Origin of the sequence: Cobetia sp. 4B (assembly GCF_018831605.1) — a bacterium.
GTDB classification, from domain to species: domain Bacteria; phylum Pseudomonadota; class Gammaproteobacteria; order Pseudomonadales; family Halomonadaceae; genus Cobetia; species Cobetia amphilecti.
This window is the reverse complement of sequence record NZ_CP059843.1, coordinates 3,161,430-3,219,100: the sequence shown is the minus strand read 5'-3', so window position 1 is coordinate 3,219,100 and position 57,671 is coordinate 3,161,430. Positions and strand designations below refer to the sequence as shown.

The 57,671-nt window shown below is 62.5% G+C and carries 46 protein-coding genes and 5 tRNA genes (2 of these 51 cut by a window edge); 30 read left to right on the top strand and 21 right to left on the bottom strand.

The window, feature by feature from the left end; all coding sequences use genetic code 11:
* A protein-coding gene (locus H2O77_RS13295) for a hypothetical protein (protein ID WP_054555542.1) crosses the window boundary here: on the top strand, positions 1-99 show its final stretch. The gene continues 1,113 nt to the left of window position 1, outside the view; the window shows 99 of its 1,212 coding nt (coding positions 1,114-1,212); its start codon lies beyond the left edge, outside the window; its stop codon occupies positions 97-99.
* An 88-nt stretch (positions 100-187) separates the two neighbouring features.
* Here H2O77_RS13295 and H2O77_RS13290 read toward each other — a convergent pair whose 3' ends face one another.
* Entirely contained in the window at positions 188-2,086 is a 1,899-nt protein-coding gene (locus tag H2O77_RS13290; RefSeq protein WP_215823286.1) for a sugar phosphorylase, read from the bottom strand.
* Between the two features lie 364 nt (positions 2,087-2,450).
* Positions 2,451-2,699: a GlsB/YeaQ/YmgE family stress response membrane protein gene (locus H2O77_RS13285; RefSeq protein ID WP_043331379.1), complete on the bottom strand. Its 249-nt coding sequence runs from the start codon at positions 2,697-2,699 to the stop codon at positions 2,451-2,453.
* A 398-nt stretch (positions 2,700-3,097) separates the two neighbouring features.
* Between H2O77_RS13285 and nrdR the strand changes: the two genes are divergently transcribed.
* The 9 genes from nrdR to lon all read left to right on the top strand — a co-directional run bounded on the left by nrdR (position 3,098) and on the right by lon (position 13,020).
* The gene (gene nrdR, locus H2O77_RS13280; RefSeq protein WP_043331377.1) at positions 3,098-3,586 is read left to right on the top strand and encodes a transcriptional regulator NrdR; all 489 of its coding nucleotides are present in this window, start codon (positions 3,098-3,100) and stop codon (positions 3,584-3,586) included.
* 232 nt (positions 3,587-3,818) lie between these two features.
* A complete protein-coding gene (ribD, locus tag H2O77_RS13275; protein WP_240548812.1) occupies positions 3,819-4,973 on the top strand; it encodes a bifunctional diaminohydroxyphosphoribosylaminopyrimidine deaminase/5-amino-6-(5-phosphoribosylamino)uracil reductase RibD in 1,155 nt (384 codons plus the stop codon).
* A gap of 156 nt (positions 4,974-5,129) precedes the next feature.
* The gene (gene ribBA, locus H2O77_RS13270) at positions 5,130-6,284 is read left to right on the top strand and encodes a bifunctional 3,4-dihydroxy-2-butanone-4-phosphate synthase/GTP cyclohydrolase II (RefSeq protein ID WP_054555540.1); all 1,155 of its coding nucleotides are present in this window, start codon (positions 5,130-5,132) and stop codon (positions 6,282-6,284) included.
* Positions 6,285-6,395: 111 nt separating this feature from the next.
* On the top strand, positions 6,396-6,878 hold the full coding sequence (ribE, locus tag H2O77_RS13265; RefSeq protein ID WP_043331374.1) for a 6,7-dimethyl-8-ribityllumazine synthase: 483 nt from the start codon (positions 6,396-6,398) through the stop codon (positions 6,876-6,878).
* Positions 6,875-7,390, top strand: coding sequence for a transcription antitermination factor NusB (gene nusB, locus H2O77_RS13260; RefSeq protein WP_054555539.1), 516 nt, complete (start codon positions 6,875-6,877; stop codon positions 7,388-7,390). The genes ribE and nusB overlap by 4 nt, the downstream gene beginning before the upstream one ends.
* A 1-nt stretch (position 7,391) precedes the next feature.
* Entirely contained in the window at positions 7,392-8,465 is a 1,074-nt protein-coding gene (thiL, locus tag H2O77_RS13255; RefSeq protein ID WP_215823284.1) for a thiamine-phosphate kinase, read from the top strand.
* The gene (locus H2O77_RS13250) at positions 8,462-8,935 is read left to right on the top strand and encodes a phosphatidylglycerophosphatase A (protein WP_043331372.1); all 474 of its coding nucleotides are present in this window, start codon (positions 8,462-8,464) and stop codon (positions 8,933-8,935) included. Before thiL ends, H2O77_RS13250 begins: the two co-directional genes overlap by 4 nt.
* A 115-nt stretch (positions 8,936-9,050) precedes the next feature.
* Complete coding sequence (locus H2O77_RS13245; RefSeq protein WP_043331371.1) at positions 9,051-10,331, top strand: DUF945 family protein; 1,281 nt, start codon at positions 9,051-9,053, stop codon at positions 10,329-10,331.
* 238 nt (positions 10,332-10,569) lie between these two features.
* On the top strand, positions 10,570-13,020 hold the full coding sequence (lon, locus tag H2O77_RS13240; protein ID WP_084589197.1) for an endopeptidase La: 2,451 nt from the start codon (positions 10,570-10,572) through the stop codon (positions 13,018-13,020).
* 299 nt (positions 13,021-13,319) lie between these two features.
* On the opposite strand, the gene H2O77_RS13235 is transcribed toward lon, so the two are convergent.
* Positions 13,320-13,661 (bottom strand): YegP family protein, encoded by a 342-nt coding sequence (locus tag H2O77_RS13235; RefSeq protein WP_043331370.1) that lies wholly within the window; start codon positions 13,659-13,661, stop codon positions 13,320-13,322.
* 430 nt (positions 13,662-14,091) lie between these two features.
* Between H2O77_RS13235 and ilvD the strand changes: the two genes are divergently transcribed.
* Positions 14,092-15,936, top strand: a complete 1,845-nt coding sequence (gene ilvD, locus H2O77_RS13230; RefSeq protein ID WP_107336223.1) for a dihydroxy-acid dehydratase — start codon at positions 14,092-14,094, stop codon at positions 15,934-15,936.
* A 226-nt stretch (positions 15,937-16,162) separates the two neighbouring features.
* Here the strand turns inward: ilvD and H2O77_RS13225 are convergent, their stop codons facing one another.
* Together H2O77_RS13225 and H2O77_RS13220 are read right to left on the bottom strand one after the other, a co-directional pair.
* Positions 16,163-17,776: a sensor domain-containing diguanylate cyclase gene (locus H2O77_RS13225; RefSeq protein WP_215823283.1), complete on the bottom strand. Its 1,614-nt coding sequence runs from the start codon at positions 17,774-17,776 to the stop codon at positions 16,163-16,165.
* An 849-nt stretch (positions 17,777-18,625) separates the two neighbouring features.
* Positions 18,626-20,194 carry a helicase HerA-like domain-containing protein gene (locus tag H2O77_RS13220; protein ID WP_215823282.1) on the bottom strand — a complete coding sequence of 523 codons (1,569 nt, stop codon included), beginning with the start codon at positions 20,192-20,194 and terminating at the stop codon, positions 18,626-18,628.
* 647 nt (positions 20,195-20,841) lie between these two features.
* Between H2O77_RS13220 and H2O77_RS13215 the strand changes: the two genes are divergently transcribed.
* Complete coding sequence (locus H2O77_RS13215) at positions 20,842-21,201, top strand: hypothetical protein (RefSeq protein WP_043331367.1); 360 nt, start codon at positions 20,842-20,844, stop codon at positions 21,199-21,201.
* 202 nt (positions 21,202-21,403) lie between these two features.
* Here H2O77_RS13215 and nudE read toward each other — a convergent pair whose 3' ends face one another.
* Entirely contained in the window at positions 21,404-22,000 is a 597-nt protein-coding gene (nudE, locus tag H2O77_RS13210) for an ADP compounds hydrolase NudE (RefSeq protein WP_215824606.1), read from the bottom strand.
* A 201-nt stretch (positions 22,001-22,201) separates the two neighbouring features.
* Between nudE and yrfG the strand changes: the two genes are divergently transcribed.
* The 4 genes from yrfG (at position 22,202) to H2O77_RS13190 (ending at position 26,239) form a co-directional block, all read left to right on the top strand.
* Positions 22,202-22,912 (top strand): GMP/IMP nucleotidase, encoded by a 711-nt coding sequence (gene yrfG, locus H2O77_RS13205; protein ID WP_215823281.1) that lies wholly within the window; start codon positions 22,202-22,204, stop codon positions 22,910-22,912.
* Positions 22,909-23,301 (top strand): S4 domain-containing protein, encoded by a 393-nt coding sequence (locus H2O77_RS13200; RefSeq protein WP_107336226.1) that lies wholly within the window; start codon positions 22,909-22,911, stop codon positions 23,299-23,301. Before yrfG ends, H2O77_RS13200 begins: the two co-directional genes overlap by 4 nt.
* A 154-nt stretch (positions 23,302-23,455) precedes the next feature.
* Entirely contained in the window at positions 23,456-24,370 is a 915-nt protein-coding gene (gene hslO, locus H2O77_RS13195) for an Hsp33 family molecular chaperone HslO (protein ID WP_215823280.1), read from the top strand.
* Positions 24,371-24,679: 309 nt separating this feature from the next.
* Positions 24,680-26,239, top strand: a complete 1,560-nt coding sequence (locus H2O77_RS13190; RefSeq protein WP_215823279.1) for a phosphoenolpyruvate carboxykinase — start codon at positions 24,680-24,682, stop codon at positions 26,237-26,239.
* A gap of 141 nt (positions 26,240-26,380) precedes the next feature.
* Here the strand turns inward: H2O77_RS13190 and H2O77_RS18130 are convergent, their stop codons facing one another.
* On the bottom strand, positions 26,381-27,310 hold the full coding sequence (locus H2O77_RS18130; RefSeq protein ID WP_215823278.1) for a lytic transglycosylase domain-containing protein: 930 nt from the start codon (positions 27,308-27,310) through the stop codon (positions 26,381-26,383).
* Positions 27,311-27,485: 175 nt separating this feature from the next.
* Entirely contained in the window at positions 27,486-29,216 is a 1,731-nt protein-coding gene (locus H2O77_RS13180) for a proline--tRNA ligase (protein ID WP_215823277.1), read from the bottom strand.
* 265 nt (positions 29,217-29,481) lie between these two features.
* On the opposite strand from H2O77_RS13180, the gene H2O77_RS13175 reads away from it, so the two are divergent.
* Positions 29,482-30,915 carry a Dol-P-Glc:Glc(2)Man(9)GlcNAc(2)-PP-Dol alpha-1,2-glucosyltransferase gene (locus H2O77_RS13175; protein WP_215823276.1) on the top strand — a complete coding sequence of 478 codons (1,434 nt, stop codon included), beginning with the start codon at positions 29,482-29,484 and terminating at the stop codon, positions 30,913-30,915.
* A gap of 44 nt (positions 30,916-30,959) precedes the next feature.
* Here the strand turns inward: H2O77_RS13175 and H2O77_RS13170 are convergent, their stop codons facing one another.
* The 7 genes from H2O77_RS13170 to uvrY all read right to left on the bottom strand — a co-directional run bounded on the left by H2O77_RS13170 (position 30,960) and on the right by uvrY (position 36,517).
* Positions 30,960-31,412 carry an STAS/SEC14 domain-containing protein gene (locus H2O77_RS13170; protein WP_215823275.1) on the bottom strand — a complete coding sequence of 151 codons (453 nt, stop codon included), beginning with the start codon at positions 31,410-31,412 and terminating at the stop codon, positions 30,960-30,962.
* A 311-nt stretch (positions 31,413-31,723) separates the two neighbouring features.
* Positions 31,724-31,808: transfer RNA gene (locus tag H2O77_RS13165), tRNA-Leu, on the bottom strand.
* A gap of 487 nt (positions 31,809-32,295) precedes the next feature.
* A tRNA-Cys gene (locus H2O77_RS13160) sits at positions 32,296-32,369 on the bottom strand.
* 112 nt (positions 32,370-32,481) lie between these two features.
* Positions 32,482-32,556 (bottom strand) — tRNA-Gly (locus H2O77_RS13155).
* Between the two features lie 156 nt (positions 32,557-32,712).
* Positions 32,713-33,261: a CDP-diacylglycerol--glycerol-3-phosphate 3-phosphatidyltransferase gene (gene pgsA, locus H2O77_RS13150; RefSeq protein WP_043331361.1), complete on the bottom strand. Its 549-nt coding sequence runs from the start codon at positions 33,259-33,261 to the stop codon at positions 32,713-32,715.
* 272 nt (positions 33,262-33,533) lie between these two features.
* Positions 33,534-35,567 (bottom strand): excinuclease ABC subunit UvrC, encoded by a 2,034-nt coding sequence (uvrC, locus tag H2O77_RS13145; protein WP_276315209.1) that lies wholly within the window; start codon positions 35,565-35,567, stop codon positions 33,534-33,536.
* Between the two features lie 287 nt (positions 35,568-35,854).
* The gene (uvrY, locus tag H2O77_RS13140) at positions 35,855-36,517 is read right to left on the bottom strand and encodes a UvrY/SirA/GacA family response regulator transcription factor (protein WP_043331360.1); all 663 of its coding nucleotides are present in this window, start codon (positions 36,515-36,517) and stop codon (positions 35,855-35,857) included.
* Between the two features lie 300 nt (positions 36,518-36,817).
* Between uvrY and H2O77_RS13135 the strand changes: the two genes are divergently transcribed.
* The 3 genes from H2O77_RS13135 (at position 36,818) to H2O77_RS13125 (ending at position 38,192) form a co-directional block, all read left to right on the top strand.
* Positions 36,818-36,893 (top strand) — tRNA-Ala (locus tag H2O77_RS13135).
* A 74-nt stretch (positions 36,894-36,967) separates the two neighbouring features.
* Positions 36,968-37,043: transfer RNA gene (locus H2O77_RS13130), tRNA-Ala, on the top strand.
* Between the two features lie 276 nt (positions 37,044-37,319).
* A complete protein-coding gene (locus H2O77_RS13125; protein ID WP_215823274.1) occupies positions 37,320-38,192 on the top strand; it encodes an AraC family transcriptional regulator in 873 nt (290 codons plus the stop codon).
* Between the two features lie 86 nt (positions 38,193-38,278).
* Here H2O77_RS13125 and H2O77_RS13120 read toward each other — a convergent pair whose 3' ends face one another.
* Both H2O77_RS13120 and argF read right to left on the bottom strand, forming a co-directional pair.
* Positions 38,279-39,358, bottom strand: a complete 1,080-nt coding sequence (locus H2O77_RS13120; protein ID WP_215823273.1) for an ABC transporter ATP-binding protein — start codon at positions 39,356-39,358, stop codon at positions 38,279-38,281.
* Between the two features lie 146 nt (positions 39,359-39,504).
* Positions 39,505-40,422, bottom strand: coding sequence for an ornithine carbamoyltransferase (gene argF, locus H2O77_RS13115; protein ID WP_043331358.1), 918 nt, complete (start codon positions 40,420-40,422; stop codon positions 39,505-39,507).
* A 316-nt stretch (positions 40,423-40,738) separates the two neighbouring features.
* Here argF and grxD point away from each other — a divergent pair, with 316 nt between their 5' ends.
* Positions 40,739-41,071: a Grx4 family monothiol glutaredoxin gene (grxD, locus tag H2O77_RS13110; protein ID WP_043331357.1), complete on the top strand. Its 333-nt coding sequence runs from the start codon at positions 40,739-40,741 to the stop codon at positions 41,069-41,071.
* 170 nt (positions 41,072-41,241) lie between these two features.
* Here grxD and rnt read toward each other — a convergent pair whose 3' ends face one another.
* Complete coding sequence (gene rnt / locus H2O77_RS13105) at positions 41,242-41,937, bottom strand: ribonuclease T (protein ID WP_054555724.1); 696 nt, start codon at positions 41,935-41,937, stop codon at positions 41,242-41,244.
* 267 nt (positions 41,938-42,204) lie between these two features.
* Between rnt and H2O77_RS13100 the strand changes: the two genes are divergently transcribed.
* The 5 genes from H2O77_RS13100 to H2O77_RS13080 all read left to right on the top strand — a co-directional run bounded on the left by H2O77_RS13100 (position 42,205) and on the right by H2O77_RS13080 (position 48,833).
* Positions 42,205-43,470 (top strand): argininosuccinate synthase, encoded by a 1,266-nt coding sequence (locus H2O77_RS13100; RefSeq protein WP_225348161.1) that lies wholly within the window; start codon positions 42,205-42,207, stop codon positions 43,468-43,470.
* Between the two features lie 350 nt (positions 43,471-43,820).
* Complete coding sequence (locus H2O77_RS13095) at positions 43,821-44,108, top strand: HlyU family transcriptional regulator (protein ID WP_306424366.1); 288 nt, start codon at positions 43,821-43,823, stop codon at positions 44,106-44,108.
* A gap of 53 nt (positions 44,109-44,161) precedes the next feature.
* Positions 44,162-44,866: a glutathione S-transferase gene (locus H2O77_RS13090; protein WP_215823272.1), complete on the top strand. Its 705-nt coding sequence runs from the start codon at positions 44,162-44,164 to the stop codon at positions 44,864-44,866.
* Positions 44,867-45,315: 449 nt separating this feature from the next.
* Positions 45,316-46,581 (top strand): sensor domain-containing diguanylate cyclase, encoded by a 1,266-nt coding sequence (locus H2O77_RS13085; protein WP_215823271.1) that lies wholly within the window; start codon positions 45,316-45,318, stop codon positions 46,579-46,581.
* A gap of 314 nt (positions 46,582-46,895) precedes the next feature.
* Positions 46,896-48,833, top strand: coding sequence for a dihydroxyacetone kinase subunit DhaK (locus H2O77_RS13080; RefSeq protein WP_215823270.1), 1,938 nt, complete (start codon positions 46,896-46,898; stop codon positions 48,831-48,833).
* Between the two features lie 152 nt (positions 48,834-48,985).
* On the opposite strand, the gene H2O77_RS13075 is transcribed toward H2O77_RS13080, so the two are convergent.
* Both H2O77_RS13075 and H2O77_RS13070 read right to left on the bottom strand, forming a co-directional pair.
* Complete coding sequence (locus H2O77_RS13075) at positions 48,986-49,870, bottom strand: DMT family transporter (RefSeq protein ID WP_215823269.1); 885 nt, start codon at positions 49,868-49,870, stop codon at positions 48,986-48,988.
* A gap of 132 nt (positions 49,871-50,002) precedes the next feature.
* A complete protein-coding gene (locus H2O77_RS13070) occupies positions 50,003-50,854 on the bottom strand; it encodes an IclR family transcriptional regulator (RefSeq protein ID WP_215823268.1) in 852 nt (283 codons plus the stop codon).
* Between the two features lie 253 nt (positions 50,855-51,107).
* Here H2O77_RS13070 and xsc point away from each other — a divergent pair, with 253 nt between their 5' ends.
* The 4 genes from xsc (at position 51,108) to H2O77_RS13050 (ending at position 56,060) form a co-directional block, all read left to right on the top strand.
* Positions 51,108-52,928, top strand: a complete 1,821-nt coding sequence (gene xsc / locus H2O77_RS13065) for a sulfoacetaldehyde acetyltransferase (protein ID WP_240548605.1) — start codon at positions 51,108-51,110, stop codon at positions 52,926-52,928.
* 164 nt (positions 52,929-53,092) lie between these two features.
* Positions 53,093-54,106, top strand: a complete 1,014-nt coding sequence (gene pta / locus H2O77_RS13060) for a phosphate acetyltransferase (RefSeq protein ID WP_215823267.1) — start codon at positions 53,093-53,095, stop codon at positions 54,104-54,106.
* A 92-nt stretch (positions 54,107-54,198) separates the two neighbouring features.
* Positions 54,199-55,311 (top strand): ATP-binding protein, encoded by a 1,113-nt coding sequence (locus H2O77_RS13055; protein ID WP_215823266.1) that lies wholly within the window; start codon positions 54,199-54,201, stop codon positions 55,309-55,311.
* A complete protein-coding gene (locus H2O77_RS13050; RefSeq protein WP_215823265.1) occupies positions 55,311-56,060 on the top strand; it encodes a hypothetical protein in 750 nt (249 codons plus the stop codon). The genes H2O77_RS13055 and H2O77_RS13050 overlap by 1 nt, the downstream gene beginning before the upstream one ends.
* Positions 56,061-56,175: 115 nt before the next feature.
* Here the strand turns inward: H2O77_RS13050 and H2O77_RS13045 are convergent, their stop codons facing one another.
* On the bottom strand, positions 56,176-57,671 hold the 3' portion of the coding sequence (locus tag H2O77_RS13045) for a cobalamin biosynthesis protein CobT (RefSeq protein WP_215823264.1). It continues 253 nt past the right edge of the window; only the last 1,496 of its 1,749 coding nucleotides appear in the window; its start codon lies off the right edge, out of view; it ends in the stop codon at positions 56,176-56,178.

Sequence of the window (57,671 nt, the reverse complement as noted above, 5' to 3'; positions counted from 1 at the left end):
CGTGACAAGCCCTTCATCCCGAGCTGGAACCGGGTGCAGTCAGCCGTGCCGGACCTGCTCGAGCGCATGCACGAAGCGGTGGAGCTGGACAACCAGTAAGGCTCGCGGCGGGAAACAGCAAGACCAACGACAACGGGGCTGCCAGTGGCAGCCCCGTTGTCGTTGGCAGGAGGAGAAAAAGAGGGCGTCAGACAACCTCGATGGCCGGCGGGCGCACGGTTTGCTCCATCAGCCAGGCCGCCTGATAGGGACGGCGAGCCATGGTGGGGTCGTAGGCCTTGTCATGGCACAGGTGGTCGGTCAGCGCGACGCCTTGCCAGCTTTCCGGCAGCGGCAGCACGCGCGGCTGATCGGTGACATTGAGGGCGAACAGCAGGCGGCGCCCTTCATGGGTGACGCGCTCGAAGACGAAGAAATCCGGGCCGACATCGAAGACATTCTGGTCGGCATCCGGGTGGAAGCAGGGTTCGTTGCGGCGCAGTGCCATGCGGCGCTTGAGGGCGTGGAAGACCTCATGGGTCGCGGTGTTGGGGCTTGCCAGCAGCGCTTCCAGTTCATCGCGCTGCCACTTGCGGCGGTTGATGGCGCGCAGATGGCCATCGCGCTCGACGCCTTCCTGGTGGTTGGGGGTCGCGGTCAGCGAGTGGATGTACAGCCCCGGGATGCCCTGCAGGCTCAGCATCAGGGTCTGACTGGCGATGAAGCGCTCGATCTGCCACGGGTCCTGGCCGCGCCGCGTGCCCTTGAGCGCATCGAAGTAGCTGATGTTGAGCTCATAGGGGGTGTCGGCGCGCCCGGGGTTGGCGCGCATGCTGACGTAGCCACCGAAGTCATGCACCAGCCGCACCAGGGTGTCGCGCTCGTGGTCGGGCAGCAGGCCCTCAAGGGCACGAACGCCGATACCATCGTGGCTGGCGGTGAAGTTGAAGTAGCTGCAGCCGGAAGGCAATGACGGCAGGCTGGTGGCCCACTGGGTCAGGGCGCTGGCATCGCCGGAGGTCAGGGTGTGCAGCGTCAGCGGCGGCAACGTGAACTGATAGATCAGGTGCGCTTCATCGGCCTGGGCACTGCCCTCGATGGCGGTGAGGTCGTGCTGTGACAGACGATCGAGCCCGAAGTAGGACATGTTCTCGGCGTGGGGCACGTTGGTTTCGGTGATCAACAGGCTGCCCGGCGCCAGATGGTCGACGATGGCGCGCAGCAGGCGCACCACGGCGTGTGTCTCCGGCAGGTGGATGCAGGAGGTACCCTGGCGCTTCCACAGGAAGGCCACCGCATCGAGGCGGATGATGCCCGCGCCCTGCTCGAGGTAGTAAAGCAGGATGCCGATGAATTCGAGCAGCACATCGGGATTGGCGAAGTTCAGGTCGATCTGGTCATCCGAGAAGGTTGCCCAAAGATGGCGCAGGCCACGACGGGTATGCACCGGCGTGAGCAGGGCAGACGGGCGCGGGCGCACGACCTCGGAGACATCGGTGTCGGGGTCCATCTCGATGAAGTAGTCGCGGCCGGGCTGCACGCCGGCCAGATAATCGGCGAACCACAGTGACTCGCGCGAGCAGTGATTGATGACCAGGTCTGCCATCAGGTCGCGCTGCTCGCTCAGGCGCCGGATGTCCTGCCAGTCGCCGAGGACCGGATTGACCTCGCGATAGTGGATGACGCTGAAGCCATCATCGCTGCTCCATGGGAAGAAGGGCAGCACGTGGACACCGGACAGGCTGTCGTCCAGTCGGCTGGCGAGGAAGTCGTGCAGGGTCGCCAGTGGCGCCTCGCCTTCCTGCTGCAGGCTGTCGCCGTAGGTGATCAGCCACTGGTCGCGCTCGCTCCAGAGCGGCTCGCCTTCCGGTACGCGGGGGGTGAGGCGCGTGCGATGGAAATCCAGCACCGTCTCCAGGCGTCTGAGGACTTCTTCATGACGCTGTGGGTAGATCTCGGCGAGCAGGCGTGTGGCGTGCGCCTGGAAATCAGCTTGCGAGAGACGTTTGGCGAGAGAGACTATGGCGCGTGGCCTGGCGCTGCCCTCGCTCGGCGCAGGATCGGAGGCAGTGGATGTCGAGTGATCGGGAGATGACGTATCGGACATGGGCAATCCTCGTGGCAGCAAAAGCGGTCAGACTCTGCCTCGTGAGCCGCAATGGGCAGAGCGTGTCGCGGGTGATCTTCGGGAAGCCCGCCGGTGCAACCCTGCAGGGGCCGGTGGCAAGACTGGAAATCACATATCAGATGAAGTCGGCTGGCCGTCGTTTGGTGAAATCCCTGAATGGCGCATCGCTGAGCGGCGCCCGTGGGTGACGGCCTGGCGCCTTTACTCATGAGTCATGCACGCCTCGGGCCAGATTCGTCAAGCCTGCAAGACAGGACGGCCAGCCTGCATGTGCCGGCTGGCCGTCCTGTCTGGCGTCATGTGGCCTGCGGCCAGCTGACGCCACTGCGCTTCATGACATGCTTTACTTGCGCAGCACGCGATACAGAATCAGCAGAATGACGGCGCCGAGCACGGCGATGACAAAGCTGGCCAGATTGAATCCCGTCACTTCACCGAAGCCCATCAGGGTGCCGACCCAGCCACCGACCACGGCACCCAGGATGCCGATGATGCTGGTGACGATGATGCCACCCGGGTCCTTGCCGGGCACGATCACCTTGGCGATGATGCCGGCAATAAGACCGAATATGATCCATGCAATGATTCCCATGTCGCAGCTCCTTGCGTCATCGTGATCAATCTCGCGGCAGAGATCATCCGCCGCCAGTCGTGAAAGGATTTCACGGCTTGGGCAAGCGTCCTTGTGAGGCGCTGCACCCTGATGTCATCTTTCGGTTATCGGGCGGGGATTTCAAGCCTGCCGGGCAGGTTGATTGACGCTTTCGCTGCGGTGTCCGCCCCCCGGGGCGACAGTGCAGGAAACTCCTGTCGCCCTGTGGTCGATCCCCAAGGCTAGTTCAGATAGGTCGGGGCTGACATAGGCTCCCGTGGCGGGGCCTTAACGGTTACAATACCTGCCATTCGCTGTCATTCGGCTGCGCTGCGCCACTTCCTCGCTGTGCTTCGCGCGGGGCCGCAGCCACCTCGCACCCAAGCAGGCTCTCCAACATGCACTGTCCCTTCTGTGGAACTCATGAAACCAAGGTCACGGATTCCCGACTGGTGGTCGAGGGTGACCAGGTGCGGCGGCGTCGCCAGTGCGCGGCCTGCGGTGAGCGTTTCACGACCTACGAAACGGCGGAGCTGGTCATGCCGCGCGTGGTCAAGGGCGACGGTTCGCGTGAGAGCTTCGATGAGCACAAGCTGCGTGCCGGCATGCTGCGCGCGCTGGAAAAGCGCCCGGTTTCCTCCGAGCTGATCGAGGCCGCGGTGGAGCGCATTCGTCAGCGTCTGCGCGCCACCGGCGAACGTGAGATCGAGGCGCGGCGCATCGGTGATGAGGTCATGCAGCAGCTCAAGCGGCTGGATCAGGTCGCCTATATCCGCTTCGCTTCGGTCTATCGTCGCTTCCAGGATCTTGATGAGTTCCGCGCCGAGATCGATCGTCTCGCCCAGGAGCCCAGCTTCCTGCCGGGCGAGGAAGACGCGCGGCCCTGATGTCTCGACACGGTCATCCTTGCAGATGACCTCGAGGCCTGCGCCTGCTGGTCCTGTCGCGTCACGCTGCGTGGCTCAGGCCTCGGGGTATTGACCACCGCCCGGGCTACGCCTGACCTTCTCTCGTTTCACGCCAAGGTATCGCATGTCTCTTTCTCCTCATGCTTCTCATGCTCCCCGTGACAGCCACTCTCACGAACGCAGTGCTCCCTCGGCGCGTGATGCGCGCCACATGGCCCACGCCCTGCGCCTGGCGCGACTGGGCAGCTACACGACGCAGCCCAATCCGCGTGTCGGCTGTGTGCTGGTAGAGGCCGAGACCGACGAGGTGATCGCGAGCGGCTTTCACGTGCGTGCCGGGGAAGGGCATGCCGAGGTCAATGCGCTGGCAGAGGCAGGCGAGCGCGCGCTGGGCTGCGTGGCCTATGTGACGTTGGAGCCCTGCTCCCACACCGGGCGTACCGGCCCTTGCTCGCTGGCGCTGATCGCGGCGGGCGTCTCGCGGGTGGTGATCGCGATGCGTGATCCGAATCCGCAGGTCGCCGGGCGCGGCATCGCGCTGCTGCAGGGCGCGGGCATCGCGGTGACGGTCGGGGTGATGGAGCAGGAGGCGCGTGCGCTCAATCCCGGCTTCCTGTCACGCATGGAGCGCGGTCGGCCCTTCGTGCGCCTCAAGCAGGCCATGAGTCTGGACGGTCGCACGGCGATGGCTTCCGGCGAATCCCAGTGGATCACCGGCCCCGAAGCGCGCAGTGCCGTGCAGCGCCTGCGCGCCCGCTCCAGCGTGGTGATGAGCGGCATCGAGTCGGTCATCTTCGATGATTCGCGTCTCAACGTGCGCGCCGACCAGCTCGGGCTCGAAGACCATCCGCTGGGGCTCGAGGCGCTGGTGGCGCGTCAGCCGTTGCGCGTGGTGGTGGACAGCCATCTGCGTTTGCCGCTGGCGGCGCGCATTCTGGCGCAATCCGGTCGTACGCTGCTGGTATGTGTCGCGGATGAGACAGCGGCGCTGGCTGAGCGACGTACCTTGTTGGAGGCGGCCGGTGCCGAGGTGTTGGCGCTGCCGGCAGGCGAAGATGGGCGCGTGGACCTCGAGGCCCTGCTGCGCTATCTGGCCGAGCACGAGCAGGCCAACGAAGTGCTGCTGGAAACCGGTGCGGTGCTGGCCGGGGCCATGATCCAGGCGGGGCTGGTCGATGAGATGCAGCTCTTCATGGCCCCGACGTTGCTGGGCGGCGAGGCTCGCCCGCTGCTGGCGCTGCCGGGGCTGGATCACATGGCGCAGCAGCGCCGGGTCGAGATTCGCGATATCCGGGCGGTGGGGCGTGATTGGCGCATCACCGCAGTGCCAGTAGCATCGCCAGACCCGCAGGAGAGCGGCGACTGATTTCTTCTTGTCACGCAAGCACTTGCCGCCGTCTGGCGACAGCGGCGTCGCTGGGTGCTGGCGCAAAACGGGGTGGCGGGGTACCCTGACGCCCGACTTTTTGATAATACGCGTGGGTCCGGCATGGGCCGGCGCAGCCCGTAAAGTGGAGCAAGCATGGCGCTATCAGGCATCGCAGCACTCGTCGAGGATATCCGGCAAGGCAAGATGGTCATCCTCATGGATGACGAGGATCGTGAGAATGAAGGCGACATCATCATCGCCGCGGAAGCCGTGACAGCCGAGCACATCAACTTCATGGCACGCCACGCGCGTGGCTTGATCTGCATGCCGATGTCGCGTGAGCATTGCGAACAGCTCCAGCTGCCACTGATGGTTCAGGCCAACGGTTCCGGCTTCGGCACCAAGTTCACGCTCTCCATCGAGGCCACCGAAGGCGTCACCACCGGCATCTCGGCGGCTGACCGCGCCCGTACCGTGCAGGCTGCCGCCGCGCGCAATGCGCGCCCGCAGGACATCGTCCAGCCGGGGCACATCTTCCCGCTGATGGCGGAACCGGGTGGCGTGCTGCGTCGTGCCGGCCATACCGAGGCGGCCTGTGACCTGGCGTCCATGGCGGGCTTTGGCGCGACCGGCGTGATCTGTGAGGTCATGAACGACGACGGCAGCATGGCGCGTCGTGAAGAGCTCGAGCGCTTCGCCGCCGAGCATGACCTCAAGGTCGGCACCATTGCGGACCTGATCGAATATCGCATCCACAATGAGCAGACCGTGGAAGTGCTGGACAGCGAGCAGGTCGAGACCGCCTTCGGCGAGCTGACGCTGCACTGCTTCAGCGATCGTATCCAGGGCCGTCACCACCTGGCGCTGGTCAAGGGCACGCCGGACGCCGAGTCTCTGACCACCGTGCGCGTGCACGTGCAGGACCCGATGCGCGACCTGCTGACCCTGCGTCAGCCGGGCAGCAGCAGCTGGGCGCTCAATGATGCGCTCGCCGAAGTCGCCGCCGCCGATGCCGGCGTGCTGGTACTGCTGGACACCGGCAGCGACGCGATGGATTACAAGGATCGTCTCGATGTCTTCCTCGGACGACGTCGTACGCCGCGCACCAACGAATCCGATGGTGCGGGCAATTATCTGACCACCGGTACCGGTGCCCAGATCCTTCGGGATCTCGGTGTCGGCCGGATGCGTCTGCTCAGCTCGCCGTGGAAATTCTCTGCCCTGTCCGGGTTTGGCCTCGAAGTGGTCGAACTGGTCGGCAGTGATGACACGGCAGGCGAGACAGGCGCAGACGCCGCAGGCGCGTAAGCGCTTCGGCACCCCAAATGGCGGGGGAGGTCGCGCACTTCTGGCGGCCTTCCCCGGTATGATTGATATCCCCGCCCCGGTTCTCCGGGGCGCTAGCATTGTGGACTGACCATGCAACCGATTGCTCAACTCGAAGGCACTTTCACCAATGTCGATGGCCGTTACGTCATCGTCGTCGGGCGTTTCAACCACCATGTCGTCGACAGCCTGGTGGAAGGCGCGGTCGATTCTCTCGTACGCCACGGCGTCGATGAGGAAAACATCGACCTGATCCACGTGCCGGGTGCCTGGGAAATTCCGCTGGCCGTCAAGGCCGTGCTGGCCAAGGTCAAGCCGCACGCCGTCATCACGCTGGGCGCGGTGATCCGCGGTGGTACGCCGCACTTCGAATACGTCGCCGGTGAATGCAACTCCGCGCTGTCGCGTCTGCAGCTCGAATTCGACACCCCGGTCGCCAATGGCGTGCTGACGGTGAATTCCATCGAGCAGGCCATCGAGCGTGCCGGCACCAAGGCTGGCAACAAGGGTACCGAAGCGGCCATGGCGGCGATGGAAATGGTCTCCCTGCTCAAGGCCATGGGAGGTGACGCGTGAGCGAACGCAAGGAACGTACCGAGCGCGAGCCGTCCAAGCAGCAGCAGGCGCGTCGCGCCGCTCGCGAGCTGGCCGTGCAGGGCATCTACCAGTGGCAGATGACCGGCAAGAACATGACCACCATCGAAGCCGAGTTCCGTGGTCAAAAGGTCGACGATGACGTCGAGCTGCACGAGAACTGGGTCGAGGTGATGCGCATCGCCGACCAGGCCCTGTTCCACGAGCTGCTGCACAACGTGCCGCGCTTCCAGAAAGAACTGGATGCCAGCATCAGCCCGCTGCTCGACCGTCGCCTGCAGGATCTCGACGAGATCGAGCTGGCCATCCTGCGTCTGGGCGCCTACGAGCTGTCCAAGCGCATGGAAGTGCCGTATCGCGTGGCGATCAACGAAGGGGTCGAGCTGGCCAAGACCTTCGGTGCCACCGACGGGCACAAGTACGTCAACGGGATCCTCGACAAGCTGGCAGTCAAGCTGCGCAGTGCCGAGGTGACCCAGGCCCGCCTGCGCTGACATGCCAGGTGAATTCGAGCTGATTGCCCGCTACTTCCAGCACGATCTGTCCGGGGCACCGGGCGTGTTGCTGGGGCCGGGTGACGACTGTGCACTTCTTGCCGCCAGTGATGGCATGCAGATGGCGGTCAGTGTCGATACCTCGGTGGCGGGGGTGCACTTCCCGCCGGATGCGCCTGCGGCGTCCATTGGCCATCGCGCCCTGGCCGTCAATCTGTCTGATCTGGCGGCGATGGGCGCGACCCCGCGCTGGGCGTTGCTGGCCCTGACGTTGCCGGACGTGGATGAAGACTGGCTGCATGGTTTTGCAGCCGGTTTCCACGCGCTGGCGGATCGCTACGGCATCGCGCTGGTAGGCGGCGACGTCACGCGCGGCCCGCTCTCCATCACGATCACCGTGCATGGCGAGCTGCCGTGCGTGCTCGAGCCTGCCCAGCAGGCCGACAGCGTGACCCGCCCGATTCTGCGGCGTGATGGTGCCCGCGAGGGGGATCTCATCGCGGTCACCGGCCTGCCGGGGCTGGCGCATGCTGGCCTCAAGGCCTGGCAGGATGGCGTACGCGATGTGCTGAATCCTTGCCTGGCGGCCTACCTGCGACCAGAACCACGGGTCGATGCGGGGCTGGCGCTGCGTGAGCTGGCCAGTGCGGGTCTGGATGTCTCCGATGGCGTGATGGGCGACCTGGCACACATCTGTCGCGCCAGTCAGCTGTCGGCGGCGCTGGAGCTTGGCGAACTGCCGCTGGCGCCGGAGCTGGTCACGGCGCTGGGCGAGCAGGGCGCCCGCGAGGCGGTCCTCAATGGCGGCGACGATTACGAGCTGTTGCTCACGCTGCCCGAAGAGAACCTCGAGGCGGCCAGGCTTGCCCTGCGCTCGCTCAACCTGTCCTTGAATGTCATCGGTCGCATGCAGGCGGCGGGCAGCGATGCGCCGCGCGTGATGCTGATGGACAACGGCGTTGAGCAGGCAGCGACGGGCCAGAGCTGGCAACATTTCTCTGCCTCGCAGGCCTCTGGGGTAGACGGCTCCGGCGGTGATGCATCGCCACGCAACGCGAACGGGGTGGCATCATGAATCGCGCACCCGCCAGTGTCTGGCGGCGCCCCGTGCACTTCCTGGCCTTCGGGCTGGGCAGTGGTACCGCGCCCTTTGCACCGGGCACCTTCGGTACTCTCGCGGCAATCCCGTTCTACTGGCTGATGACCAACCTCACGCTGTGGCCGTATCTGGCCATCGTGCTGGTCGCGTCGCTGGTCGGGATCTGGATCTGTGATCGCACCTCGCGCGATCTCGGCGTGCATGATCACTCCGGGATCGTCTGGGACGAATTCGTCGGCTATTGGATCACGATGGCCGCCGTGCCATTCTCTTGGCAGGCAGCGCTATGGGGCTTCGTGGTCTTCCGGGTCTTCGATATTCTCAAGCCATGGCCGATTCGCTGGGCCGACCGCCGGGTTGCCGGTGGCTTCGGCATCATGCTGGATGACGTCTTCGCCGGTATCTATGCCTGGTCGACGATGCATCTGTGGCTGTGGTTGCACTGACGCTTCGCTGCCTTGGTGGCGAGGCTCACGCACGTGTTTCACTGATGGAAGCAGATGCGACAAGAGGCACCGCGCAGACGGTGTGATGCTCCAATAACGGACAAGGGTTAATGCGATGGGCAAGGGACTGGTAACCGCGACGGCAGTGGTCGTCATCGGGGCAGCCGGCTATGTCGGCGGCGTGGCTTACTCAAGCCAGCGCTTTGAAGATGAGATGGCCCGCATGGTGGCAGAGCTCGACAGGAGCTCCGACATCAAGGCGACCCGTGAGGATGTCGACAGCGGCTGGTTCGGCTCCACGGGCCGGGTAGAGATGGAACTCGCCACCGGGGACGGTGAAGGTCCCATGCGCATCGTATTGCCCTATGAAGCCGGCCACGGCCTGCTATCGACCACCATGCAGGGCAACGTCAAGGTGCTGTACGGTACGCCGTCACGCGACGTCTTCGCCGAAGTGCTCGGCGATGGCAAGGCGATCGCCTTCGATGGCAGCGTCGACAACTTCAGCGGCGCCAGCGACACCACCCTGACCTTGCCGGCCTTTGACTGGCAGGACCCGGAGAGCGGCACGCGCATCGACTTCCAGGGCGGCGAGCTGCTGGCCTCCCACGATGGCGGTGACACGCCGGAAATCACCGTGGATGGCGAGATCACGCCGTTCGATATCACCAATGGCGCCGAGAAGGTCAGCGTCGGCACCCTGAGCCTAAACGGCATCTATCGTGGGGCGGACAATGACTTCCGCCAGGACGACAAGATCGTGCTGGACACCCTGACCATCGACAACGGCACCGGTCAGCCGCCAGTGGTCGCCAGCGATATCCGTTACAGCGGCGAAACGCGTCTGGACCCGACCGAGCTGCGCTATCTGATGAAGCTGTCGGTGCAGGATGTCAGCGCGGGTGATCAGCAGATGGCCAGCGGCGATGTGTCCATCTCGATCGACCGTCTGCAGGGCGCGGCTGTCTATGACTTCATCACCCAGCTGCAGGGCTTGCTGGAAGAAGCGGGCAAGCCGTTCGAGGAGCTGAGCGAAGAGCAGCAGGTCGCCATCCTCGAGAAGGTCGAAGCGCCGCTGTTCACCATGCTGAGCACCTCTCCGCGCATGACGCTGGAATCGCTGAATGCCAAGAGCGATGCCTTCGGTGTCGACATGCAGGGCGATGGCCAGATGATTCTCGATGGTGCCGACATCACTGATCTGACCATCCAGGAGCTGCAGACCGTACCGGGTCAGCAGGCCTTCCTGAATCGTCTGAGCGGGCGCTTCGAGTTCCGCAACGTACCGCCGATGATGGCCATGATGGCGGGTGTCTCTCCGCAGGCCGCCGACCGCAATCTCGTGGTCGAGATCGATGGTGACAGTGTGAAGATCAACGGCACCCCGATCTACTGAGGGAGATGCGCGGCGCTGGTGTCACGAAAGCTCAGTGACGCCAGCGCCACGCAGTATGCTGGAAACGACAATGCCCGCCTCATGGCGGGCATTGTCGTTTCCAGGGGGCGCATCAGGTGCCACCCTGAACACGCAGTGTTGCGCCCCCGGTGCGGCAAGCCTGCCTTGATAAAGTGGCTAACTGGCCGCATTGGTGGAGATGATCGCCTCAACCGAGGCCTGGTTTCATGAGGGTTGCATGCCACGTCACGAAGAGATTTCCGATAACGACGATATTCTTGCCGGCTTCGAGGATGACAGCCAGTCACAAGAGCCTTCTTCTTCCGCCTCGGGTGGGCTGGTGCCGAGTGGTGACCAGCTGCCGGAGCGCATCTACCTGCTGCCGATTCACAATCGCCCGTTCTTCCCGGCCCAGGTTCAGCCGCTGGTGATCAACAAGCAGCGTTGGGCCGAGACCATGCAGCTGGTCGGCAATACGCCGCATCATGCTGTCGGCCTGGCCTTCGTCGGCGATGTCGAAGTGGATGAGCTGGGGGTCGAGCACTTCCCCGAGATCGGCTCCGCCGTGCGCGTCCACAAGCCCGAAGACGGCGATGACCAGGTGCAGTTCATCGCCCAGGGGCTGCGCCGCTTCCGCATCACGCGCTGGCTGTCGCGCAAGCCTCCCTATCTGGTCGAGGTCACCTATCCGCGCGAGCCGGTCGATGCCGAGAGCGATGAGGCGCGCGCCTACGCGATGGCGATGATCAACGGCATCAAGGAATTGCTGCCGATCAACCCGCTGTACGGCGAGGAGCTCAAGCAGTACCTCAACCGCTTCAGCCCGCATGAGCCAGGCCCGCTGACCGACTTCGCCGCCGCCATCACCTCGGCCAAGGGCGCTGAGCTGCAGGAGGTGCTGGAGTCGCTGCCGGTGATGGAGCGCATGCAGAAGGTGCTGCCCCTGCTGCGCAAGGAAATCGAGGTCGCACAGCTGCAGACCGAGATCTCCCAGCAGGTCAACGCGCAGATGGAAAAGCATCAGCGCGAATTCTTCCTGCGCGAACAGCTCAAGGTCATCCAGCGTGAACTGGGCATCTCCAAGGATGATCGCGAGAATGACGTCGATACCTTCCGCGGCCGTCTCGACGAGCTCAAGGTGCCGGAGCGGGTTCAGTCGCGCATCGATGATGAGCTCGACAAGCTGTCGGTGCTGGAGACCGGCTCGCCGGAATACGGCACCACACGCAACTATCTTGACTGGCTGACCTCGCTGCCGTGGGGCATCACCTCCACCGATCAGCTCAATCTGGCCCATGCGCGTACCGTGCTCAATCGCGATCACGATGGGCTGGATGATGTGAAGTCACGTATCGTCGAGTTTCTGGCCGAGGGCACCTTCAAGGGCGATGTCGGCGGCTCGATCCTGCTGCTGGTCGGCCCGCCCGGCGTGGGCAAGACCTCCATCGGGCGCTCCATCGCCCAGGCGCTGGGACGCGAGTTCTATCGCTTCTCGATCGGCGGTATGCGCGATGAGTCCGAGATCAAGGGTCATCGCCGCACCTACGTGGGCGCCATGCCCGGCAAGCTGGTGCAGGCGCTCAAGGAGGTCAAGGTCGAGAATCCGGTGATCATGCTCGATGAGATCGACAAGCTGGGGCAGTCCTTCCAGGGCGACCCGGCCTCGGCGCTGCTCGAGGTGCTGGACCCGGAGCAGAACGTCGACTTCCTCGATCACTACCTCGATGTGCGCCTCGATCTCTCCAAGGTGCTGTTCGTGTGTACCGCCAATACGCTGGACAGCATCCCCGGCCCGCTGCTGGACCGCATGGAGCAGATTCGCCTCTCCGGCTACATCGCCGAGGAGAAGATGGCGATCGCCAAGCACCACCTGTGGCCGAAGCTGCTGACCCGCGACAATATCCCCAAGAAGCGCATCAACCTGAGTGACGCCGCGCTGCGTCAGGTCATCGAGGGCTATGCCCGTGAGGCCGGCGTGCGCCAGCTGGAGAAACAGCTGCACCGCATCGTGCGCAAGGCGGCGGTGAAGTTGCTGGAAGAGGAGCTGCCGACCGTGAAGGTCTCGGTCAAGAACCTCGAGGAATTCCTCGGTGCGCCGATCTTCCGTCGCGAGAAGGTCCTGGCCGGCGAAGGCGTGGTGACCGGGCTTGCCTGGACCAGCATGGGCGGTGCGACCCTGCCCATCGAAGCCACCCGGGTGCATGGTCTGACACGTGGTTTGAAGTTGACCGGCAAGCTGGGCGACGTGATGCAGGAGTCGGCCAACATCGCCTACTCCTACACCTTGGCCAATCTCGAGGCCTACGATGCCGAGGCGGACTTCTTCAACGAGTCCTTCATTCACCTGCACGTGCCTGAAGGCGCGACGCCCAAGGACGGCCCCAGCGCCGGCGTGACCATGACCACGGCGCTGATGTCGTTGGCCAAGCATCAGGCGCCGCGCAAGGGGCTGGCGATGACCGGTGAGCTGACCTTGACCGGTCAGGTGCTGCCGGTGGGCGGCATCCGCGAGAAGGTGATCGCGGCGCGGCGCAGTGATATCTACGAGCTGATCCTGCCGCAGGCCAACCAGCGCGATTACGATGAGCTGCCGGAATACCTGAAGGAAGGCATGATCGTGCACTTCGCGGCGCGCTACGCGGATGTCTCGCGTGTGGTCTTCGACAGTGACAGCGCCCAGCGTCATTGAGTGGTGTGTGATCAGCGGCGAGGCGTGAGTGACAAGCGCTGATTGCCAGGTCCTGAGCGCCAGATGCTGAGCGCCAGATGTTGAGCTCAACCAGCGCCGAAGTCAGCCGCAAGACGACAGAGGCCCCGCCTATTGGCGGGGCCTCTGTCGTTTCTGTGCTTTCTGCTGCCTGTGCTTTCTTCTTGCTGTACTTTTTCTTCCTGTGCTTGGGTCTGTCGATTCCGGGAGAGTCTGGGAGAGCGATTGGAAGAGCGATCGGGAGGGTGATCGTGAAAGGGACTGGGCTGGCTAGCTAATGCTCAGGCGGTGTCGAGTTGCTCGAGGACGGCCGCCTCAGCGGCATTGCGACCGACGCTGGCGATGCCGTTGTCGCGCCCGGATTCCGACTTGTACATCTGACTGCGACCGATCTGCTGGCTGTTGGCGGCCAGCAAGGTGAAATAGAAACGTCCGTCCTTGGCGACTTCCCGGGTGAAGCGTTTTTCCTCGACGGCATTCTTGCGCACGGACTCCACGCCGTTCAGGCAGCCGCGCTTGTCGGCATAGCCCTGACTCTGCAGGATCTTCTCGCCGTTGCCTGCCTTCAGCGCAAAGTAGAACTTGCTGTCCTTGCCCCGAGTGATGACGAATTTTCCGGCCATGGGTGACTCCTGTTCCTTTTGGGGTGTCTGGCATTGCCTGATGTGTCGTCCTTCAGTGTAATCAGCGCCTCCCGCCGCAGGCCCACGCTAGAGGCCGCTTCATTCAACGCTTTCGGCGCTTGTCGGCATCTTTCGGGGCTGCTGATGGCGTGGGCGGCGCTATCTGGTAGGCAAGCGGGGGCGGTACATGACAGAATTGACCCTAGGCAGATAGCGTTGACCCATGAGGCACGCGTCTCCTCTGGACACCAGGTGTGCGTACCCCGAGCGGGACGCCGCCTGACCAAAACAGAAGCCGCTCCCGTGCGGAGTGATTCTGCAGCGGATTGCGCAGAAGGGTGGCGTCAGTTTCCTGATCTTGCCAGGCGCAATTCCATGAATCAGTCCCTCTTCGCACAGGAGAGCGGCCACGCATTGAATGAGGTTTACCATGCCAGAGTATCGCTCCCGTACGACCACCGCAGGTCGTAACATGGCCGGCGCTCGCGCCCTGTGGCGCGCCACCGGCATGAAAGATGGCGACTTCCAGAAGCCGATCATCGCCGTTGCCAACTCCTTCACCCAGTTCGTGCCGGGCCACGTCCACCTCAAGGACATGGGTCAGCTGGTCGCGCGCGAGATCGAGAAGGCCGGCGGCGTCGCCAAGGAATTCAACACCATCGCGGTCGATGATGGCATCGCCATGGGCCACGACGGCATGCTGTATTCGCTGCCGTCGCGTGACCTGATCGCCGACAGCGTCGAATACATGGTGAATGCCCACTGTGCGGATGCGCTGGTGTGCATCTCCAACTGTGACAAGATCACCCCGGGGATGCTGATGGCCGCCATGCGCCTCAACATCCCGGTCATCTTCGTCTCCGGCGGTCCGATGGAAGCCGGCAAGACCAAGCTGCTGGATCACGGCCTCGATCTGGTCGATGCCATGGTCATCGCCGCCGATGACAGCGTCGACGACGAGACGGTCGCCGAGATCGAGCGCAGCGCCTGCCCGACCTGTGGCAGCTGCTCGGGCATGTTCACGGCCAACTCCATGAACTGCCTGATGGAAGCGCTGGGTCTGGCATTGCCGGGCAACGGCACCGTGCTGGCTACGCACTCCGATCGTCGTCGCCTGTTCGAGAACGCCGGGCATCGCATCGTCGAGCTGGCGCGCCGTTACTACGAAGGCAACGAAGAGCATCTGTTGCCGCGTGCCATCGGCTCCCGCGCCGCCTTCGCCAACGCGATGACGCTGGATATCGCCATGGGTGGCTCGACCAACACCATCCTGCACCTGCTGGCCGCCGCTCAGGAAGCCGGTGTCGACTTCACCATGTCCGACATCGACAAGCTGTCCCACAGCGTGCCGCAGATGTGCAAGGTGGCGCCGAATACCCAGAAATATCACATCGAGGATGTCCATCGTGCCGGCGGCATCATGGGGATCCTGGGCGAGCTGGATCGTGCCGGTGTGCTGGATACCTCAGTGCCGACCGTCTATGGCGACTCGCTGTCTGCGGCGCTGGAAGAGTGGGATATCATGCGTTCGCCCACTGATGAAGTCGTCGAGTTCTATCGCGCCGGCCCGGGCGGTATCCCGACCCAGACCGCCTTCTCGCAGAGCGCGCGCTGGCCGAGCCTGGATGGTGATCGCGCCCAGGGCTGTATCCGCGATTACGACCATTGCTTCTCGACCCAGGGCGGCCTGGCCGTGCTGTACGGCAACATCGCACTGGATGGTTGCGTGGTGAAGACCGCTGGCGTCGATGACTCCATCCTGGTCTTCGAAGGCCGTGCCTACGTCTGTGAGTCCCAGGATCAAGCGGTGGAAGACATCCTGGCTGACAAGGTCAAGGAAGGCGACGTCGTGATCATCCGCTACGAAGGGCCGAAGGGCGGTCCGGGCATGCAGGAAATGCTCTACCCGACGTCCTATCTCAAGTCCAAGGGGCTGGGCAAGGCGTGTGCGCTGCTCACCGACGGTCGTTTCTCCGGCGGTACCTCGGGCCTGTCCATCGGTCACGCGTCTCCGGAAGCGGCGGCGGGCGGCGCCATCGGTCTGGTCGAGCATGGCGACACCATCCTGATCGACATCCCGAATCGCACCATCAACGTCAAGCTGAGCGACAGCGAGCTGCATGAGCGCCGTGAAGCGATGGATGCCCGCGGCAAGGATGCCTGGAAGCCGAGCATCCAGCGCAACCGTCGCGTCTCGGCCGCGCTCAAGGCCTATGCCTTGCTGGCGACCTCTGCCGACAAGGGCGCCGTGCGCGACCTGAGCAAGCTGGACTGAGAATTGGCTTCAGATATCTGACCCGGTCTCTGAGCAGGTCTCTGAGCAGGCCTCTGCGCTGAGACACCGCGCAAGCCTGTGTGACTCCTGTATGTCTCCTTTGTGAGTACTGAGTGAGTGCTGAGTGAGTCAAACGACAACGGCCACCCCTTGGGGTGGCCGTTGTCGTTGATGGGGATGTGTCTGAAGGGCATCCGCGGCAGGTCGCACACGCGGGAGGCGCCACTCAGGGCAGGTCGGGCGAGGGGGAGCCGGTCGGTGACTGGGGGCTTGAGAAGGTGTCCGTCGGGATGACCGGCTCAAGCTCCAGGAAGCGCACGCGATTGCGCCCCTGGCGTTTGGCCTTCTTGAGTGCGTGCTGTGCGCGCTCGCAAAGCTCGAGCCGGTTGACCAGCGTGAGCGTATCGGGCGCCGGGTGATAGCAGGTCAGCCCGATGCTGCAGGTGACCGGCCCATCGAGACCATGCAGTTCTGCCGTGGCATGGCGGACGCGCTCGGCGAGGATGATGGCGCCGCTGGAATCCGTCTGGCCCAGTACCGCGATCAGCGAGCCATCGTCGCGCTGACTGAGCAGGTCGCTCTTGCGTGTCGCGTTGCGCAGAATGGTGGAGACCTGTTGCAGTGCGCGGTCTCCTGCGGCGCGGCCGTACTGGCGATTGAAGTCGGTAAAGGCATCCACGTTGAGCAGCAGGATCGACAGTGGCTGCCCGTGGCGTGCACTGCGCGCGATCTCACCATCCAGCTGTTGCGCGAAGATCTCCGTGGGCAACAGCTTGTCCAGCACCGACGGCACGGCCGGGCCCGGGGGCGCCATGCTGGCCAGCTTGTGCCGCATGCGGGCCAGGCTCTCCTCGTGGGAGCGTCGCTCGCTGAGGTCCTGGTGCTGGCTGAGAATGACGCCGGAGTGGCTGTCGATCACATCCAGATGCAGCATGACTTCGATGATCTGCCCCTGTCTGCCCAGATAGCGATGCGGCTGCTCGAAGTGGGTGATCTCGCCGGCCTGCATGGCCAGAAGCGCCTCCTGACAGGCCTGCATGTCAGCAGGGTGGGAGACATCCTCCAGCGCGCCACGCTGCAGTTCACTCCTCTCCGTCCCCAGCAGTTGGGCCAGCGCGGGATTGAGACGTGTCCAATGGCCATGGAAGTCCATGATCGCCATCGGGAGCTGGCAGCGCGAGAACAGCAGCTCCATCTCCTGGTAGGCGAGGCGCAGGTTGCCCAGTTCACTGGTCAGCCGCTTGCGCGCATTCTCGCGATCGATCAAGCCTCCCAGCAGGCTGGCCAGTGTCTCGACCAGTGCACGATCGCTGGCGCTGAAATCTGCCGCGCGCGGTGAATTGTCGCCGAAGCAGACGGTGCCGGTCAGACGGCCTTCGGTCCATACCGGGGCGGCGATATAGCTCTGGAAGGGCATCGACTTGAGGGCCGGATGAGCCTCGAGTGCTGGCGTGGTCGTGATATTGGCGTAGGCGATGCAGCCTGCCTGCTCAACGACTTCATTGCAGAAGGTCTCGTTCAACGGTGCGATCGCGCCCTCGATCTTCCCGGGCGGCGGATTGACGGCCGCCATGATTTCATAGCGATTGGCCTCTGCATGGCCGAGGATGCCGGTGGTCATCCCCAGTAGGCGGCAGGCGGTCACCAGATACTCTCTGAGCTGTTCGCTGAAGGTTTCCGCAGGCGCGAGTGTCAGGGCAAACAACGCTTGCAGCTGGGCAGGCCCGAGATTCTCATTGAGGAAGACAGTCGCGGCGGCGGCTTGTGGCGAGAGCTCTGAGGTATCAACTGGACTCGAGTGCCCTGAGGAGGGTGGTCGCGCGGGAGGGGGCGGCAGCATGTGACATCCTTATCTTGCATGTTGCGGGGAGAGGGAATGACCAAAAAAAGAGTATGGCGGCTGGGAGCGATGAACGGGCGTTTTGCCGGGGCAGGAAATCAACTGTTCATATACGTAAGACTGGCGGGGCCTTTCGAGGTGCAATTGGATTGGAGACGCGCCAGGCCGTGACTCTGGTGGTGGTACAAAAGAAACGGGGAGGCCGGTCGATGGCTGATCGACGGCCTCCCCGACAAGTTCTTTCTCTGCCCACCATGCTGCGTCGTCATGCGTGGCAGAGTCTGTGTGCCGCTTGTCCTGTCATTCGTGTCCTGTGCCGTTTCACACCTGGTGTCACCGGTGGGGCAGGCAGGATCCCGCTGTTGTCATGCGTATCGTTGTTGGCTCAGGCGGCTTCTGCCAGCTGAGGTTCCGCTGTCGCTTCCATATCGATGGCTTCCAACGCCAGTTCGATCGAGAACCAGTTGTCGTTCAGCCACAATTCCAATGCTTCATTGCTCATGCACATCGTCCAGTCTCCCCGAGAGTAGTGGCAAGCGCGTGTGTGTCATGGTGTGCTGCCGGTAAGCAGCAATCATCAGTATGGCGTCTCCTTGCCGAGAGCGAATGAAGTTTGCGCGACGATATGATGTCAGCAGCCTTGGATAGCGAAAGCAGGACATCACCCATGGTCAAATGACCATGGGTGATGTCCTGCTTTTCGTGAAGGATGAGTCTCTCAGTCTCGAGAGCTTGCTTGCCGGGAAAAGCCTTTCCTTGCCAAGGAGCGCTTCAGGCTGTTGGCGAGGCGTCAGGCTGTTGGCGTGGCGTCAGGCTGTTGGCGTGGTATCAGACTGAAGGGAGCGAGCCTCAGCGGCGAGTGAAGGAGCGCAGCAGACTGCGAATCAGTGTCCGTCCCAGCTGCGACCCCACGGCGCGCATCACGGACTTGAGCAGGGTCTCCATGACGCCCTGACGCTGTCTGCCGCCTGTGCGCGGGGCGCTTTCGGCCACCGGGCTTGTTTGCTCGGAGTCGCGGCTGGCAGCGGCTTGAGCGCGTCCATCCCGTTCTGTGTCAGGCGGCGTGGTGTCAGGCGTTGCCGCTGGTGTCTCCTTCGGCCGAACCTGGGCCGTCGCCGAGCTCGTCAGTTGCGCCTCGAGACGCTCGTGAGCCGATTCACGGTCTATCACCTCATCGTAGCGACCGGCCAGTGATGAGCTTGCCAGCAGCGCTGTGCGCTCGCTGTCACTCAACGGGCCGATCCGCCCACGTGGCGGCGCGATCAAGGTGCGCTCCACCTGGGTGGGCGTGCCCTTGCTGTCGAGCACCGAGACCAGTGCCTCGCCCACGCCCAGCTCCGTGATCACCTGAGCCGTATCGAGGGCCGGGTTGGGGCGGAAGGTCTCGGCAGCGGTCTTGACGGCCTTCTGGTCGCGCGGAGTGAAGGCGCGCAGGGCATGCTGGATCCGGTTGCCCAGCTGGCCGAGCACGTCATCGGGGATGTCAGCGGGCGATTGGGTCACGAAGTAGACGCCGACCCCCTTGGAGCGAATCAGGCGCACCGTCTGCTCGAGGCGCTCAAGCAATGCCTTGGGAGCGGCGTCGAACAGCAGGTGGGCCTCGTCGAAGAAGAACACCAGCACCGGGCGATCGGCATCGCCGCGTTCGGGGAGGGTGCGAAAGAGCGTCGATAGGAACCACAGCAGGAAGGTGGTATAGAGGCGTGGACTCTGCATCAACTCACGCCCATCGAGCAGATTGATGAAGCCGCGTGTCTGGTCTCCCTCGCCCGTGGTCGCCAGCATGTCATTGATGTCGAGCGCCGGTTCGGCGAAGAAGCGCTCGCCGCCCTGGGTGGCCAGCACATGCACCCGGCGCAGCATGGCACCGAGGCTCTGGGGGCTGACACTGCCATAGCGCTCCTCGAAGCCCTCGCGTTCACGCTCGATATGCTTGAGCAGGCTGATCAGGTCCTTGAGATCGATCAGCTCCAGCCCTTCACGCTCGGCATGATCGAAGGCCAGGTGCATCAGGCCACTCTGGGTGTCATTCAATTCCAGCAGGGTCGACATCAGCTCAGGCCCCATGGAAGCCACGCTGGCGCGCACCGCATGCCCGCTCTTGCCGAACAGATCCCACAGTCTGACGGGCGCGGCCTGAGGCTGCCAGTCATTGATGCCGAGGCTGGCGAGACGTTCATCGACGCGCGGATGCGGGGCACCCGCCGCGGCGATGCCGGAGAGGTCACCCTTGACGTCGGCGGTGAACACCGGCACTCCCATGCGCGAAAACTCTTCTGCCAGCACCTGCAACGTGACGGTCTTGCCGGTACCTGTCGCACCAGCGACCAGGCCGTGTCGATTGGCCAGTGCCCCGGCTAGCGTGATGTGGCCCTTGGGTCCCTGTCCTGCGAGTCCCCCGATCAGCACGTCTGGCATGTGAGTCTCCTGTCATTCAGGTGATGGCGGTGCTTGCAGAGGGAGGTGTGACGACCACTGCCGATGACCGCAGAGATGGGCGATGTCGTGGAATCATAGAGTTACAAAATGTTTCGTTGAGTAAAATACTGCAAGCCATCTTGCGCCGCTTGACGCATGGCGTCAGGCAACCGACGCGCGACAAGCCGCCTGATGAGCGGCCAGCAGCCCATATAGGCGCTAATTAAACGCGAGCCGATATCTCACTCTTGTATAGGAAATCTGGAAGAAAGATATTTTTCTTTCCCTTCTCTGCTTGAAAGTCCGGCCCTGTAGTTCCATATCTTTAGGCATCAGGGCGCATGTGACGCAACACGCCTCGGCAGATTGGCGCTTTCGTCAAGAATGACACCAGCAGGTTCGGGTACAACTCTGGTGACGTTTTTTGAAGAATGCTCCGACAAGCAGCCGACGCGCTAGAGGGTGTTTGAGACATGCGCCGCAAAGATTTGACGCAGTACCACAAGACGTCGTTGAGATAGATAGGAGCGTCTTGTGGAGCCTGGAACTCGAGACATCCAGTCTCGGGGTTCTTGAAGGCTTACCGGCAACGGCCGAGCGAATCATCTGCTCGTCTCTTGCAACAGACCGCTACTGGAGGATGGATCATGAAGAAGCTGACTGCTGCACTTTTCGCGACTGCCCTGGCACTGCCGACCACTGCTGCCTTTGCCGAGCACCACGAATCCAGCAACACCGGTTCCGCCAACACTGGCGCCCACTCCACCAAGGTAGAGGGCGGTACTGCTGCGGGTCATGAAGATGGCAAGGTGCATGATGATACCGAGCGCAACACCGAGAGTGGTTCTGCCAACACCAAGAAGGATTCCATGATGGTGGAAGGTGGCACGGCCCAGTCCGAGTCCGCCAAGCACGGCAAGGTCATGGACAAGGGCGAAGACCATATGGGCGTCAGCCCGGAATCCGGTTCGTCCAACACCGCTGATGGCAGCATGAAGACCGAATGATCGTGTCTTGACGGTCTGGTCTCAGGCCAGACCCGCAATGGATCTTGCGGTGCCTGAACGAGTCGCCAGCACGACCCGCTTGAGCGCATCGCGAGTGAAACGACAAGCCCCCGCCATTGGCGGGGGCTTGTCGTCGTATGGGAGCACGCAAGGCAGGGTTTGAGGGGCAGGAAAGAGGGGGCTGGCCCCTGCCACCAAGCCCCTACCACCAGCGAGGGCTGTAGGTATCTTCCCCGGCCAGCAGGCGTTCGCGGGCCATGAACAGCGCCGCGATCGCGCGTGCCTCGTGGAAGTCCTCACGCGCCAGCAGCGCCGGCAGCTCATCGAGGCGGTGGCGCTCGACGATCAGCGGTTCCGGCTCATCGCCCGGCAGGCGCTTTTCGAACAGGTCGCGCGCCAGCATCACGTTCATGCGGTGATCCATGTAGTTGGGCGCCAGGCTCAGTTCGGCCAGTGGCTCGATGTTGTGCGCGCCATAACCGCATTCTTCCATCAATTCGCGATTGGCGGCGGTCACCGGGTCCTCGCCCGGGTCGATCAGTCCCTTGGGCAGCGTCAGCACATATTGCTCAGGGCCAGCGGCATATTCGCGGATCAGCAGCACGTGGTCGGGGTCGGGCATGGCGACGATCATCACCGCGCCGTGACCGCCGCTCTTGAGGCGCTCGAAGCTGCGGGTGGCGCCATTGGAGAAGGTCAATTCCAGCGCTTCGACGGCGAACAGGCGCGAGCGTGCGACCTCGCGGCGTGAGTCGATCCGCGGCGGCGTCAGCGTGTGGCTGGCGTCTGAATGACTCATGGTCGGGTGAACGGTATCTGGCGCATCATCCATCGCAAGTCCTCGCGAGGCAGTATGAGAAGAGAGAACACTGTCGCTCATCGTGGCAGGCCGCCGCGAGCGGGGCAATCACAAGCCGCCATCACCCCTCGTTGCACATGCGCGCCCGTGGGCCATGCTTTACACTATGAGGCCAAATTTCCCTCTGGCTGACAGAATCCGATGCTTGACTGGAACACTATCGACACCGTGCTGTTGGACATGGACGGCACCCTGCTTGACCTTCACTTCGACAGCCACTTCTGGCTCGAACACCTGCCCAGGCGCTATTGCGAGCTGCACCGCCTCGATGAGGCGCTGCAGGCCGATCTCAAGGCGCGCATCATCAGCGAGTCCGGCACGCTCAACTGGTACAGCCTCGATTACTGGAGCCGTGAGCTCAAGCTCGACGTCGTCGCCCTGAAGCGTGAAGTACAGCATCTGATCGGCTATCGCCATGAGGCCGAGGACTTCCTCGCCTGGCTGCGCGATCAGCCGCAACGCGTGGTGCTGGCGACCAACGCCGACCGCCATGGCATCGATCTCAAGTTCGCGCTGACCGGCATGGGCGACTACTTCGACGCCGTGGTGTCGTCCGCGGATCTGGGCCACGCCAAGGAAGAGCAGGCCTTCTGGCACAAGCTCAACGAGATTGAGCCCTTCGATCCGGCGCGTACCCTGTTCATCGATGACAATCCCCAGGTGCTGGAAAGTGCCCACACCTATGGCATTGCCCATCTGCTGGGCGTGCGTCAGCCGGATTCGAAGCGCCCTGCGCGTGATTTCGAGCGTGTGCACGGCCTGGACGGCTTTGCAGTGCTGACCGAGGGCGCGGGCCCCGAGGTGGCCAATGCCGGAGTCTCGAGCGACGGGGAGGGCAAGGAGGCGTCATGAGCGATCAGGTACGTATCGACAAGTGGTTGTGGGCGGCGCGCTTCTTCAAGACGCGTGGCATGGCCAAGAAGGCCATCGAAGGCGGCAAGATCCAGTACAACGGCGGCAAGGTGAAAACCTCCAAGACCGTCGAGGTCGGCGCCGTGATCGAGGTGCCGCAGGGCTGGGATCGCCTCGTCGTCGAGGTGCTGGCCCTCAGCGACCAGCGCCGTGGCGCGCCCGAGGCCCAGAAGCTCTATCAGGAGACGCAGGAGTCCCGCGAGCGCCGTGAGCGTGATGCCGAGACGCGTCGCCTCGGCAATCAGGGCATGACGCCGCCTCCCGGCCGTCCTGACAAGAAACAGCGTCGCAACATCCATCGCTTCCAGCGCCAGGATGCCGATAGCTGAGCCAGCGCGAGTCACCGCCGGGTGCCTTGGCACCGACCGGCACAATTTCCATACCGATGTGTGTCAGCACATCGTTGTTGGCGGCCTGATATGGGAGCGCTTGTGCGCTCTCTCTTCACGCCTGCCTTGAGGTCCCTCAATGAGCGAACACGACATGCAAGATTCCCATTCCACTGACGATGCGGCCGCGCCGAGCTTCGATCAGATCCAGCGCTTCCTGTTCGATGCCACCAACGTGCGTGGCGAGATCGTCACACTCGACAAGGCCTACACCGAGGTGCTCGATCGTCACTCCTACCCGCAGGCCATCTCGCGCCAGCTGGGCGAGATGCTGGCGGCCGTGGCGCTGCTGACCGAGACCATCAAGCTCGATGGCACCATGACGCTGGAAGTGCGCGGTACCGGTATCGTGCGCCAGCTGATGGCCGAGTCGAACCCCGGCGGCGAGCTGCGCGCCATCGCACGTCTCAGCGATGAGGCGGTGTTGCCGACGGAAGAGTCCAGCCTGCAGGAGCTGGTCGGCCAGGGTCAGATCGTGATCACCCTCGACCCGCGTGAAGGCAAACGCTATCAGGGCATCGTGGCCATCGATCAGGACAGCCTCGCCGGCTGCCTGGAGAGCTACTTCAGCCAGTCAGAGCAGCTGCCGACCCGCCTGTGGCTGATGGCCGATGGCAAGCGCACCGGCGGCGTGATGCTGCAGCAGCTGCCCAACGATGACGCCAACAAGGACCCGGATGCCTGGGAGCGCGTCGTGCATCTGGCCGAGACCCTCAAGGCCGAGGAGCTGCTGACGCTGGAGCAGCAGGATGTGCTGCATCGTCTCTATCACGAAGAAACCGTGCGCATCTATGAGCCCAAGGCGCTGCGTTTCGGCTGCACCTGTTCACGAGAGCGTCTGGGCGCTGCTCTGCACAGCATCGCCGCCGACGAGCTGCGTCAGATCGTCGCCGAGCAGGGCGAGCTGGCCACCCAGTGTCACTTCTGCCATACCCGCTATTCCTTCAGTGCCGCGGAAGTGGAAGCGATCATCGAAGATCCTGACGCCGAAAGCCCCGTCGTGCATTGAGCATTTCCCGACGCGCCGGCGGCTGGCCACGGGGATGATGATTGTCTGACATATCGTCGTCCGTCAGGCGACGGCGCCTGCGCCAAAGTGTTGCAACAATGGGCGTTTCCGCCTGACACCCTTTTTGCCATAATGCCTTGCCAGCACAGGGCCGGATGCCCTGTGCTGGTGGTATCGACGGTGTCATGGCATGCCGTCATGCGCGATCGGGCAGCAACGATCGATCACAAAATAAGCCTGTGGCATGTACCTCGGGCATCTGGCTTCAGCCATCAAGAGAGAGGGCGGCCCTGAGCCGCGGAGACGCGAATGAGCAAGCATCAAGACAGTGCGGTGACCACTCACACCAATCTCAGCAGCGCAGAGCTGATCGAGCTGGCAGTGGCTCGCGGCGAAGGACGTCTGGCCGACAACGGCGCGCTGGTCGTAGAGACAGGAGCCCGTAGCGGACGCTCCCCGAACGACCGCTTCATCGTCGACGAGCCGTCCACCTCGGACGCCATCGACTGGGGCAGCGTCAATCGCCCGTTCAGCCCGGAGCGTTTCGACGCCCTGTGGGAGCGCGTCGAGGACTACCTCGGCGAGCGCGCCAGCTTCGTCTCCGAGCTGCATGTCGGCGCTGACCTCGAGCACTACCTGCCGATCCGCGTGACCACCGAGACGGCCTGGCACAACCTGTTCGCGCGTACCATGTTCGTGCGTCCGGACAGCTTCAATGCCAAGGACAAGAGCGAGTGGACCATCCTCAACGCGCCGCACTTCACCTGCGAGCCACAGCGTGATGGCACCAACTCCGACGGCGTCGTGCTGATCAACTTCGCGCGTCGTCGCGTCCTGCTGGCGGGCATGCGTTACGCCGGTGAGATGAAGAAGGCCATGTTCTCGGTGCAGAACTTCCTGCTGCCGGAAAAGGACGTGCTGCCGATGCACTGCTCCGCCAACGTCGGTGACGATGGCGAGACCACGCTGTTCTTCGGCCTGTCCGGCACCGGCAAGACCACCCTGTCCGCTGACCCGGCGCGTTACCTGATCGGTGATGACGAGCATGGCTGGGGCGAAGGCACCGTCTTCAACATCGAGGGCGGCTGCTACGCCAAGTGCATCGACCTGTCCCAGAAGAACGAGCCGGTGATCTGGAACGCGATCAAGTTCGGTGCCGTGCTAGAAAACGTGGTGCTGGATGACCGTCGTGGCGCGGATTACGGCGATGACCGTCTGAGCCAGAACTCGCGTGCCGCCTACCCGCTGGAGCACATCGAGAAGCGCGTGCCGGAAAACCGTGCCGGTGAGCCGAATGCCATCGTCTTCCTGACCTGCGACATGTCCGGCGTGCTGCCGCCGGTGTCCGTGCTCAGTAAGCAGGCCGCTGCCTACCACTTCCTGTCCGGCTACACCGCCAAGGTCGGCTCCACCGAGATGGGCTCCACCGCCGGTCTCGAAGCCACCTTCTCCACCTGCTTCGGCGCGCCGTTCTTCCCGCGTCCGGCACGTGAATACGCCGACCTGCTGATCAAGCGCATCGATGCCTTCGGCTCACGCGTCTACTTGGTCAACACCGGCTGGACCGGTGGCTCCTACGGTGAGGGCGGCTCACGCTTCTCCATCCCGACCACGCGCGGCATCATCAGCGCGATCCAGAACGGTGCGCTGGCGGACATCGAGACGCGTCACATCGACGTGCTCAACCTGGATGTGCCGGTGCGCGTGCCGGGCGTCGATTCCAGTCTGCTCGACCCGCGTGAGACCTGGGAAGACCGCGCTGCCTACGACAGCAAGGCGCGTGACCTGTCAGCCAAGTTCGTCGAGAACTTCAAGAAGTTCGCCGGCGTGGATGAGGCGATCATCGCGGCAGGCCCGACCCTGGTCTGACGATCAGCAGGATTGATCGCAAGCGGTAAGCAGAAAGCCTCGCCCGGTGTTCCGGGCGAGGCTTTTTCGTGTCTGCTGCTTTTCTCGTCAACAGCTGCTGTCATCACCTGCTGTCGGGTCTGTCAGGCGCTGTCGGGCATGTCAGGGACTGCCACCGGCGGCCAGCGAGCGGTTGGCAGGGCCGTCGAAGGTGTCCTCGGCGACGAGCGCGTGCTGGCCTTGCGTAGCGCCAGTATGTTGCTCGATACCTTCATCCAGCTCAACACCACCACTTTGCTCGAGGCCATGTCGTGGCCCGGACTGGCCTGGCTCAGTGCTGCTGGTCTCGGCGCGTGGTGACGTGCCTTCGTCGGCGGTGTCGGCAAGGCCTTCGGGCGTGCGTTCGGCGACGAAGGGCGCCGGCGCCTGATACCACCAGCGGGTGGTCCAGGCGCGCATCACCCGCTCCGGGTACCAGGTCTTGCCGAGGCTGCCGTTGTAGCGCGCCAGCGCATCGGTGATGTCGCCTTTCTCGCGTTTGAGGTAGTGGGCAAGGATGGTGGCGCCGTAGCGCAGGCTGGTGTCCTGATCGAGCAGATTGTCGTCGGGCTCGCCGATCTCACGCTTCCAGAACGGCATGACCTGCATCAGGCCGCGAGCACCGGCGTGGGAGACAGCAGTGGGTTTGAAGGCGCTCTCGACCTGGATGACGGACAGGATCAGCTCCGGTGCCAGGCCTGTGCGCGTCGCTTCGCGGCGCACCTTGCGCAGCAGGTCGATGCGCGCGGCACGGTCCGGCATGTAGCGCTCCAGGCGCTGCTGCATGCTCAATACCCAGTGCAGGGCATCGATGGGGTCCTCGAAGGCCTCGGGCTCGGCCAAGGCCTCGCGCAGGCTGTCACGCAGCCCCGGCGACAGCCCATGTTCGGGGATCGCGGCGGCGGCCTGCACCGGGGGGCTTGTCAGTCCGGTAGACGCGGCGCTCAGCGTCAGCAGGACAGCGGCCAGCCACGGGCGCAGGCGGCGATGTGGGGTGTCGCCTGCAGCGCCTTTTACGGGCGGCGCTGAAGGGGAAATCGATGAGATGGTCATGCGCAGTCCCTGCGTATCAGTCATGGCGCCATTATGCCGTTACCGCGGCGTTGACGGTAATGGGATGTTCAAGGAAGGCAGATAACGAGACAGCCCGCCCCTCGAGAAGAGGAGCGGGCTGTCTTGGGTACTGCGATAGCGTCAGCCGTGAGCCAGTGGCTCAGGCTGCTCGAGTTCAGCTCGCGCTGCGCTCGGCCAGGAAGTCCAGCAGGCTGTCGACGGAGATCATGGTCGCTTCGCCATCGGTGCGACCCTTGTACTCGTACTCGCCATTGTCGAGACCGCGGTCACCGATCACCAGGCGATGCGGAATGCCCAGCAGCTCGCCGTCGGCGAACTTGTTGCCCGGGCGCAGATCACGATCATCCAGCAGCACGTCGTAACCGGCCGCGGTCAGCTCCTGATAGACGCGCTCGGCGGTCTCGCTGACACGCACGGACTTGTGGGCGTTCATCGGCACGATGGCGACCTGGAAGGGCGCGATGGCTTCCGGCAGCACGATGCCGCCCTTGTCGTTGCCCTGCTCGATGGCAGCGGCGACCACGCGGGTCACGCCGATGCCGTAGCAGCCCATGGACAGCGGCTGCGCCTTGCCGTTCTCGTCGAGCACGGTGGCGTTCATGGCTTCGGAGTACTTGGTGCCGAGCTGGAAGATGTGACCCACCTCGATACCGCGTGCGATGTCGATCACGCCCTGGCCGTCCGGTGACGGATCACCGGCGACGACGTTGCGGATATCGGCGATTTCCGGCAGCGGCAGATCGCGCTCCCAGTTGAGGCCGAAGTGGTGCTTGCCTTCGATGTTGGCACCGGCACCGAAATCGCTCATCAGCGCGACGCTGCGATCGATGATGATCGGCATCTCGAGGCCGACCGGGCCGAGGGAGCCGAAACCGGCACCGACGGCGGCGCGCACTTCCTCGTCGCTGGCCATGGTCAGCGGCTCGGCGACCTGCGGCAGGTGCTCGGCCTTGATCTCGTTCAGCTCGTGGTCGCCGCGCACCATCAGCGCGATCAGACCACCTTCGACGCCTTCGGCCGCCTTGACGATCAGCGTCTTGACGGTCTTCTTGATGTCCAGACCGTGCTGCTCGACCAGCGCGGCGATGGTCTTGGCGTTCGGCGTGTCGACCAGCTGCATCTCCTGGGTCGGTGCCGCGCGCTCAGGCGTCTCGCCCAGCGGTGCCGGCAGTGCTTCACACTTCTCGATGTTGGCGGCGAAATCGGAGCCGGTGGAGAAGGCGATGGCGTCTTCACCGGAGGCGGCCAGCACGTGGAATTCGTGGGAGCCGGTGCCACCGATGGAGCCGTTGTCGGCGATGACGGGGCGGAAGTCGAGACCCAGGCGCGTGAAGATGCGTACGTAGGTGTCGTACATCACCTGATAGGTCTCTTTCAGGGATTCTTCGCCCAGGTGGAAGGAGTAACCATCCTTCATCACGAACTCGCGCGAGCGCATCACACCGAAGCGCGGACGAATCTCGTCGCGGAACTTGGTCTGGACCTGGTAGAAGTTGGCCGGCAGCTGCTTGTAGCTGTTCAGCTCACGACGCGCGAGGTCGGTGATGACTTCCTCGTGGGTCGGGCCGACACAGTAGTCGCGCTGGTGACGGTCAACGACGCGCAGCAGCTCGGGGCCGTACTGCTCCCAGCGACCGGACTCCTGCCACAGCTCGGCTGGCTGCACGGCCGGCATCAGCAGTTCCTGGGCGCCGGAGCGGTCCATCTCTTCACGCACGATGCGCTCGACCTTGCGCAGTGTGCGCAGGCCCAGTGGCATCCAGGTGTAGAGGCCGGAGGTCAGGCGACGGATGAAACCGGCCCGCAGCATCAGCTGGTGGCTGACGACTTCGGCGTCGGACGGGGTTTCCTTGAGAGTGGAAATCAGCAGTTGACTGGCACGCATGGGCTCAGCGATCCCTCGACTTGTCGCTTTGATCGGTACGCTTCGCAGTCGCGAAGCATGAACAGGCAGGTCTTCGGCACGCCTTTTACAGGCGTATCAGCGAAGCAGACTGAGCGCATTGTACTGCCGCGAGCCTTGGAGGGGCAAAGTGCATGGCCAGACTGGAAAAATCCGCGCCGGCCTGCCGATACTGGTGACACGGGATTTCCCTTTGGAGAGGGCCGTGAACGGCTTTCTCGGGGAGGTCTGACAAGGAGACAAGGATATGTCGTCACTTGATCAGCGCATGGGATACGCGCGCGCCAGACATCGCTGGCCCTTGAAGGTTGGGCTTGTGTTGCTCGCACTGGGGGCGTGCCTGAGCGTTTCCCTGTGGCTGGTGAGTCTTTGCCTGCCGATCCCTTTCGTCGATGAGGGCGTGCATTTCGCGCAGATTCGCCAGTTTCTCGACGGTGACTGGAGTCAGCATCCCAAGCTGACCACCCTGACGCTATATCACGCCACCATGGCGGTGGCGCTGATGGCACTCCAGACGTTGGGGGAGTGGCTCAATCTTCCTCTCGCGGCTGACACCTTGGCCGGACGCTGGCCTGAGATGCCCTCGGTGAACTGGGTGCGGGGCCTGTCGCTGCTCGGCTTCAGTGTCATGGCGTGCATGGTCTGGCGGGCGCTGCCGAGCGTCTATCGGCGCCTGGACCCCATGCTCGATGAGAGCGATGCCCAGCAACAGGCGAATCGTCAGAGCTGGCAGTGGCTATGGCTGCCGATCATCTTCCCCTATCTGGCGCTGGTGTATACCGACCTGTGGATCATCGTGCTGGTCGCGCTGCAGATCGTCGCGCTGGTGCGTGAGCGGCGTCTGCTGTTGCTGGTGTTGATCCTGGTCGGCCTCGGCTTGCGGCAGGACAGTATCGTGCTGCTCGGGTTGTGGGGCGGTCTGTTGCTGTTCATGACCCATGCGCAGACAGGGGTACGGTCGCAGGCTGTCGGCATGGCGCCACCGCTGCGCTCGCCGCTGTGCCAGCTTTCCGTCTGGTGGGGGCTGATCGTGCGCTGGTGGTGGGTGGCCGTGATTCCGGTGGCCGCCTTCATCGGATTTGTCGTCTGGAACGACGGCATTGCCATGGGCGATACCACGCGTCATCAGGCCGGTTGGCACACCGGCAATCTCGGCTATTACCTGGGCGTGATCGGCGTGGTGTTTCTGCCGTTGTGGTTGGCCGACTTGCCGCGTCAGTGGCATCTGCTGTGGCGTCTGTGCACCCGGGGTACCTGGCCATGGCGGGGCATTCTGCTGCTGGGGGCGTTGGCGGGTGTGTGGGTCATGCTGGTGATGAGCTTTGAGGTGACGCATGACTACAATTTCCAGCGCTGGACGATCCGCAATACCTGGCTGTTATGGCTCAATGAGCACCCGGTGGGGCTGTGGGTCACCATGTTGCTGACCACCAGCATGGCGCTCTGGTGGCTGAGGGCGCCGCTGCGGCTCGGGCATGGTGGCCTGTTGCTGGTGATGCTCGCCTTGATGATCTGCGCGCGGGAGCTGATCGAGACGCGCTACATGCTGCCCTTGATCACGGTCTTCCAGCTGCTGCGCTGTGCTGAGCGCCCGCAAGTGGAGCGCGCGATGACGCTCTGGGCGATGGCGATGGGGGCGCTGCTGTTGGCGGGATTGGTGCTGACGCGCACCCTGCCATGAGGCGGTGGCAGGGCGCTTTGGAGGCTCACTCGATGGCGGGGGCTTCAGGCCTGATGGCGTTTCGCCGCCGGGGTCTGGGCATCACGGCCGGCGGGGGCTTTGTCGGCGCCAGCACCGATGCCAGAACCGCCACGCGGTGGCTCGGCGACCCAGGCATAGGCAGCCTCGCGCTCATCGGGCGAGAAGTGACGCACCTCGATGGAACGCACCAGATGCTTGCTGAACTCGGTGACATGGCGCAGCCAGTCGGCCTTGCTGATGATGGCTTCGCGCTCGAAGTCTCCCAGGTGGCGCAGGGCATAGCCGATGTCATTGAGCAGGGCGGCGGGTGTGATCAGGCCAAAGCGCTCGATTTCCACCAGCAACGAGATTCGCTCATGGCGGGCCAGGCGTTCGTCGCATTCCTTGATGATGGGGGCGAGCGAGGCCTGATCGATATGTCCTGCGAGATGCAGGGCGACAACGTGATCGGCGGGACTCTTGAGCAGTGTCAGCATGTTTGGCTCCTGCACTGATGCATGTTGGCTGGGCGAGCCGTGCTGGAAGCCAGCGCTGGCGTCGCTACCTCTTCAGTGTAGTCGCATGTAAGCAGCTTGCTGGCGTCTGGCCAGGCGATTGTCGGTACTGTTCCTTTCAATGAGCTGCCAGCAACGGCTACCTCTCTCGACGTCTGGCCGCGCGAGGCATGACGAGCGGAGCAGTGTTCAGAAACGAAAAGTGCCAGCCATGAAAAATATCAGCCATGAAAAAGCGCCGCCCCTCGTGAGAGGAGCGGCGCTCTTGAATTCAGTATGGTGCTTGCTTGATCTGGTACGGCCAGCCGGACTCGAACCGGCACGCCCGAAGGCAGGAGATTTTAAGTCTCCGGTGTCTACCGATTCCACCATGGCCGCGCAGACTGGCGCATAACTTATCATATTTTAGATCAAGGTCAACTTTAATGGCGATGACACTCTACTGAATGCGTGATTTAACTGACTGTTATGCAATGAAATTGCGACGGTCTGTGGTCATCGTGAGCGGTGACATTGAGGAGGGAAAGCAGAGCGCTTTTCACCCGGCATGATCATGGCAAGCGATGCGAAATGGCGCGCGGTGGAGACGGGCGGGGAAACAGATAGTCAGTACCGAGCGCGAAGGCGCACAGGGGAAGTCATTTATGGGGTCAGGGTGACTGTCAGAATCACTGAACAGATGAAAACAGAGAAATGATGTGGCAAGGCAGTGACTTGGCAAGGCGTAGATCAGACGATAGCCAAGCGAAAAAGCATCAGGGTTGCGGCAATGTAAAGCGAAACAAGCAAGGAGAGTGTGACGACCCGAAGGGGTGGGTGTCATATCCATTCCAGAAGGAAACAGGGGATGTTTCGGTATCTGAAATGGAGGCTGGAGTCGGAATCGAACCGGCGTACACGGAGTTGCAGTCCGCTGCATGACCACTCTGCCATCCAGCCTCAATGATCAAGATGTCAGTCGAAACTGATGTCTGATCCGAGGAGTATCCACTGATGCTGCTGCAGATACATGAGTCAGTAAATTAGGTGGATGTTGCGCTACCTGTGTTACTGGAGCGGGAAACGAGATTCGAACTCGCGACCCCAACCTTGGCAAGGTTGTGCTCTACCACTGAGCTATTCCCGCTGAACTCGAGGTCGAATTATACGGATAATTCCCATGCTGTCAAACAGTTAATGAAAAATTGTCTCGCGAGTCAGGTCACTGGAAACGAAAACGCCCACCGGCCATAGGGGCGGTGGGCGTTGAGGCATTCGCAGCATCTCGTGGCTGAACGGGGTGTCAGACCGAGCGCACCAGTTCCGGCCAGGCGGCACGCAGGTAGCTGATCATTGACCACAGCGTCAGCGCTGCCGAGATATACAGCAGGGCCAGGCCGGCATCCCCCCCGACACTGCCCGGAGCGAAGAACAGCAGCATGAACAGTGCCAGCATCTGGGCGGCCGTCTTCAGCTTGCCGACCCAGGACACCGCGACGCTGCCGCGCTTGCCGATCTCGGCCATCCACTCACGCAGCGCCGAGATGACGATCTCGCGACCGATGATGACCAGGCTCGGGATGGTCATCCACAGGCTGTCGTAGCGTTCGATCAGCAGGCCCAGTGCCACCGCGACCATCAGCTTGTCGGCGACGGGGTCCAGGAAGGCGCCGAAGGGCGTGGTCTGATTCCACAGGCGGGCCAGATAGCCATCGAACCAGTCGGTGATGGCGGCCAGTGCGAAGAGCAGCGCCGTCAGCGGCAGGCTCCATGCATAAGGCAGATAGAAACATACCACCAGCAGCGGAATGAACAGGATGCGGATCAGAGTCAGGATATTGGGGATGCTCATCGTGACGGCACGAGTCCTTGCATGAAGCGTAGGTGGCTGGGCGCAATCGAGGGCGAGTCGAGACCCTGAAGAAAGCCGATCGATTGGCGCCGCACAAGTCGTCTATTCTAGCCTGCCGGCGGCGCATTCAGCCATGCCAAACGGCAGGTTATTCAAGCCAACGCTCTGTCACTCTTCCTTGAGCGTTGAGTCGATGGTGCCAGAGGCAGCCATGTCGTGCACGGGGGCAGCCATGCAGCGTCTGGTGGATCAGCCATGCAGCGTCTGATCCATCAGCCATGCAGCGCCTGATGGATCAGCTCGGCGAGCGATTCGCTGATGCCGGGCACGCGCGCCAGTTCCGGCTTGGAGGCCTGTTTCACCCCCTGCAAGCCGCCGAAGAACTTGAGCAGCTCGCGGCGCCGCTTGGGGCCGACCCCCGCGATGCCCTCCAGGCTTGAGGTGCGCCGCGCCTTGTCACGCTTGGCACGGTGACCGGCGATGGCGAAGCGGTGCGATTCATCGCGCACATGCTGGATCAAGTGCAGCGCCGGCGAGTGGCTGTCGAGGTCCAGGGTGTCATGCACCGTCTCGATGAACAGCGTCTCGAGCCCTGCCTTGCGCGTGGTGCCCTTGGCCACCCCGAGCAGGATGATATCGGTCACGCCGAGTGACTCGAACACCCCGCGCGCCATGTTGAGCTGCCCCTTGCCGCCATCGACCAGCAGGATGTCCGGGCGCTTGCCTTCGCCTTCCTGCAGGCGCTTGAAGCGCCGCGTCAGCGCCTGCTGCATGGCGGCGTAGTCATCGCCGGCCGTCACGCCTTCGATGTTGAAGCGGCGGTAATCTGACTTGATCGGCCCCTCATGATCAAACACCACGCAGCTGGCCACGGTGGCTTCACCATGGCTGTGAGAGATATCGAAGCATTCCAGCCGCTTGGGTACCTCATCGAGCCCCAGTGCATCGCGCAGTGACAGGAAGCGACTGGACAGCTGCTGGCGGCTGGCCAGCTGGGTGGCCAGATGTTGCTCGGCGTTGGTCTGCGCCAGGGTGAGCCATTGTGCGCGATGGCCACGCACCTGATGCGCGACCCGTACCCGCCGCTCGGCCTTCTCGCTCAAGGCGCCTTCCAGCAGGTTGGCGTCATCGAGGGCCAGCGAGGTCAGCACCTCATCGGGCATCTCCCTGTCCTGGCCGAGATAGTACTGGCTGACGAAGCTGGTCAGCAGTTCGCTGCTGGTCAGGTCCAGACCATTGCCGGGCGAGAAGTGGCGTGCGCCGAGCATGCGACCCTGACGGACCGAGACCACGCTGATGCACAGCCCGCCGGGGCGCTCGGCCAGCGCCAGGATGTCGGCGTTGCCGGTGCCGGTGTCGACGTATTGCTTCTCCTGCATGCGGCGCAGCTGGGCGACCTGATCACGCAGGCGAGCCGCCTCCTCGAATTCCAGCCGCATGGCCGCGTCTTCCATCGCCTGGCTGAGCTCGTCGGTGACCTTGTCGCTCTGGCCGTTCAGGCACATCACCGCATGTTCCATGTCGCGGCGATAATCCTGCTTGCTGATGTAGTCGACACACGGCGCGGTGCAGCGGTTGATCTGATATTGCAGGCACGGGCGCTCGCGGTGGGCGAACACCGAATCCTCGCAATTGCGCAGGCGGAAGATCTTCTGCATCAGGGTCAGTGATTCGCGCACCGCGACGCTGCTCGGGTAGGGGCCGAAGTAGCGTCCATCGTTGCGCTTGTGGCGCACGCGCTTGAACTCCAGCGCCGGATAGTCGTGATGCTGGCTGATGAAGACGTAAGGGTAGGATTTGTCGTCGCGCAGCAGGATGTTGTAGGGCGGGCGCAGCTCCTTGATCAGGGTCTGCTCCAGCAGCAGGGCCTCGGTCTCGCTGCGCGTGATGGTGACCTGCACATCGGCGATGCGCCCGACCAGCGCCTGGGTCTTGGCATTCAGGCCGGTGTTGCGAAAATAGCTGGAGAGGCGCGCCTTGAGGCGCTTGGCCTTGCCCACGTACAGCACGTCACCGGCGCTATCCAGCATGCGATAGATGCCGGGCGCGTCGCTGACATGCTTGAGGAAATGGCGGGCGTCGAAGCCGGTCGCCTCGCTGCCCTGCAGCAGATCACTGCTCGCGTCGCTGGTGATCAGGCGGCTGGAGACACGCGCGGCGTCATTGCGTGCGCGGCTGTCAGCCTGCGCACTCGCTGAGGAGGCTTGCTGGGCATCAGGCTGGCTGGCGGTGTCTGCCGGCTCCTCATTCTCGGGCGACTGAGAAGTGGTGTCCGTCATCGTGGGATCAGTGTGCTGCTTGGCCATGAGGTTCCTCGTCCAGAGATGCCTCGAGTCTATCAAACAAGGGCGATTGCTCGCAGGCATGGGGGCAACAGGGCCATGCTGCAATGCCTGCTGTCATGACCGGCGCCGGTGAGGGCGTGCCATTCAAGAACGTCTCAGACAGAAACGTCTCATGCATGAACGTCCCAGACAGAAACGCCTCATACAACAACGCCACCCGGGGAAGGTGGCGTTGTTGTATGAGGCGTTGTCGGCGCTGCTCGGGAGTGTCACGAGCAGCGCAGGCCTGCAGTCTTTGACGGGCTTTCTCAGGCCTCGTCAGGACGGTCCAGCACGTAGTCATCCAGCAATTGGTGACGCATGGCCAGATGCGTCATCTCCACGTCGCTGGTCACGCCAAGCTTGTCGAAGATGCGGTAACGGTAGGTGTTGACCGTCTTCGGGCTCAGGTGCAGGCGGTCCGAGATCTCGCTGACGCGATGGCAATTGACGATCATCGTCGCCACCTGCAGTTCTCGGCTTGACAGCTGGTCGAAGGGATTGCTGCGCTGGGTGTCCATGCCCGAGAACACCAGGCGCTGGGCGATTTCCGGGGACAGATAGCGCTCGCCAGCGGCCACCTGATGGATGGCGCGAATCATCTCGTCAAAGGGCGTGCCCTTGGAGATGAAGCCGAAGGCTCCCGCTTCCAGCAGGCGTTTGGCGAAGGACTCTTCCAGATAGGCGGTCAGCACGATGACTCTGACGTCGGGAAGGCTGCGCACGATCTTCTGTGTGGCTTCCAGGCCATCGACGCCGGGCATGCGAATGTCCATGAGCACGATATCCGGGCTGTGCTCACGGCAGAGTTTGATCGCGGTTTCGCCATCCGAGGCTTCTGCAATCACCTTGAGCCCATCCTCTAGCTCAATGGTACGGACGATGCTGGTACGCACCAGGTGGTGGTCGTCAGCGACAAGAACCTTGATCAAGGCGGCTCCAGTAAAGATGTCAATAAGCAGTGAAGTGAATGCGGGATCCAATGTACCCATTGGACAAGGGCTTGTCGATGCCCTGTTATCCAGTGCGTCGCGTTCAGGATAACCACTACTGATATAGTGCTAGCGTGATTCCTGCTCCTTGTTGTCGGCCGTGGGTCCGTGAGCGAGCCCCTGCGGGAAACCGTGCTCCGCTATGCGATCCGCAGACTTCGCGCGCTCCACAAAGCGCAGCAAAAATAAGAGGTTGACGACGTATTCGTCGCTCTGTAACATGCGCTCCATCGTGAAGACGGGGCCTTAGCTCAGCTGGGAGAGCGCAACACTGGCAGTGTTGAGGTCAGCGGTTCGATCCCGCTAGGCTCCACCATGATTCACGACAAGCCTGTCCAGATTTCATGTGCCTCTTGCCTGCAAGTGACATGCGAAATGACAGTCTGATTCGGGGCCTTAGCTCAGCTGGGAGAGCGCAACACTGGCAGTGTTGAGGTCAGCGGTTCGATCCCGCTAGGCTCCACCAGAATTATTGAAAAAGCGGTCATCCTTCAGGGTGGCCGCTTTTTTTGTGCCCGGCTTTCAGCTCGGCACTGTCAGCTCAGCCCTGTCAGCTCGCTCCTTTCTGCAGCTCGACCCTGTCTGCTTCACATATATAGCCGCCGGTGCCCGGGTCTGCCAATACTGAGGGAGATATGCGAGAAATCTCACCCGGGTTCGTGATTGGCTGAAATTACCTATATTCGTTGCCTGATCGTCTCAAGTTGTTGATGAGAGGCAGGCATGGCGCTAGATTGGCGACATGAGCAGACCAGAGATCACACGACTCGTGGCGAGCCTCGCCCACGAGGAAGGCATCCGAGAGACCGCAGTGAAGGGCGTGCAGCTCTTTCGCATGACGGAGCCCGTGCGTTGCGCGCCGGCCATCTATGAACCCGCCGTGGTGGTGATCGTCAGCGGTGCCAAGGAGGCGATACTGGACGGCGAGCGGCATGTCTACGACAGCCGCCAGTATCTGTGCTGTCCCATCTCGATGCCGGTCGAGGCGGGCGCCCCCACGGCCTCGCCAGAGACCCCGCTGCTGGGTGTCTACCTCTCGTTGGATACACGGGTAATGACGGAGCTTGCCATCGAGATGGAAAGCGCCGCGGGCCTCGTGCGCAAGCCGGGCAGCGGCCCGTTGCCGCCGGGGCTTGCCCTGGCGCATTGGGACGCCGCCTTCAGCGATGCCTTGTTGCGACTGCTGCAGGTGGCGCAGAGCCCCGCCGATGCGGCGATATTGGGAGAAGGGCGGCTGCGGGAGCTTTACTACGCCGTCCTGAAGGGCGAGGCGGGGGAGTCAGCGCGACGTGCCTTCGGTGTGGGCAACGAGATCGCGCGGACAATCGATTACCTCTCCAGCCGACTGGATGAGCCGGTCAGCATTGAAGACATGGCCGGGCGGGTCGGCATGAGTCGCGCCGTCTTCCACCGCAAGTTCAAGCAGGCGACCACGATGTCGCCGATCCAGTTCGTGAAGTCCATGCGCCTCAATACCGCCGCCATGCAGATCGCCAATGGCAAGACCGTCAGCGAGGCGGCCATGGCCGTGGGCTATGTGAGCTCCTCGCAATTCAGTCGCGAATTCAAGCGTCTGTACGGGCAGTCGCCCAAGCAATGGAGTCAGTTCAAATAGCGACACGCCACCAGCGGGGCAAGAAAAAACGGCCATCCGAAAGGAGGCCGTTTTTTCATGGCTGGCGATCATCCTGCGCGTAGGCGCTAGAGCACCGCTTCACTCTCCTCGACACGCTCGAAGAGGATCAGGTGATCGGCCTGGATACGCAGCATGACCTGCTCGCCGGGCTGATAGTCGTGATGGCTGTTGAAGGCCGCCTCGACTTCCCGTCCGGAAGGCAGCGCCAGCCGGTAGAGGGTGCTGGTGCCGGCGAAGGTCGCGCTGAGCACGCGCGCCTTGAGGTCGGTGGCTTCCGAATCCCCTTCGGCCAGCACCAGGTCATCCGGGCGCAGCAGTACATCCACCGGCGTACCGGGTGCATACGGATAGGCACGGTTGCCGCGAATCACGCCCAGCTCCGTGCTCACGCATTCGTTGTCCTTCAGCGTGCCGGGGATGAAATAGCCCTGGCCGATGAAGTTGGCGACGAAGCGCGTGGCGGGTTCGTGATACAGATTGAACGGCGTGTCCCACTGCTGCAGATGACCGCCGTGGATCACGCCGATCTGGTCGGCCATCGCGAAGGCCTCATTCTGATCATGCGTGACCAGCACCGCGCTGATGCCGAGGTGCTTGAGAATCCGCCGCACCTCCTGACTCAGCTGACGACGCAGCTCCACGTCCAGATTCGAGAACGGCTCATCGAGCAGCAGAATGCGCGGCTCCGGCGCCAGCGCGCGGGCCAGGGCCACGCGCTGCTGCTGGCCACCGGACAGCTCATGCGGGAAGCGCTCGCCGAGATGGGCGAGGCCGACCAGCGTCAGCAGCTCCGACACCTTGTCATTGCGCGCTTCACGCGTCATGCGGCGTACGCCGAAGGCCACGTTGTCCGCCACGCTCAGGTGGGGGAACAGTGCGTAATCCTGAAAGACCATGCCGACATGGCGCTGCTCCGGCGCGGTCAGATGAGTCGCGCTGGACAGCACCTCGCCTTCGAGACGAATCTCGCCCATCGCCACCGGTTCGAAGCCGGCAATCGCGCGCAGCAGCGTGGTCTTGCCGCAGCCGGAGGGGCCGAGCAGGCAGGCAATGTCACCCTTGTTGAGGGAGAAATTGATGTCACGGGTCACGACGGTGGTGTCGTAGCGACATTCCAGCGAATCGATCTGAAGGAGCGGTTGCATGATGGCAGGTCAGTCCGGATGGCGATGAAGGCAGCGGAGCAGGGGAGTGTCTGTCTCGTTTGAGCATACGCGAGCGCCGCCTGCGTGGATGCAGGCGGCGGCAGGGCAGCCCTTCGGCTTGCTGGTCGGCGGCTCAGCCTTGAAGCTCAGTCCTGGCGACCCAGCATCAGGAACTCGAGCAGTGCCTTCTGGGCGTGCAGGCGATTGCCCGCTTCCTGCCAGACGACGGCGCGCGGGTCATCCAGCAGACCCATGCTGATCTCTTCGCCGCGGTGTGCCGGCAGGCAGTGCAGGAAGATGACATCGTCGGCGGCCTTGTCGAGCATGGCTTCATCGACCTGGAAACCGGCGAAGTCGGCTTCACGCTTGAGCTGCTCTTCTTCCTGGCCCATGGAGGCCCAGACATCGGTGGTCACCAGGTCCGCGCCCTGCACGGCTTGCTGCGGGTCACGATGGATGCTGACGCGCTGGCCAGCCGCCGCGACGATCTCGCTGTCCGGCTCATAGCCTTCGGGACAGCAGATGCGCAGATTGAAGTCGAACTGACGCGCGGCGTTGATCCAGGAGTGGCACATGTTGTTGCCATCGCCGATCCAGACCGCTGTCTTGCCCTTCACGGAGCCACGGCATTCGGTCCAGGTCATCACGTCGGCCAGCAGCTGGCACGGATGATAGTCGTCGGTCAGCGCATTGATGACCGGCACGCTGGAGGCGTCGGCGAAGGCTTCGATGTCGGAGTGGGCGAAGGTGCGGATCATCACGCCATCGACCATCTCGGAGAGCACGCGGGCGGTGTCGCCGATCGGCTCGCCACGGCCCAGCTGGGTGTCGCGCGGCGACAGGAACAGCGCATGGCCACCGAATTGCGCCATGGCCGTCTCGAAGGACACGCGAGTACGCGTGGAGGACTTCTCGAAGATCATCGCCAGGGTGCGGTTGGCGAACGGCGTATAGACCGGACCTTCCTTCTTCAGCCCATCCTTGATGGTGATGGCGCGCTGGATGAGGTAGTCGAGTTCTTCCGGAGAAAGGTCAAGCAGGGTCAGAAAGTGCCGGGTGGCCATCGAGCGGGCTCCTGTCAGGGTCTCGGGCAGCACCATCGAAAAGGGCGCCATGCGTCGGAGGGAAGGAAGTCGCCGACGATCACGGCGCCCGGATGGCGCTGCCTGTCAAAAGAGCCATCCTAGCCAGCTCGGCTCGAGCGTGCAACGCTCGCGCCGTTATCAGGGCGGCCATGACGCGCGCGGCAGGGCCGATGCGCGCTGCTGCAGACAGCAATCCACAACTCGGGCACTATCGGGGGCTGAATTCATGGCTTACCCCCAGTAGAATGAGGGAATGACACTCACGGGCCTTGCGCCCACCGTCCGAGGATTGCACATGAGCACTACCATCGAATCGATCGAAAAGCAGATTGGCGAGAACCCGATCCTCCTGTACATGAAGGGCACCCCGCAGCTGCCGCAGTGTGGTTTCTCTGCGCAGACCGTGCAGGCCGTCATGTCCTGCGGCGAGCGTTTCGCCTTCGTCAACATTCTCGACAACCCGGACATCCGCGCCGAGCTGCCGAAATACGCCAACTGGCCGACCTTCCCGCAGCTGTGGGTCAACGGCGAGCTGGTCGGCGGTTGCGACATCGTGGTCGAGATGTACCAGAGCGGCGAACTGGAGCCGCTGATCAAGCAGGCCGCTCAGGAAGCGTCTGCCGAGTGATCGGCATCTTCTGATCCGCGTCTTCTGATAGGAGTCGCTCTGATCAGGCTCGCTCTGACCCGAGCAGTGCCGAGCAGAAAAAACGCCCCCGCAGCCAGGCTGCGGGGGCGTTTTCATGTCTGACTCTCGGAGAGTCTGTCAGCCGGAGAAACTGTCAGAAGCTCCGCCAGTCAGGGCGCGGGCGCGTCGAGCGAGGCCGGCACCTCATCATTCATGCCCTGTTCCTTCATCGCCAGGTCCCAGCCGCCCAGGTCCTTGAAGCGGTTGACCATCGCGCAGAACAGCTCCGCGGTGCGTTCGGTGTCATAACGCGCCGAGTGGGCGGAGGCGTTGTCGAACTCGATGCCGGCGGCGCGGCAGGCGCGGGCCAGTACCGTCTGGCCATAGACCAGACCCGCAAGCGAAGCGGTATCGAAGCACGAGAACGGGTGGAACGGATTGCGCTTGATACCGCAACGCTCGACCGCCGCGTTCAGGAAGCCCTGATCGAAGGCCGCATTGTGGCCGACCAGCACCGCACGCGTGCAGCCGTGCGCCTTGATGGCCTTGCGCACCGGGCTGAAGATCTCGCCCAGCGCCTGATTCTCGGCCACCGCGACCTGCTTGCGCACCGGGTTGTCGAGATCGATACCGGTGAAATCCAGTGCCGACTGTTCGATGTTGGCGCCCTCGAAGGGGGCCACGTGGAAGGCATAGGTCGCATCCGGCACCATGTTGCCATCGTCGTCCATGGTCAGCGTGACGGCAGCGATCTCGAGCAGTGCATCACCGGCGGCATTGAAACCACCCGTCTCGAGGTCGACCACCACTGGCAGAAAGCCACGGAAGCGCTGTGCCATCTGCGTGCGCTCGCTCGCCTGGGTCATCAAGATCTCCAATCCCGTCATAGCATCTCGTGCTGCGTCGTGCGTATTGCCGACGCTCAAGGTGGCCAATTGTAGCAGGGCGAAAAGGGCGCGTCGCGGCGCTGGCCGCGTGCCGGGGTGTCTCTGGCCCTCCTGGCAGTATCGGTGAGGTGCCAGCCTCGCTATAATCGGCGTCACATCGTGATTCGGGTAGATGAGCGGCTGCGCTTGCGCGGCCTTCGCTCGTCTGGACCGGGCGATCCAACCCCACCTGCGGCCACGGCGTTCATCAGTGGTACGCGGGAACTACAAGCATCAACTCAGGAGTCAAGCATGTCCGACGTGCAAAAGGTCGTTCTCGCCTACTCCGGCGGCCTGGACACTTCAGTCATCGTCAAGTGGCTGCAGGAAACCTACAACTGTGAAGTCGTGACTTTCACAGCTGACCTCGGTCAGGGCGAGGAAGTCGAGCCGGCGCGTGCCAAGGCAGAAGCCCTCGGCGTGAAGGAGATCTACATCGAAGACCTGCGCGAGACCTTCGTCCGCGATTACGTCTTCCCGATGTTCCGTGCCAACGCCATCTATGAAGGCGAGTACCTGCTGGGCACCTCCATCGCACGTCCGCTGATCGCGCGTCGTCTGGTCGAGATCGCCAACGAGACCGGCGCCGACGCCATCTCTCACGGTGCGACCGGCAAGGGCAACGACCAGGTGCGTTTCGAGCTGGGCGCCTACGCGCTGAAGCCGGGCATCCAGGTCATCGCGCCGTGGCGTGAGTGGGACCTGAACTCCCGCGAGAAGTTGATGGAATACTGCGAGCAGCACGGTATCGAAGTCGACTACGCCAAGAACAAGAAGAAGTCTCCGTACTCCATGGACGCGAACCTTCTGCACATCTCCTATGAAGGTGGCGTGCTGGAAGACCCGTGGACCGAGTGCGAAGAAGAGATGTGGCGCTGGAGCGTCAGCCCGGAGCAGGCGCCGAATGACGCGACCTACATCGATCTGACCTACACCAAGGGCGACATCACTGCCATCGACGGCAAGGAAATGGCCGCTCACGAAGTGCTCGAGTACCTGAACAAGGTCGGCGGCGCCAACGGCATCGGCCGTCTCGACATCGTCGAGAACCGTTACGTCGGCATGAAGTCGCGTGGCTGCTACGAAACACCGGGCGGCACCATCATGATGCGTGCTCACCGTGCCATCGAATCCATCACTCTGGACCGCGAAGCGGCCCACCTGAAGGACGAGATGATGCCCAAGTACGCTGAGCTGGTGTACAACGGCTACTGGTGGAGCCCGGAGCGTCGCATGCTGCAGGCGGCCATCGATGAGTCCCAGAAGGTCGTCAACGGCGTTGTGCGTCTCAAGCTCTACAAGGGCAACGTGATCGTCGTCGGTCGTCAGTCCGAAGACTCGCTGTTCGATGCGTCCATCGCGACCTTCGAAGACGATGCGGGCGCCTACGACCAGAAAGATGCTGCCGGCTTCATCAAGCTGAACTCCCTGCGCCTGCGTATCGCGGCCAGCAAGGGGCGTGGCATCGAGTAATCTCTGATCCGATAGCCTGATCTCGGAACACCATGACGCCGGCCCCTGCTGCAGCCATTCGCTGCCATAGGGGTCGGCGTCGTGCTATCCGGTTGTCGGTGCCACGTTATCCGGCTGTCGTATCGCGGTTTAGGCGGCCAGAGTCAGTCGCGCTGTCGGCTACCAGAGCCGGGCGCGCTTTCGTCTGATGAGGTGCTGCTCATCCAAGGCACGCATGGCGCTCAGGGGCGTTGCTGAGCGCTTTTCTCCCCCGTGGGTGCATGCGATGCTGACAGAAGCCCCTTTTCATTGTCATTTCTGCACGTAGATAGCCGGCGTCCGTCATGGCGGCCGGCCAAGGAAGATGTCTCATGCTGGGTATGCTGAAGAAACTGTTTGCCGCAGGCGAGCCTGCGCCGGTCAAGGAACCGGAAGCCACCGAATACAAGGGCTATCTGATCGTGGCGATGCCGCAGAAGCACGATGGTCAATACCGGGTGTCGGGCGTGATCCGCAAGCCGGTGGAAGGCGGCGAGATGCTGGAGCACCGCTTCGAGCGCTCCGACACCGTGCCGGGCGAAGAGGGCGCCGTGGAGCTGACCCTGCTCAAGGCGAAGCGCACCATCGATGACCTGGGTGACAGCATCTTCGAGCGCTGATCGCCCCGGAGCTGACCGCTGCGCACTTGCCCCCCACCTTCAGGAGCACGCCCATGATCACGGTTCACCATCTGGAAAACTCGCGCTCGCAGCGCATCCTGTGGCTGCTGGAAGAGTTGAATCTTGAATACCGTCTGCAGACCTATGCCCGCGACAGCAACAGCATGCGTGCGCCCAAGGCGCTGAAGGAGATTCACCCGCTGGGCAAGGCGCCGATCATCACCGACACCACGCTGGCGGGAGAGAATGCCGAGCCGGTGGTGGTCGCCGAGTCCGGTGCGATCATCGAATACCTGATCGATCTGTACGCCGGCCAGGGCAGCGGCAGCACTGCCCATCTGCGCCCGCCCGCCGGCAGCCAGGCCGAGCGTGACTACCGCTTCTGGCTGCACTTCGCCGAAGGCTCCGCGATGCTGCCGCTGATGCTCAGGCTGGTGTTCTCGCGCCTCGACAAGCAGCCGGTGCCGTGGCTGGTGCGCCCGATCGCGCGCAAGCTGGCCAAGGGGGTGAACGACAGCTTCATCAGTCCGGAGATCAAGGCGCATCTCGCCTACATGGATACCTGTCTCGAGCATCGCCAGTGGCTTGCCGGCGACTCGCTGACCGGTGCCGATATCCAGATGAGCTTCCCGATCCAGGCGCTCGATGCGCGCCAGGGGCTCAAGAATCACCCGAATATCCAGGAATGGCTGGCCCGAATCCGTCAGCGCGAAGCCTTTCAGCGTGCCGTGGCCAAGGGTGGCGAGCTGGCGCTCTGACGCGCTGATGCTTTTGCGCTCTGAGGTGCTGATGCGCTGATGCCCGGGCGCGATGCGCAAATATCATATGGCTTGCGCATTTTTGCGCTATTGATGTGATCTAGACTTTCGTCGGGATTCTTTCGGCATTCGGGCTGTCACATCTGGACGTTATATCGATAGGTTCTGTTTTAGGTATCTAAGCTACAGTTAGTGCTTATTGATTGCAGTCGGGTGACAACCGCCCAGTCACCAGGCGGGGCAGCGAAGCGCCAAGGACGCCAGGCACGACAGGCGGAAAAGCACCGCAAGCCAGAGCGTCAAGACAGAACGTAAAGACAGAGCGGCATGGCATAACAACAAGACAGAGCACTAGACCGTGAGCGATGCATCGGCAAGCGAGTGGGGAGTCCGCCGTGGTGTCGATGGATAAACAGGATGCAGGACAAGGAGTCGACCGGGGGCCTGGCATGGCACGCAAGAGTCTGCGTGAACAATCACTGGAACAAGCACTCCAGCAGATGGAACGCGACAAGGCTCGCCTTGAACGCCGACTAGCGGGGCTGGAAGAGAAACTGTCGACGACGCTCGACGGTACCGGCCTGCGCCTCTGGCAGCTCGAGGTGCCCAGCGGCAAGCTCACCATCTTCAACTATCGCTGGGGGCGCATGCTGGGCTATCAGCCCGGCGAGCTGAACGCCCATTTCGATGTCTGGCGTGAGCACCTGCACCCGGAAGACCGCGACGAAGTGCTCGCCAATCTCAATGATCACCTTGAGGGGCGCACCGAGGTCTATCAGGTCGTGCATCGCATGCTGGCCCGCGACGGCAGCATCACCTGGGTCGCCGACCGCGGGCGGGTGGTCGAACGCGATGAGCACGGCAATGCCCTGCGTCTGCTGGGCACGCATACCGACATCAGTCATGAGAAGGACTACGAATCGCGCCTCAATGCGCTGGCCAGCACCGATGCCCTGACGGGCCTTGCCAATCGCCAGGCCATCAACAGCTGGCATCAGCGACCGCTGGCCGATGACAGTGCCTTGATCTTCATCGACCTCGACGGCTTCAAGCAGGTCAATGACCAGTTCGGCCATCGTGCCGGCGACGAAGTGCTGGTGCTGGTCGCGCATGGTCTGAACGATGAGCTGCATCGACTGGGCATCCATCATCATCTCTCGGCGCGTTTCGGCGGCGATGAATTCCTCTTTCAGCTGCCCCGCATGTCACTGCCGCGTGTCGAACATATCGCCCGTCGCTGGCTGGAGCGCTTCGCGCATCCCCTCGAGATCAGCGGTGGCCTCGGCCGCATCGGCCTGAGCATCGGCATCTGCTTCGGGCGCGATGCCGACAATCGCTTCGGGCTGGCGCTGGAACGGGCCGATCAGGCAATGTACCGGGTCAAGCACCACGGCAAGCACGGCTTCAGGGTGCACGCGCCGGTGGAGTACTCTTCCTGCGAATATCAGGCCGGCGATTTCCAGGCCTCGAATCTGGAAGCCCCCGCCAGTCGCCTGCCTTCCTGGTTGCACCCACAGCCCGCGCCGACATCAAGGCCCACGCCAGCCTCCCAGTCGCCGCCGAGGCAGCAGGCAGCTTCTGCCGGTACTGAGTCTGCCAGTGCTGAGTCTGCCGGCACTGAGTCTGCCGGTACCAAGCCTGCCGATACCGAGCGTGGCGATAGCGTGTCTGCTGATTCCGAGTCTGCCGATGCCAGGGCCAAGGAGGAAAGGTGACTCGCATGACAAACGAGCCCGCTTCCCGCTGGCTCCCGACATTCCAAGCCCCCCGCACGCGCAGGCGTCGGGGGGCTTTTGTCTTTCAGGCCGCTCGACTGACGGGCGTGGCGCAACGCTGCAGCGCGAATGCCATCATTTTCTGATATGACTATTGCATCCGGCAAAGTCGCGAACGACGCTGGGGGGAACGGCAAGGCAGGATGAGTCGAGGCCCCCGAGCGTCATGGAAGCGTCGTGGCACGAGACAGGCATGAACGGCGGCTTCAAGTGCCGCCTTTATCAGCAGGGCGAGTGTCCTCAAGGAGAGAAGGATGAGTAGCAGCGAGTCTGGCCGACAGTTCATCAATCAGCCACGCCAGGTCGTCGGCGAGGCGCTGGAAGGCTGCGCACGACTGCGCCACCCGGATGGCAGTGGCGTGCGGCTGTCAGACCCCGCCAGTGGCATGCGCTTGGTGGTACGCGATGACTGGGCGCGTGATCAGGTCGCGCTGATATCCGGTGGCGGCTCGGGGCATGAACCCGCGCACGCAAGTTTCGTCGGCGCGGGCATGCTGACGGCCGCCGTGTGTGGTGAGCTGTTCGCCTCGCCGACGGTGGACGCCGTGCTGGCGGCGATCCGCGAAGTGACCGGTGAGGCCGGGGCCTTGCTGATCGTCAAGAACTACACCGGCGATCGCCTCAACTTCGGGCTGGCGGCCGAGCGGGCGCGCCAGGAAGGCTTCAAGGTCGAGATGGTCATCGTCGCCGACGACGTGGCGCTGCCCGACAACCCGCAGCCACGCGGGCTGGCCGGCACGCTGCTGGTGCACAAGGTCACCGGTGCGCTGGCGGCACGTGGGGCGGGCCTCAAGGAAATCACCGCCGTCGCACGGCGTGTCGCCGACAGCTGTTCGACCCTGGGCGTGGCCTTCAATGTCGGCCGCCATCCCGGCAAGCCGCGTGAGCAACGCGCACCGGAACTGGGGCTGGGCATTCACGGCGAGCCGGGCGCCATGGCGCTCGAGCTTGGCAGCGACTCGGACACCCACGGCGTGCATGCGGTCATGGACACCGTGGTCACGGCGCTGGTGCAGGGTCATTCGCGCAAGGATGTCGGCGGCGACCTGCCGGCCAGCGGCCATCTGCTGCTGATCAATGATCTGGGCGGTTGCTCGGCGCTGGAGCGCAGCCTGCTGCTGGAAGAGGCGCTGACCCATCCGTCGCTGCAGGCGCTGGGCATCCATGCCGTGGTCGGCCCGCAACCGCTGATGACCTCGCTGGACATGCACGGTTTCTCGCTGACGCTGCTGCCGCTGGATAGCCTGCTGGAAGAGGCGCTCAGCGCCAGCTGCGCGCCGGTGGCCTGGCCGGGCGTGCAGCCGGTGACGCCACTGACGCACTTCACGCCGAGTCAGGACGCCGTCAGAACCGCCAGTGATGAGGCCTCGGATGCGAGACGTGCCCAGGCCAAGGCCGACTGCCAGGAGCGTGCCGCCCGCGGCGTGAAATCGCGTGCCGGCCTGCCGGGCGATCCGCAGGTCGAGCAACGCTTGCGCGCGGCACTGGAAATCCTGCTCGCCAGCGAGGCGGACCTTGACCGCCTCGATGCCATCAGCGGTGACGGCGATACCGGCAGCACCTTCGCCAGCGGTGCGCGCGCGGTGATCGAGGCGCTGGAAGACTGCGAGCTGGCGTGTGGTGATTCCGGCGAGCTGATGACCACCATCGGCAAGCAGCTGGCCCACGGCATGGGCGGCTCCAGTGGTGTGTTGCTCTCGACGCTGTTCACCGCCGCCGCCACCCGCTGGAAGGAGCAGTCGGACGCGCATGGCCAGGCACCGCTGGGCCAGCGCTGGCACGACGCCCTGAGTCACGGCGTCGCCCGCATGCAGCATTACGGCGGCGCCTCACGCGGCGACCGCAGCCTGCTGGATGCGCTGTTGCCGGCGTTGGAGGCACTGCAGGAATCGGTGCAGTCTGAAAAGAAAGCGTCGGTGCAGTCTGATCAGCAGGGTGAGAAGCAGCCTGATCAGAAAACCTCGGCAGCCCAGAGCCAGCAGGAGATACGTACCGGGCGGGTCGACTGGGCCGCGATGGCGCGCGCCGCCCGTCAGGGCGCGGATGCCACCGCCGAGATGGCCAAGGCGCGGGCCGGACGCTCCGCCTACGTGCCTTCCGCCCATCTGGTCGGCAACAGCGACCCGGGCGCGGAAGCCGTGGCGCGTGTCTTCGAAGCGCTGGCCGATGCCGCCGAGGAAGCGGCGGGTTGATGTGATTGACCGGCTGAGCTGGTTGACCCGAATGACTGGTGTCTGAGCTCTCCAGCCCCAAAAAGCTCTAAAACCAAAGCCCCATAAAGCAAAAGGCCCGCCCATGAACCTCGTGTTCAAGGGCGGGCCTTTTTGCATCACGCGGCAAGCGGTCAGGCGACTTTGTGACGTGTCGGCAGGCGAATCAGACGGGTGGCGATGGCGGTGCCCAGCAGGGTGATGCCCATGCCGGTGAGGATGCGCGCATCGATCACCTCATCGAGCAGCATGTTGCCCCACAGCAGCGCGCTGACCGGTACCAGGAAGGTCACCGAGGTGGTCGCGGTGGCGCCGGCACTGGCCAGCAGGCGGAAGAAGATCAGGAAGGCGAGGCTGGTGCTGAGTACCGCCAGTGCGATCGCGCTGCCCCAGGCTTCCAGGCTGACGCTGGCCGTCGGCCACATCCACAGGCCCGGGATCAGCAACAGCAGGGACGACATCAGCGAGCTGCCCGCGGCCAGCACCGGCGCCGGCAGGTGATTCAGGCGCTGGCGCGAGAAGTTGGAGGCGAAGCCGTAGCAGAAGGTCGCGCCGAGTGCGGCGAGAATGAACCAGCCGTCGCCGCCGAGCTGGAAGTCGAGACGATCACTCGACAGCACATAGACACCGCTGAAGGCTATGGCCAGGCCGAGATACTGCTGCTTCTGGATCGGCGTGGCGAACAGCGCCATGCCCAGCAAGGCGGTGAACAGCGGCGTGGTGGCATTGATCAGCGAGGTGAAGCCGGCCTCCAGCTGGGTGGTGGCCAGCGCCAGCAGGCAGAAGGGCAGCGCCTGACTGGTCAGCCCCAGCACCGCAAGCGGGCCCTTGTGCTCCCACAGCATCCTGAGGCGTCCCGCGCCCAGCAGCAGCGGGGCGAGTACCAGCGCACCGATGCCCATGCGCAGCAGTATCAGCGTGGTCGGGCCGAATTCCGGCGCGGCCACGCGCATGAAGATGAAAGACATGCCCCACAGGGTGGATAGCAGGACAAGACGCAAGGCATCGCTGGCGGACATGGTGTTCTCGACGTGGCGTGTGAAAGGCAGTCCGCTAGGCTAGCCCCTCACGCGCGTCACGGGAAGCACGACCTTGTGTGTGTCGCTCTCCTGTCTTAGTCCCAGCTCCAGCTCCAGCCCGGCCCGCTGGCCTCAGGTGGAGGGAATCGCGCCGCGCTGGATGGCGGCGATATCGCGGGCGGCGCGCTCGAGTGCCGGCAGATGCTTGAGCATGTCCTCGCGCGACTGGCGCATCACCGGCGCCTGGATCGCCACGCCGATGTTGGAGGGCCCATCGGGATTGGGCGCCAGCACCGCGATGCACACCAGACCGGGCAGGAATTCTTCATCATCCAGCGCGAAGCCCTGCTGGCGGACCTGCTCGATCTCGGCCTCGACGGACTCGATGTCGGTCAGGGTATTGCGCGTCATCGCGTTCAGTGGTGTGCCGGTCAGCAGGCGGCGGCGCTGGGCGGGCGGCATCTGGGCCAGAAACAGCTTGCCGCTGGCGGAGCAATGCACCGGCACCCGGGAGCCGGGGTGCAGATAGAAGCGAAGCGGGGCCTGGGTCTCGACGCGGTCCAGATACAGCACTTCGCTGCCGGATAGCGCCGTGATGTTGCAGCTCTCGCCGACCTCTTCCATCAGCCGGTTGAGCACGCCGTGGCGGGCACCCTGCACGGTGTCGTTGAGCAGCAGGTTCTCCGCCAGACGGCGCAGGCGGCTGCCCTTGCTGTAATGGCGGTTGTCCGCCTCGCGCTGCAGCATGCCGCTGCCTTCCAGCTGCTGCAGCATGCGGTGCAGCGTCGGCTTGGGCAGGCCGGTCTCTTCCACCAGTCCCTGCAGGGTGAAGAACTGGTCCTTGGCGGCGATCACTTCCAGCAGCGCCAGCAGACGCTGGGCGGGCGTATCGCCTTCTATCTTGCTGCCTTCCTTGCCGGTGTCCCTGTCGGCGTCCTTGCGGTCACGTGGCAGGCTCGCCTGGGGCTGGGTGGCACTGTTCATGGGCTATTCCCTCCTTCAATCCGTGCGCGGGGCAGTGTGGCGCCGAAACGCTCGGCCCGTCAGTGCCTTGCGTTGCTGTGCCTACTTTAACAGTACTCCATTCATCGAAAGAAGTTTCTAAAAAAGGAGTGTTTTTGATCATTTTCCGAAATCGGGCTTGACGGACCGCGCGGCGAGGGCTAATTTTGGTCACATGTTTCGGTAATCGGAACTAAATGTATCAATAAACATAAAATTTAGAGTTGGAGACGCCATGAGCACTCAAGACAGCGCAGACAATCGCAAGGTCGTGCAGGGCAAGCAGAAGATGACCCCTTCCGAGGCCTTCGTGGAAACCATGGTCGCCAATGGCGTCACCGACATGTTCGGCATCATGGGCTCCGCCTTCATGGATGCGATGGACATCTTCGCCCCGGCCGGCATTCGCCTCATTCCGGTGGTGCATGAGCAGGGCGCTGCCCACATGGCCGACGGCTATGCACGCGTCTCCGGCCGTCACGGCATGGTCATCGGCCAGAACGGTCCGGGCATCTCCAACTGCGTCACCGGCATCGCGGCCGCTTACTGGGCGCACAGCCCGGTGGTCATCGTCACGCCGGAAGCCGGCACCACCGGCATCGGCCTGGGCGGCTTCCAGGAATGCAAGCAGCTGCCGATGTTCCAGGAATTCACCAAGTACCAGGGTCACGTGACCCACCCGTCGCGCATGGCGGAATACACCGGTCGCTGCTTCGACCGCGCCATGTCCGAGATGGGCCCGACCCAGCTCAACATTCCGCGTGACTACTTCTACGGCGAGATCGAATGCGAGATTCCGCTGCCGGCACGTGTCGACCGTGGCCCGGGCGGCAGCAAGAGTCTGGATGAGGCAGCCGAGCTGCTGGCCAGCGCCAAGTTCCCGGTCATCGTTTCCGGTGGCGGTGTGGTGATGGCCGATGGCGTCGCGGAGTGCAAGGCACTGGCAGAGCGTCTCGGCGCGCCGGTGGTCAACAGCTACCAGCACAACGATTCCTTCCCGGCCAGCCACCCGCTGTGGTGTGGTCCGCTCGGTTATCAGGGCTCCAAGGCGGGCATGAAGCTGATCTCCCAGGCCGATGTCGTCATCGCGCTGGGCACGCGCCTCGGGCCGTTCGGTACCCTGCCGCAGCACGGCATGGACTACTGGCCGAAGGACGCGAAGATCATCCAGATCGACGCCGACCACAAGATGCTGGGCCTGGTGAAGAAGATCTCCGTCGGCATCTGCGGCGATGCGCGTGAAGCGGCCATCGCCCTGACCGAGCGTCTGTCCGGTCGCAATCTGGAATGCGATGCCTCCAAGGATTCACGTCTGACCCAGATTCGTGAAGAGAAGGCCGCCTGGGAAGCCGAGCTGGATGCCTGGACCCACGAGAAGGACGCCTTCAGCCTCGACGCCATCGAAGAAGCCAAGGACGAGAAGCCGTTCTCCGGCGGCGAATACCTGCACCCGCGTCAGGTACTGCGCGAGCTGGAAAAGGCCATGCCGGAAGATGTCATGGTCTCCACCGACATCGGCAACATCAATTCCGTGGCCCACAGCTACCTGCGCTTCGATCGTCCGCGCAGCTTCTTCGCCCCGATGAGCTTCGGCAACTGCGGCTACGCGCTGCCGACCATCATGGGTGCCAAGACTGCCGCGCCGGAACGTCCGGCCATCGCCTACGCCGGTGACGGTGCCTGGGGCATGAGCCTGATGGAAATCATGACCGCCGTGCGTCACGACATTCCGGTCACGGCCGTCGTCTTCCACAACCGTCAGTGGGGCGCCGAGAAGAAGAACCAGGTCGAGTTCTACAACCGTCGCTTCGTCGCCGGTGAGCTGGACAACGAGAGCTTCGCCGAGATCGCGCGCTCCATGGGGGCCGAAGGCATCACCGTCGACCGTCTGGAAGACGTGGGCCCGGCCCTCAAGAAGGCCATCGACATGCAGATGAACGAAGGCAAGACCTGCGTCATCGAGGTGATGTGTACTCGCGAACTGGGCGACCCGTTCCGCCGCGACGCCCTCAAGAAGCCGGTGCGTCTGCTCGAGAAGTATCAGGATTACGTGTAACGCCCATCGCTGATCGCGCTGTGCAGGTCATGGATGGCAGCGCAATGAAGCGGGTGTAGCGCGACGCGCAAGCAGGACTGGAACTCTCCCTTGCCCCGGCCATTTCAGATGTCCGGGGCTTTTTGGATGTGTCGGCTGCCTGCAAGGGCAGCGAGGAGACAGACATGAAGGCACTCAACAACATTCTGGCGCGGGCCAAGGCAGACCCGCGCCGTATCGTGCTCTGCGAAGGGCAGGACATGCGGGTGGTGCAGGCGGCGGTGAGCGCGGCGGAGCAGGGCCTGGCGCAGGTGATGGTGGTCGGTGACCCCATCGTCATCGCCGCCACCGCCAGAGAAGCCGGGCTTGAGGATCAGGCGCTGGCACGGCTCGAGCTGATCGACCCCGTCACCTCCGAGCACACCGCCAGGCTTGCCGAGGCGCTGCACGCGCATCGCGCGGCCAAGGGCATGACGGCGGAGCAGGCCGCCGAGAAGATTCGTGATCCGCTGACGTTCGCCAACATGCTGGTGCGCGAAGGGCTGGCGGATGGCTCGGTGGCCGGTGCCGTGCTGACCACTGCCGATGTGGTGCGCACCGCCATTCAACTGCTGGGGCTGGCGCCGGGCAGCAAGCTGGTCTCCAGCTTCTTTCTGATGATGCTGTGCAAGCCGTTCCACAATCTGAAGGGCGGGATGATCTTCTCGGACTGCGGGCTGGTGATCGACCCCGACGCCGAGGAGCTGTCGCAGATCGCGCTGGCCGCCGCCGACAGCGCCCAGGCTCTGCTCGGGGAAGACCCGCGGGTGGCGATGCTGTCATTCTCCACCAATGGCAGCGCGCATCACGCCTCGGTGGACAAGGTGGTACAGGCCGCGCATCGGGTGCGCGAGCAACGTCCGGATATCGCCATCGATGAAGACGTGCAGCTCGATGCCGCCATCGTGGCGGAAATCGCCGAGCGCAAGCTGCCCACCTCCCGCGTCAAAGGCACCTCCAACGTGCTGGTGTTCCCCAATCTGGAAGCCGGCAATATCGGCTACAAGCTCGCCGAACGCATCGGCGGCGCAGAAGCCATCGGCCCGCTGCTCCAGGGCCTCGCCAAACCCGCCAACGACCTCTCGCGCGGCTGCTCCACCGCCGACATCCTCAATGTCATTGCGGTGACTGTCGTTCAGGCGCAGCAGCGCATTTCTTGATCCCGATCGCCGCTCTTTCATCTTGCCGTATTTTTTTTACGGCAAGATGAAAGGCTGCTATGCTCATGGCATATTAATGGGAGAAAAATGAAATGCTGCATAAATTTGCTGTAAAAAACTTTCGAAATTTTTCTGAGTGGTTAAAGTTAGATTTAACTAGCCAACAATATGAGTTCAACGATAAGGCCATACATAATGGTATAGTTGAACATGGTATGATCTATGGTCGAAATGGTGTAGGTAAATCTAATCTTGGACTTGCTATGGTTGATCCAGTACTTCATTTAGTGGATTCTTCTAGTTATCCAAATACTCTTGATTATAATTATCTTCATGGTGGGCACGGCGTCGAGTTGGCTGAATTCGTTTTTGAGTTTTTAATTGACAATGTAAATGTTGTATATCGTTATGGAAAGAAATCATTGACACAGCTAGTATATGAAGAGCTGGTTATTGATGATAAGGTTGTTCTAAAAATTGATCGGCGGCAGTCGACCTTGGCAAATATTGAGTTAGCTGGGGCAGAATCATTAAAAACTGATGTAGGTGATTCCAATATTTCTTTATTGAAATATGTGAACAATAATGCATTGTTGGATGATACTGTAACAAAGCATCGCTTCGAGAAATTCCTCAAGTTTGTAGAGGGTATGGTGTTTTTCCGCTCATTGAGTGAAGTTCGTACTGGCGAGTCTGTAGGTAAAAATATTGGTGTTAAACGCCTTTCTCAAAGTATTATTGATTCAGGCTCAGTGCAAGATTTTGAAAGTTTTCTAAATAAGGCTGGTGTTTCCTGTAAGCTGATAGTTGATGCTACATCAAGCGGTGAAAAAGGTATCTATTTTGATTTTGGGAAAAATCAACTAGAATTTGGTGTTGCGGCTTCTACAGGAACATTATCATTAGGTGTTTTCTATTTTTGGTGGCTGAGGCTTAAAAACGAAGAAGTTACTTTTGCATTCATTGATGAATTCGACGCCTTTTACCATCATGCATTAGCATCCAGTATTGTTGAGAAGGTTGCTGAATCTAAATGTCAGACTATTATGACTACACATAATACCGGTGTTATGAGCAATGACTTGCTTCGTCCTGATTGTTATTTTGTACTGGACGAAGGGATTAAGTCTATAACCGAAATGACTAATAAAGAGTTAAGAAAAGCTCATAACTTAGAAAAAATATATAAAGGTATGTCTAGCTAATGGAACGTACACTATTTGTTTTTGAAGGAGAAATTCGTGAAAAAGATTATTTTAATAGTCTAAGGAGCGCTTTTTTTGACAATAGTGATGGTCATGTGTTGGTTAGCTATTGCAATGATATTTATGAGTTGTTTAGGGTGCTGTCGGAAGATGAAGATTTAGACCCATTTGAGATAATTAGAGAGCTTAACCCAGTTATACAGCAACAAGACGAATTGGCTTCTTTGAGACGTGACCAAATTAGTCAAATATATCTATTTTTTGATATGGAGCCTCGTGATGATCATTACTCTAGTGATAAGTTGTTAGATATGCTTGAGAAGTTTAATGATGAAACTGGTAATGGTAAGCTATTTATTAGCTATCCCATGGTAGAGGCTTTGAGAGACATAGATAATCATGAGGAATATCTCACCAGAACTGTTAGTTTGTCAGACTGCAATGGTAAGAAATATAAGGGGTTGACTGTTGCGAGGGGAGATAGGGTGTATCAAGATCATAGGAAAATTAGAAGATCTCTTTGGCTAAGGCTCATAGAATGTAATGTCAAGAAAGCCAATTTTATGACATGCAATGATTGTACTGTTGATGATTTTATAAATGGTCAATATCCTCTGGAGTACACGGCAGATTCGTTAGCCATAGCTAATTCTCAAATATCTAAATTCTTACCTAATGATGAGGTTGCTGTGTTGAGTGCTTTTCCAATTTTTCTAGCAGATTATTTTGGAAGGAAATTTTTCTCTTAAGGATATACCTCTTGAGGTGGCATCATAACTTGTTTTCTATGGATATATAAAAAATTAATACTGGTATGTTTTTTTAAGCACTCTGTGCTCTCACATAGCGCACTTTAATCTTTGATCACATCCCCTGATGTCGACACGCCAGCGCCATGTGATAGACGATTTCATCGGCGAGGGCGTTGTCGAGGGTGCGTTCGAGATCGATGATCAACTGGTTGGGGTAGTAGGCACTGAGGTCCAGCCCGACGCCGAGGCCGAGAATGGCCTGGCGGCCGGAGCGGGTCTGTTGCGCGACGACCTGCTTGAGGTGGCTGTCGAGGTAGTGCTCGTCATTGGCCATGTTGGTGGCGCTGTCACAGGGGCTGCCATCGGAGATGACGACCAGCAGACGGCGCGAGCCTTCGTCGGCAGGAGTGTTGTCCGCGAGCCGTGAGCAGGCCCATTGCACGGCTTCGCCATCCACGCCTTCGCGGTAGAGATCGGCCTTGAGCAGGGCGCCGAAGTTGCGGCGCGCACGTCGCCACGCCAGTGAGGCGGGCTTGAAGATCAGATACTGCACTTCATTCAGGCGGCCCGGACGCGCGGGCTTGCCGGCGCGTCGCCAGTCCTTCAGGGCGCGGCCGCCATTCCAGGCGCCAGTGGTGAAGCCTAGCACCTCGGTGGGCACACCGGCCATGTCGAGCGCGCGGGTGAGTATCTCGATCAGCATCGCCACCGCCTCGCCATGCACCTTCATCGAACCGGAGCAGTCGATCAGGAAACTGACCTGCGCACTGGCCTCGGGCACCCAGCGCTCGCGCTGGAAGACCCGCCGCTCGGCCGGCGAGGAAATCACCTGACTCAGCCGCCGCCCATCGATGATTCCTTCCTCCTCCCCGAAGTGCCATCCCTCACGCTGCGGCGAGCTGAAATGGCGCGCCAGCTGACGTGCCAGGCGCCGCACGTTGATCTTCTGCTCCGCCAGACGCGTATCCAGCGCCTGCCGATACTCGTCGAGCAGGGCCGCGCGCATGCGCCTGGCCGGTTCCAGCTCGCGGTCATAGGCCGTGGTGAACACCTGATAGGGCAGCAATTCCTCCGGCGCGCCACGTCGATGGCTCGGCAGCTGCGATGCCGCCTGCTCCTCGAGCAGACTCGCTTCCTCATCCTCGTTTTCCAGAAACAGTGCGAAGCGCTGGCTGGCCTCTGACTCGTCATCCTCCTCGCCGTCCTGCTCCTCCAGTGATTCGGCCAGTTCCTGCTCCAGCCACAGGCTGATGTTCAGCGCATGCTGCTGATAGGCCGCCTGATCGAAACGCGTGCGTCTCAGCCCCGCCATGTCAGCGCCCAGCGCCTGATAGAAGGAGGCGCGCGTCGTCTCGATGTAATCCTCCGTCTCGTGGATCACCGCACAGGCCATCAGGCGCGACCAGCACGACTGGATGACGCTGTAGATGAGGATGCCGCTGCTCGTCTCGGTCAGGCCCGCGTGATAGAAGGCCAGGCACCAGTCGGTGAAGCGCCGCGCCAGATTCTCCTTCACGCCGGGCATGTCAGGGTCGACCAGCGCCTCGACGCGCAGCTGCTCCAGCAGGTCATAGATCAGGCGGGTTTCCGGCAGCGCCGGACGCGCCG

Coding starts and splice junctions, on each gene's coding strand:
- H2O77_RS18130 (WP_215823278.1), bottom strand. CDS start 27,310: ATGACCATCTCATCGATTTCCCCTTCAGCGCCGCCCGTAAAAGGCGCT.
- ribE (WP_043331374.1), top strand. CDS start 6,396: ATGCAACCGATTGCTCAACTCGAAGGCACTTTCACCAATGTCGATGGC.
- rnt (WP_054555724.1), bottom strand. CDS start 41,937: ATGACCCAGGCGAGCGAGCGCACGCAGATGGCACAGCGCTTCCGTGGC.
- hslO (WP_215823280.1), top strand. CDS start 23,456: ATGCAAGATTCCCATTCCACTGACGATGCGGCCGCGCCGAGCTTCGAT.
- H2O77_RS13055 (WP_215823266.1), top strand. CDS start 54,199: ATGCTGCATAAATTTGCTGTAAAAAACTTTCGAAATTTTTCTGAGTGG.
- H2O77_RS13125 (WP_215823274.1), top strand. CDS start 37,320: ATGAGCAGACCAGAGATCACACGACTCGTGGCGAGCCTCGCCCACGAG.
- argF (WP_043331358.1), bottom strand. CDS start 40,422: ATGGCCACCCGGCACTTTCTGACCCTGCTTGACCTTTCTCCGGAAGAA.
- ilvD (WP_107336223.1), top strand. CDS start 14,092: ATGCCAGAGTATCGCTCCCGTACGACCACCGCAGGTCGTAACATGGCC.
- H2O77_RS13215 (WP_043331367.1), top strand. CDS start 20,842: ATGAAGAAGCTGACTGCTGCACTTTTCGCGACTGCCCTGGCACTGCCG.
- H2O77_RS13120 (WP_215823273.1), bottom strand. CDS start 39,358: ATGCAACCGCTCCTTCAGATCGATTCGCTGGAATGTCGCTACGACACC.
- H2O77_RS13085 (WP_215823271.1), top strand. CDS start 45,316: ATGGCACGCAAGAGTCTGCGTGAACAATCACTGGAACAAGCACTCCAG.
- H2O77_RS13190 (WP_215823279.1), top strand. CDS start 24,680: ATGAGCAAGCATCAAGACAGTGCGGTGACCACTCACACCAATCTCAGC.
- grxD (WP_043331357.1), top strand. CDS start 40,739: ATGAGCACTACCATCGAATCGATCGAAAAGCAGATTGGCGAGAACCCG.
- H2O77_RS13180 (WP_215823277.1), bottom strand. CDS start 29,216: ATGCGTGCCAGTCAACTGCTGATTTCCACTCTCAAGGAAACCCCGTCC.
- nudE (WP_215824606.1), bottom strand. CDS start 22,000: ATGAGTCATTCAGACGCCAGCCACACGCTGACGCCGCCGCGGATCGAC.
- H2O77_RS13245 (WP_043331371.1), top strand. CDS start 9,051: ATGGGCAAGGGACTGGTAACCGCGACGGCAGTGGTCGTCATCGGGGCA.
- H2O77_RS13250 (WP_043331372.1), top strand. CDS start 8,462: ATGAATCGCGCACCCGCCAGTGTCTGGCGGCGCCCCGTGCACTTCCTG.
- H2O77_RS13070 (WP_215823268.1), bottom strand. CDS start 50,854: ATGAACAGTGCCACCCAGCCCCAGGCGAGCCTGCCACGTGACCGCAAG.
- thiL (WP_215823284.1), top strand. CDS start 7,392: ATGCCAGGTGAATTCGAGCTGATTGCCCGCTACTTCCAGCACGATCTG.
- H2O77_RS13290 (WP_215823286.1), bottom strand. CDS start 2,086: ATGTCCGATACGTCATCTCCCGATCACTCGACATCCACTGCCTCCGAT.
- uvrC (WP_276315209.1), bottom strand. CDS start 35,567: ATGGCCAAGCAGCACACTGATCCCACGATGACGGACACCACTTCTCAG.
- yrfG (WP_215823281.1), top strand. CDS start 22,202: ATGCTTGACTGGAACACTATCGACACCGTGCTGTTGGACATGGACGGC.
- H2O77_RS13225 (WP_215823283.1), bottom strand. CDS start 17,776: ATGCTGCCGCCCCCTCCCGCGCGACCACCCTCCTCAGGGCACTCGAGT.
- H2O77_RS13220 (WP_215823282.1), bottom strand. CDS start 20,194: ATGCCAGACGTGCTGATCGGGGGACTCGCAGGACAGGGACCCAAGGGC.
- H2O77_RS13080 (WP_215823270.1), top strand. CDS start 46,896: ATGAGTAGCAGCGAGTCTGGCCGACAGTTCATCAATCAGCCACGCCAG.
- H2O77_RS13090 (WP_215823272.1), top strand. CDS start 44,162: ATGATCACGGTTCACCATCTGGAAAACTCGCGCTCGCAGCGCATCCTG.
- H2O77_RS13095 (WP_306424366.1), top strand. CDS start 43,821: ATGCTGGGTATGCTGAAGAAACTGTTTGCCGCAGGCGAGCCTGCGCCG.
- pgsA (WP_043331361.1), bottom strand. CDS start 33,261: ATGAGCATCCCCAATATCCTGACTCTGATCCGCATCCTGTTCATTCCG.
- H2O77_RS13050 (WP_215823265.1), top strand. CDS start 55,311: ATGGAACGTACACTATTTGTTTTTGAAGGAGAAATTCGTGAAAAAGAT.
- ribD (WP_240548812.1), top strand. CDS start 3,819: ATGGCCCACGCCCTGCGCCTGGCGCGACTGGGCAGCTACACGACGCAG.
- pta (WP_215823267.1), top strand. CDS start 53,093: ATGAAGGCACTCAACAACATTCTGGCGCGGGCCAAGGCAGACCCGCGC.
- ribBA (WP_054555540.1), top strand. CDS start 5,130: ATGGCGCTATCAGGCATCGCAGCACTCGTCGAGGATATCCGGCAAGGC.
- nrdR (WP_043331377.1), top strand. CDS start 3,098: ATGCACTGTCCCTTCTGTGGAACTCATGAAACCAAGGTCACGGATTCC.
- H2O77_RS13235 (WP_043331370.1), bottom strand. CDS start 13,661: ATGGCCGGAAAATTCGTCATCACTCGGGGCAAGGACAGCAAGTTCTAC.
- H2O77_RS13285 (WP_043331379.1), bottom strand. CDS start 2,699: ATGGGAATCATTGCATGGATCATATTCGGTCTTATTGCCGGCATCATC.
- H2O77_RS13200 (WP_107336226.1), top strand. CDS start 22,909: ATGAGCGATCAGGTACGTATCGACAAGTGGTTGTGGGCGGCGCGCTTC.
- lon (WP_084589197.1), top strand. CDS start 10,570: ATGCCACGTCACGAAGAGATTTCCGATAACGACGATATTCTTGCCGGC.
- H2O77_RS13175 (WP_215823276.1), top strand. CDS start 29,482: ATGTCGTCACTTGATCAGCGCATGGGATACGCGCGCGCCAGACATCGC.
- H2O77_RS13170 (WP_215823275.1), bottom strand. CDS start 31,412: ATGCTGACACTGCTCAAGAGTCCCGCCGATCACGTTGTCGCCCTGCAT.
- xsc (WP_240548605.1), top strand. CDS start 51,108: ATGAGCACTCAAGACAGCGCAGACAATCGCAAGGTCGTGCAGGGCAAG.
- H2O77_RS13075 (WP_215823269.1), bottom strand. CDS start 49,870: ATGTCCGCCAGCGATGCCTTGCGTCTTGTCCTGCTATCCACCCTGTGG.